General features: G+C 67.1%; 46 protein-coding genes (1 of these 46 only partly in view). 14 read left to right on the forward strand and 32 right to left on the reverse strand.

The window, feature by feature from the left end:
• The 15 genes from ACHQ4I_RS30060 to ACHQ4I_RS30130 form a co-directional block, all read right to left on the reverse strand.
• Positions 1-611, reverse strand: the 5' portion of a protein-coding gene (locus ACHQ4I_RS30060) for a C40 family peptidase (protein WP_420775251.1). 526 nt of this gene lie to the left of the window's left edge; the window shows 611 of its 1,137 coding nt (coding positions 1-611); the start codon lies at positions 609-611; its stop codon lies off the left edge, out of view.
• Positions 611-2,320, reverse strand: a complete 1,710-nt coding sequence (locus tag ACHQ4I_RS30065; protein WP_420775252.1) for a hypothetical protein — start codon at positions 2,318-2,320, stop codon at positions 611-613. Before ACHQ4I_RS30065 ends, ACHQ4I_RS30060 begins: the two co-directional genes overlap by 1 nt.
• Positions 2,317-3,789 (reverse strand): SCO6880 family protein, encoded by a 1,473-nt coding sequence (locus tag ACHQ4I_RS30070; RefSeq protein WP_420775253.1) that lies wholly within the window; start codon positions 3,787-3,789, stop codon positions 2,317-2,319. Before ACHQ4I_RS30070 ends, ACHQ4I_RS30065 begins: the two co-directional genes overlap by 4 nt.
• Positions 3,786-5,228 (reverse strand): TrbL/VirB6 family protein, encoded by a 1,443-nt coding sequence (locus ACHQ4I_RS30075; RefSeq protein WP_420775254.1) that lies wholly within the window; start codon positions 5,226-5,228, stop codon positions 3,786-3,788. The genes ACHQ4I_RS30070 and ACHQ4I_RS30075 overlap by 4 nt, the downstream gene beginning before the upstream one ends.
• Entirely contained in the window at positions 5,225-6,028 is an 804-nt protein-coding gene (locus ACHQ4I_RS30080; RefSeq protein WP_420775255.1) for a DUF8175 domain-containg protein, read from the reverse strand. Before ACHQ4I_RS30080 ends, ACHQ4I_RS30075 begins: the two co-directional genes overlap by 4 nt.
• A gap of 12 nt (positions 6,029-6,040) precedes the next feature.
• On the reverse strand, positions 6,041-6,679 hold the full coding sequence (locus ACHQ4I_RS30085) for a DUF8175 domain-containg protein (protein WP_420775256.1): 639 nt from the start codon (positions 6,677-6,679) through the stop codon (positions 6,041-6,043).
• A 20-nt stretch (positions 6,680-6,699) separates the two neighbouring features.
• Positions 6,700-6,930: a hypothetical protein gene (locus ACHQ4I_RS30090; RefSeq protein ID WP_420775257.1), complete on the reverse strand. Its 231-nt coding sequence runs from the start codon at positions 6,928-6,930 to the stop codon at positions 6,700-6,702.
• Positions 6,927-7,901 (reverse strand): alpha/beta fold hydrolase, encoded by a 975-nt coding sequence (locus tag ACHQ4I_RS30095; RefSeq protein WP_420775258.1) that lies wholly within the window; start codon positions 7,899-7,901, stop codon positions 6,927-6,929. Before ACHQ4I_RS30095 ends, ACHQ4I_RS30090 begins: the two co-directional genes overlap by 4 nt.
• 3 nt (positions 7,902-7,904) lie before the next feature.
• Positions 7,905-8,201, reverse strand: coding sequence for a hypothetical protein (locus ACHQ4I_RS30100; RefSeq protein ID WP_420775259.1), 297 nt, complete (start codon positions 8,199-8,201; stop codon positions 7,905-7,907).
• The gene (locus ACHQ4I_RS30105; RefSeq protein ID WP_420775260.1) at positions 8,198-8,755 is read right to left on the reverse strand and encodes a hypothetical protein; all 558 of its coding nucleotides are present in this window, start codon (positions 8,753-8,755) and stop codon (positions 8,198-8,200) included. The genes ACHQ4I_RS30100 and ACHQ4I_RS30105 overlap by 4 nt, the downstream gene beginning before the upstream one ends.
• 111 nt (positions 8,756-8,866) lie before the next feature.
• Positions 8,867-9,565, reverse strand: coding sequence for a DUF8176 domain-containing protein (locus ACHQ4I_RS30110; RefSeq protein ID WP_420775261.1), 699 nt, complete (start codon positions 9,563-9,565; stop codon positions 8,867-8,869).
• A gap of 123 nt (positions 9,566-9,688) precedes the next feature.
• The gene (locus tag ACHQ4I_RS30115; RefSeq protein WP_420775262.1) at positions 9,689-11,188 is read right to left on the reverse strand and encodes a cutinase family protein; all 1,500 of its coding nucleotides are present in this window, start codon (positions 11,186-11,188) and stop codon (positions 9,689-9,691) included.
• 78 nt (positions 11,189-11,266) lie between these two features.
• Positions 11,267-12,430: a lipase family protein gene (locus tag ACHQ4I_RS30120; RefSeq protein ID WP_420775263.1), complete on the reverse strand. Its 1,164-nt coding sequence runs from the start codon at positions 12,428-12,430 to the stop codon at positions 11,267-11,269.
• Positions 12,430-13,680 carry a cutinase family protein gene (locus ACHQ4I_RS30125; RefSeq protein WP_420775264.1) on the reverse strand — a complete coding sequence of 417 codons (1,251 nt, stop codon included), beginning with the start codon at positions 13,678-13,680 and terminating at the stop codon, positions 12,430-12,432. The genes ACHQ4I_RS30120 and ACHQ4I_RS30125 overlap by 1 nt, the downstream gene beginning before the upstream one ends.
• On the reverse strand, positions 13,677-14,468 hold the full coding sequence (locus tag ACHQ4I_RS30130; RefSeq protein ID WP_420775265.1) for a hypothetical protein: 792 nt from the start codon (positions 14,466-14,468) through the stop codon (positions 13,677-13,679). Before ACHQ4I_RS30130 ends, ACHQ4I_RS30125 begins: the two co-directional genes overlap by 4 nt.
• A gap of 758 nt (positions 14,469-15,226) precedes the next feature.
• Between ACHQ4I_RS30130 and ACHQ4I_RS30135 the strand changes: the two genes are divergently transcribed.
• Positions 15,227-16,027, forward strand: a complete 801-nt coding sequence (locus tag ACHQ4I_RS30135) for a helix-turn-helix domain-containing protein (RefSeq protein ID WP_420775266.1) — start codon at positions 15,227-15,229, stop codon at positions 16,025-16,027.
• A gap of 710 nt (positions 16,028-16,737) precedes the next feature.
• Here ACHQ4I_RS30135 and ACHQ4I_RS30140 read toward each other — a convergent pair.
• Entirely contained in the window at positions 16,738-20,973 is a 4,236-nt protein-coding gene (locus ACHQ4I_RS30140; RefSeq protein WP_420775267.1) for an NACHT domain-containing protein, read from the reverse strand.
• A 39-nt stretch (positions 20,974-21,012) separates the two neighbouring features.
• Here ACHQ4I_RS30140 and ACHQ4I_RS30145 point away from each other — a divergent pair, with 39 nt between their 5' ends.
• The gene (locus ACHQ4I_RS30145) at positions 21,013-21,501 is read left to right on the forward strand and encodes a DUF4236 domain-containing protein (protein WP_420775268.1); all 489 of its coding nucleotides are present in this window, start codon (positions 21,013-21,015) and stop codon (positions 21,499-21,501) included.
• A gap of 277 nt (positions 21,502-21,778) precedes the next feature.
• Positions 21,779-22,975 carry an IS110 family RNA-guided transposase gene (locus tag ACHQ4I_RS30150; RefSeq protein ID WP_420775269.1) on the forward strand — a complete coding sequence of 399 codons (1,197 nt, stop codon included), beginning with the start codon at positions 21,779-21,781 and terminating at the stop codon, positions 22,973-22,975.
• A gap of 38 nt (positions 22,976-23,013) precedes the next feature.
• On the opposite strand, the gene ACHQ4I_RS30155 is transcribed toward ACHQ4I_RS30150, so the two are convergent.
• Positions 23,014-23,178: a transposase family protein gene (locus tag ACHQ4I_RS30155; protein WP_420775538.1), complete on the reverse strand. Its 165-nt coding sequence runs from the start codon at positions 23,176-23,178 to the stop codon at positions 23,014-23,016.
• Between the two features lie 1,272 nt (positions 23,179-24,450).
• Between ACHQ4I_RS30155 and ACHQ4I_RS30160 the strand changes: the two genes are divergently transcribed.
• Positions 24,451-25,521, forward strand: coding sequence for a tyrosine-type recombinase/integrase (locus ACHQ4I_RS30160; RefSeq protein ID WP_420775270.1), 1,071 nt, complete (start codon positions 24,451-24,453; stop codon positions 25,519-25,521).
• Here the strand turns inward: ACHQ4I_RS30160 and ACHQ4I_RS30165 are convergent.
• Positions 25,427-27,223, reverse strand: coding sequence for a recombinase family protein (locus ACHQ4I_RS30165; RefSeq protein ID WP_420775271.1), 1,797 nt, complete (start codon positions 27,221-27,223; stop codon positions 25,427-25,429). The genes ACHQ4I_RS30160 and ACHQ4I_RS30165 overlap by 95 nt on opposite strands.
• A gap of 1,069 nt (positions 27,224-28,292) precedes the next feature.
• On the opposite strand from ACHQ4I_RS30165, the gene ACHQ4I_RS30170 reads away from it, so the two are divergent.
• The 3 genes from ACHQ4I_RS30170 (at position 28,293) to ACHQ4I_RS30180 (ending at position 29,593) form a co-directional block, all read left to right on the forward strand.
• Complete coding sequence (locus ACHQ4I_RS30170; RefSeq protein ID WP_420775272.1) at positions 28,293-28,415, forward strand: hypothetical protein; 123 nt, start codon at positions 28,293-28,295, stop codon at positions 28,413-28,415.
• Positions 28,416-28,493: 78 nt separating this feature from the next.
• Positions 28,494-28,781, forward strand: a complete 288-nt coding sequence (locus ACHQ4I_RS30175) for a hypothetical protein (protein WP_420775273.1) — start codon at positions 28,494-28,496, stop codon at positions 28,779-28,781.
• A 5-nt stretch (positions 28,782-28,786) separates the two neighbouring features.
• On the forward strand, positions 28,787-29,593 hold the full coding sequence (locus ACHQ4I_RS30180; protein ID WP_420775274.1) for a hypothetical protein: 807 nt from the start codon (positions 28,787-28,789) through the stop codon (positions 29,591-29,593).
• A 53-nt stretch (positions 29,594-29,646) separates the two neighbouring features.
• Here the strand turns inward: ACHQ4I_RS30180 and ACHQ4I_RS30185 are convergent, their stop codons facing one another.
• The 4 genes from ACHQ4I_RS30185 to ACHQ4I_RS30200 are packed head-to-tail and all read right to left on the reverse strand — an operon-like array spanning position 29,647 to position 35,709.
• Positions 29,647-32,499 carry a TraG/VirB4 family ATPase gene (locus ACHQ4I_RS30185; RefSeq protein WP_420775275.1) on the reverse strand — a complete coding sequence of 951 codons (2,853 nt, stop codon included), beginning with the start codon at positions 32,497-32,499 and terminating at the stop codon, positions 29,647-29,649.
• Positions 32,496-34,385, reverse strand: a complete 1,890-nt coding sequence (locus ACHQ4I_RS30190; protein ID WP_420775276.1) for a TrbL/VirB6 family protein — start codon at positions 34,383-34,385, stop codon at positions 32,496-32,498. Before ACHQ4I_RS30190 ends, ACHQ4I_RS30185 begins: the two co-directional genes overlap by 4 nt.
• Before the next feature lie 2 nt (positions 34,386-34,387).
• Positions 34,388-34,792, reverse strand: coding sequence for a pilin (locus ACHQ4I_RS30195; protein ID WP_420775277.1), 405 nt, complete (start codon positions 34,790-34,792; stop codon positions 34,388-34,390).
• Positions 34,783-35,709 carry a hypothetical protein gene (locus ACHQ4I_RS30200; RefSeq protein ID WP_420775278.1) on the reverse strand — a complete coding sequence of 309 codons (927 nt, stop codon included), beginning with the start codon at positions 35,707-35,709 and terminating at the stop codon, positions 34,783-34,785. The genes ACHQ4I_RS30195 and ACHQ4I_RS30200 overlap by 10 nt, the downstream gene beginning before the upstream one ends.
• A 463-nt stretch (positions 35,710-36,172) precedes the next feature.
• On the opposite strand from ACHQ4I_RS30200, the gene ACHQ4I_RS30205 reads away from it, so the two are divergent.
• The 7 genes from ACHQ4I_RS30205 to ACHQ4I_RS30235 all read left to right on the forward strand — a co-directional run bounded on the left by ACHQ4I_RS30205 (position 36,173) and on the right by ACHQ4I_RS30235 (position 44,560).
• A complete protein-coding gene (locus tag ACHQ4I_RS30205; RefSeq protein ID WP_420775279.1) occupies positions 36,173-36,847 on the forward strand; it encodes a hypothetical protein in 675 nt (224 codons plus the stop codon).
• Between the two features lie 95 nt (positions 36,848-36,942).
• On the forward strand, positions 36,943-37,953 hold the full coding sequence (locus tag ACHQ4I_RS30210) for a TRM11 family SAM-dependent methyltransferase (RefSeq protein ID WP_420775280.1): 1,011 nt from the start codon (positions 36,943-36,945) through the stop codon (positions 37,951-37,953).
• Positions 37,950-40,472, forward strand: coding sequence for a type IV secretory system conjugative DNA transfer family protein (locus tag ACHQ4I_RS30215; RefSeq protein WP_420775281.1), 2,523 nt, complete (start codon positions 37,950-37,952; stop codon positions 40,470-40,472). Before ACHQ4I_RS30210 ends, ACHQ4I_RS30215 begins: the two co-directional genes overlap by 4 nt.
• A 43-nt stretch (positions 40,473-40,515) precedes the next feature.
• Positions 40,516-41,538, forward strand: coding sequence for a replication-relaxation family protein (locus ACHQ4I_RS30220; protein WP_420775282.1), 1,023 nt, complete (start codon positions 40,516-40,518; stop codon positions 41,536-41,538).
• Between the two features lie 7 nt (positions 41,539-41,545).
• A complete protein-coding gene (locus ACHQ4I_RS30225; protein WP_420775283.1) occupies positions 41,546-42,559 on the forward strand; it encodes a C40 family peptidase in 1,014 nt (337 codons plus the stop codon).
• Between the two features lie 120 nt (positions 42,560-42,679).
• Complete coding sequence (locus ACHQ4I_RS30230) at positions 42,680-44,119, forward strand: cutinase family protein (RefSeq protein WP_420775284.1); 1,440 nt, start codon at positions 42,680-42,682, stop codon at positions 44,117-44,119.
• Between the two features lie 105 nt (positions 44,120-44,224).
• Positions 44,225-44,560 (forward strand): hypothetical protein, encoded by a 336-nt coding sequence (locus tag ACHQ4I_RS30235; RefSeq protein ID WP_420775285.1) that lies wholly within the window; start codon positions 44,225-44,227, stop codon positions 44,558-44,560.
• 548 nt (positions 44,561-45,108) lie between these two features.
• Here the strand turns inward: ACHQ4I_RS30235 and ACHQ4I_RS30240 are convergent.
• The 10 genes from ACHQ4I_RS30240 to ACHQ4I_RS30285 all read right to left on the reverse strand — a co-directional run bounded on the left by ACHQ4I_RS30240 (position 45,109) and on the right by ACHQ4I_RS30285 (position 57,199).
• Positions 45,109-45,564: a hypothetical protein gene (locus ACHQ4I_RS30240; RefSeq protein WP_420775286.1), complete on the reverse strand. Its 456-nt coding sequence runs from the start codon at positions 45,562-45,564 to the stop codon at positions 45,109-45,111.
• Positions 45,565-45,674: 110 nt separating this feature from the next.
• Positions 45,675-46,478: a hypothetical protein gene (locus ACHQ4I_RS30245; protein WP_420775287.1), complete on the reverse strand. Its 804-nt coding sequence runs from the start codon at positions 46,476-46,478 to the stop codon at positions 45,675-45,677.
• A 332-nt stretch (positions 46,479-46,810) separates the two neighbouring features.
• A complete protein-coding gene (locus tag ACHQ4I_RS30250) occupies positions 46,811-47,314 on the reverse strand; it encodes a hypothetical protein (RefSeq protein WP_420775288.1) in 504 nt (167 codons plus the stop codon).
• 135 nt (positions 47,315-47,449) lie between these two features.
• Positions 47,450-49,150: a VWA domain-containing protein gene (locus ACHQ4I_RS30255; RefSeq protein ID WP_420775289.1), complete on the reverse strand. Its 1,701-nt coding sequence runs from the start codon at positions 49,148-49,150 to the stop codon at positions 47,450-47,452.
• 62 nt (positions 49,151-49,212) lie between these two features.
• Complete coding sequence (locus ACHQ4I_RS30260; RefSeq protein WP_420775290.1) at positions 49,213-50,394, reverse strand: AAA family ATPase; 1,182 nt, start codon at positions 50,392-50,394, stop codon at positions 49,213-49,215.
• Positions 50,395-51,189: 795 nt separating this feature from the next.
• Positions 51,190-53,040 (reverse strand): BTAD domain-containing putative transcriptional regulator, encoded by a 1,851-nt coding sequence (locus ACHQ4I_RS30265; protein ID WP_420775291.1) that lies wholly within the window; start codon positions 53,038-53,040, stop codon positions 51,190-51,192.
• 103 nt (positions 53,041-53,143) lie between these two features.
• On the reverse strand, positions 53,144-53,899 hold the full coding sequence (locus tag ACHQ4I_RS30270; RefSeq protein ID WP_420775292.1) for a DUF8176 domain-containing protein: 756 nt from the start codon (positions 53,897-53,899) through the stop codon (positions 53,144-53,146).
• 107 nt (positions 53,900-54,006) lie between these two features.
• Positions 54,007-55,131 (reverse strand): lipase family protein, encoded by a 1,125-nt coding sequence (locus ACHQ4I_RS30275; protein WP_420775293.1) that lies wholly within the window; start codon positions 55,129-55,131, stop codon positions 54,007-54,009.
• Entirely contained in the window at positions 55,128-56,366 is a 1,239-nt protein-coding gene (locus tag ACHQ4I_RS30280; protein WP_420775294.1) for a cutinase family protein, read from the reverse strand. Before ACHQ4I_RS30280 ends, ACHQ4I_RS30275 begins: the two co-directional genes overlap by 4 nt.
• The gene (locus tag ACHQ4I_RS30285; protein WP_420775295.1) at positions 56,363-57,199 is read right to left on the reverse strand and encodes a hypothetical protein; all 837 of its coding nucleotides are present in this window, start codon (positions 57,197-57,199) and stop codon (positions 56,363-56,365) included. The genes ACHQ4I_RS30280 and ACHQ4I_RS30285 overlap by 4 nt, the downstream gene beginning before the upstream one ends.
• Between the last annotated feature and the right edge of the window lie 472 nt (positions 57,200-57,671).

Consider the following 57,671-nt stretch of genomic DNA (forward strand, 5'->3'; position numbering starts at 1 on the left):
GGGGCGGGCATCGAGGCGGTGTCGATGTCGGCGAACATCGCATAGAGCCGTCGCGCCAAATCCAGTTGCGCCCCATAGGCATTCGGCGCGGATTGTTCTATCGCTTGCGCCAGGTCAGCCGGTGACATGTGTGCGGCGGCGGGCCCGAGTTGGGTGGCGTGGTCGTAGAACCAGTTGATCTGGTAGATCGGGCTCATCAAGGTGGCGATACCGACTGATCCCCAGACGCTGGCCCGCATCTGGTGCGGGCCGACCGAGTCGTGGTCGTAGCCCAGGCCATCGTTGCTGTAGTTCAGCGATTCCGGCACCGCGGGGTTGGCCAGGTTGCGGAAGGTGGATTCGGTGGCGGCGGCGGCCAACTCGGCGATGATCGTGTTCTGTGACATGCCGCGTTGTTTGCCGATCGCGACACCGTTGCGGGCCAGTTGTAGCTGCTGCTCCGACAGCCCCGCCACCGATTGGCCGGTGGCACCGCTGACCCCGGCGGCACTGTTGGCCAGTGGGGCCGCACACGAACGGGCCGAGTCGACGCCGACAACCATCAGCAGTAGCAAGATCAGCGCGATCGGTAGCGAGATCGCTATCGCGATTACGGTTTTCGAGGTATCCATCACCTGCTCGCTTCCCCTGCTGCGGGCAGGTTGTCGAAGCGCCGGTTGGTGTTGTGGATGTCGGCGGCGCGCTCGGTGGGGGTGAACACCAGCCGGAACGGGATGCCGGGTTCGTTGGCTTCGCCGGTTTTGAGCAGGAAACAGCCTGTGCCGGGCGGGGTTTCGCGGCGTGAGGGGTCCAGGTCGTCATCGGAGGGTGGGCGCGGAGCCGCCCACGAGGTGATCAAACGCTTCTCGGTGTCGGTGATGCCGACCGCGTTGCGGATGCGGTTGATCTCCTCCGGCCCCACCGGACCGATGAGTTTCGCGCGGGCGCGTTCGAAGAACCCAAGGGCTTTGGCTTGTGCGGCAGCGGAGTCGAAACTTGCGAGGTCTTTGATCGTGTGCGAACACATGATCAGCCCGGTGCCGAACTTGCGGTTGAGGCGGGTGAGGGCGTCGACGCGGTCGACCATGAACTCCCCCACGCCGAGCACACGCCACATCTCGTCCATGACGACTTCGAACGTGCGCGGCGGCGCGAGCCCGGCATCAGCGAGTGCGTGCGCGGCGGCGACCGCGCCGAAACCCTCGCTCCAGCAGACCATCAGCACCGCCGCCAAGAGCTTGTTATCGCCTTCAGGAATGCGAGACACATCCACACACACTGCGGGGCTTGCCAGGTCCAGGCTGGTGGTGGTCGGTCCGTTGAAGATCGCGCCGAAAGGTCCTTCGACCAGCGCGCGCAGGGACCGGCGCAGGGTTTTGGTGCTGGCACGGTAGGCGGGTTCGTCGTCTTCCTCGGCGAACTGGCGCAGTTGATCGCCACCGCCGGAGATGACCTCGAGCAGGTTCGACAGCAGCGGCGGATTCTCGTAGCTGAAACCACCTGTCGGGCTGTAGAGTTCGCGCAGCCCGGCCGCGAGGAGCACTTCTTCGTAGTCGGCGACGCGGGATCCGCGTACGAGCTCGATGAGGCCGGCGACGATGTTGACCTGCCCGGCTTCGACCCGCGCGGTGACCTGGCGCCGCTGGTCGGGGTCGGTGAGTCTCTGCACGACGGCACCGAGCGCGCCGACATCGAGCGGGTTGATGGTGCCGTGCCCATAGCCGACGTCGACCACCTGCCCGCCGAGTTCCACCACGAGGTCGCGGTAGTCGGGTTTGGTGTCGCCCATGCACAGCACGGTTTCCCCGGCCGCGACCGCGCCGGTCACCATGCGCCGGATCAGGCTGGATTTGCCGAAACCATTGAGCGCCAGAACGAACGCGATCGGGGCGGTGATGAAGCCCCGCAGGAACCAGCTCATCGGGTCGAAATGCACGGGCGCGCCGGTGATGTAGTGCGCACCGACCGGCGTGCCGACTGTGGGGGCGCTGGCACCGACGGTGAACGGCCACAGCCCGCCCACTTGCACGGTCGTCGCACGCCACTCCGGCATGCCGGGCACCACCGCGGCGCGGCCACCGCCGAGCCCGAGATAGCCGCGATCGGTCAGCGGCAGCAGCGATCGGTCGAAGCCCTCGCGGCCAGTTTTCCCCGCGCGGCGAGCCACGGTGGCCCGGCGATGATCATCGCTGGATATCGCCAGCCGTGCCCGCCAACCCCGCAACCCAGACTTGGCAGCGGCCGTCTCGATCGCGGCGCGCGCCCGCGGTGTGAGAACCCGGACACCGGCGATCGTTTCGGTGCGGGCGGGGCGAGATTCCTTGGGGCGGCGGGTGTTCACATGGACACCCGCTTGGAGATGGAGGTGTGCTCGGGCAGGATCAACCCGATCCCGAGGCTGGCGGCGAACGCGGCGGCTTGGCTGCCGTAGCAGCGGCGCACCCCTAACCGGGAGGCAGCGGCCATCGCTTTCACCGATGCCTCGATCCCGGGCAGGTCCCCTTCGAGGTGATCGGTGACCGTCACCAGCGCCCCGAACCGGGTCAAGCCCGCCCCGCGCGCCTGCTCCTCCCGGGCAGCTTGGGTATTACCGACCCGGATCCGCGCCGACGCCGAGGCGATTCCGCGTTCGGTCTGCTCGGCCGCGACCGCGTCACGAAAGTCGGAGTCCACCAACGTGGTCGCTTCAGCGGCCGAATGCAACCGGTAGACGATCGCCACCCGCTTGCGCGGCACGTCCGCGCGCGGGCGCAGCAACTCCTCGAGCACCGTCTCCATCACCGCGCCACGTGGGGCGGTGTCCATCTCCCAGGTGATCGAGCGGGCGCCGTCGTGCAGGTAGTGATCCCAGCGGTCCCTGTGCGCCAGTGGGCCGACCGAATCCCATGACTGTGTGCGGATGATCTCGGCGCCGGCGGATTCGATATCGCGTTGGGAAGCGAGGTCGTAGCGGGTGCGCACCAACCCGAGGACCTCCCACGCCTGCAGCGGTGTCGCTGGGAGCCCCGCACGGGCCAGCTGGGACAGAACTCCTTGCAGGCGTTGCCCGATCTCGCGGGCCTGCTCGGCCTCATCACGGCGGATACGGCCCTTTCCGATCGCGCGGTAGGTGATCGCGATACGCGCCTCGATCCGCACCCCGACCCCGCCGATATCGGAGGCGGCTTCCCGCATCACCGCCTTCGCATACGCGGGGGCATCAGGGCGAACCAGGCGCGCGACCTCCCGGGCTTGCTTGAGGCGGGTCTCGACCACGTTGTCCAGCACCGCGGTCACCGCGACGACTTCACCGCCGCGACTCTGCGTAGCCAGGAACTGGCCGTAACCCTCGACCCAGGCATCGATCTGGGCTTGGTCGACGAGTTCTTTCCCGCGCGGGATCACCCGCAGCACCACCGTGTAGTGGTCACTGCGGCGGATGTGGATCATGGCGAAGCGTTTCCCGCCCGCCGTCTCGTACTCCGAAAGCCGCGAATCCGCCAGCAACCCAGGCAGTTTCGCGATACCAGGGATCCTGGAGAACCGGCCAGCCTGGTAGACGTGCTCACCACGGGCCGCGGCAGCAGCGAACTGGACACGCAGCAAGGCGATCTCCCAGCCAGTGCGGCCGTTACGGGTGATCGCCAGTGGCGTGAATACCAGTGCCGAGGCCGCGACCAAGGCGGCGGCCACCGACAGGGACCGGGTGATCATGAACCCGACCATCACCGTGATGATCAAGCCCAGCCCGAGCATGGACACACCCCAGGTCAAGCCGAAGAACCCAGCCGAGCGAGGGCGTTCCCAGCGGCCGTACATCCGTGTCGTCATCGCTGAACCTCCCCCGGCCCCAACACATCCGGATCCAAACCACCCTCCGCGGCGTCTCGTGTCCGAGTCTCGATGGCCGAAACCCCCTGCTCCCCTAGTTGCACACCGGCCATGACCGCCGCGGCGACCCCGGCACCGGCTCCAGCACCACCGGCGGCTTCCCCGCCGCTGCCTGCACCGGACCCGTTCGATGGCTTCGCCGCCGCGTCTGCGGGAGGCGGTGCACCACCACCGTTCGAACCTCCACCTGAACCGCTGTAGCTGACACCTGAGCTGCCCGCCCCAGAGTGGGCGGCACCGTTGCCACCACTGCCATCCGGCATCGGGCGGCCTCCTCCACCACCGCCTGGTCCAGGCGGTTCCCTGGGTGGTGGTGATGCGCCGCCTGGATCGTTCTCGCCTTCGCTGACCTTGCGTCCTCGCGAGCGATCGCCCAGCGAAGCCATCGCTATACCTGCGGCACCGCCCGCCAACACGGCCGCCGCGCCGCCACCGCCGCCGAGAGTCGCCACCGCGGGTGCGACCAGCCGGATCAGCGCAGGCAAAACGATCACCGTCATGACCAGCAAGATCAGACCTAGGAGCACCAGCTGTGGATCCTTCTGATCGCGCCCAGCCACGGTGAACGCCATCGCATAGATCAAGGCCCCGACCGGTTTCCATAACACGAACGCCAGCGACCAACTCAGCAGACGCTTGTATGCCTGGGAACCTGGCCCCGTCCCCGAAGCAGCCGCCGCGATCGGGATCACGGCGACGACCAGGATCAGCAAGGCTTGCCGCAGTACCAGCATCACGAGCTGTATGAGCATGCTGATGATCCCGAGGAGGAACAGCACGAACAAAACACCAGTTCCCAATCCGGAGTTGTTCGTCTTGAGATCGAACTGGGTCAGCTCAGCGACGATGTTGTGGGCGTCGCCTCGGGATGAGTCGAAGATCACCCACTCGGCAAAGGCGTCACCGGCACGGGTTCCGGCGGCGATGACCGCGGCGAAGGCCATGGAGGCGAACACCGCCCGGCTCAACATCAGCAGGCTTTCCTGTGCCTCACCAGCGACCCCACCGCGCTTGGCCAATGCGAGCCGTGCCGCCGCGAACATGATTCCGCAGGTGAGCAGCAGCACCTGCAGGCCGCTGGTGTATTCCCGGATGCCCGACAGCGTCGGTCCGAGTCCTCCTTGGTTATCGGTCAGTTGCGGTGAGGGCAGCGCTGTCCACCAGGTCATGACGAACCGCAGGATGCTGCTGAAGCTCTCCGCGAATTGCGCGACTATGTCGTCGAGGGCCGAGCCCGCCGCGTCGGAGGCGGCCTGTCCGAGTTGTTCGCATGCCTGTTGAGGCCCCAGCGGCATGTCGCAGACATCGGGGATGGGCAGCCGGGTTCGCCATGTCGTGATCGCGGTGACCGGAGTACCGGCGAGGGCAATATCGGTCACGACACGGCCTTCCATACTCCGAAACCGGCCAGAGAGAATGCGGAAGTGCCTGGGCCCCAGAGTGTTTCGATGTTCTCTGGTACTCGCACGTGCCAGTCGCCGTCGATCCATGCCATCGGCCAAGTCGAGATCGTGTAGCCGATGTCGTTGTGCGTGGCGAACTGCACCAAGGCGAGGTCGTCGCGGTAGCCGGGCTGGATCCGGACGCCGTCTGGGACCACGACGTAACGCGCGGCGTCGCGGGTGCGTTCGCGGGAGCGGGCGAACCGGTCGAGTAGCGCGTGGCCTCCGCCGTAGTAGCGTTCGCGCACGATTTGCTGCCAGACTCGGTCGGGTGCGGCTAGGGCGCGGGCGAGCGCGTCGGCGGCGGCCAGGGCCGCGCCTTGCGGGGTGTGGGCGAATCCTGTTGCGATGCCGTCGGATATGCGGGCCGGTCCGTCGCTGCCCGATGCCGGTAGTGCCGCACCGCCCCAGCCGCGCTGCCACTGCATCCGGGCCGGTGGGGTGGTCAGGTAGTCCGGGCTGGCGGGGTCGGTGCGGGTGCTCGGATCTTGCGCGAGTGCGACACCGGATTCGTCGTTGGGCACTTCGAGGCGGTTGCCGAACAGGTCTGTGGTCGGCGGCAGTGGAATTGTGGTTGGTGGCAGGTCTGGGAACGTTCGCTCTGTCGGTGCGGGGGTGGTGCCGGGGTCGGCGGGGATGTCGCGCGGGCTGGTGTTGGTGATGGTCAGTACGAACACCGCGATCACCACGGCGGTGATACTGGCGAGCAGGATGATCAGCAGGCGAGGGGATCTCATGAGTTGGGCTCCTCAGCGCGGGGTGAACGAGACGAGATCGGCGGGGAGCACCGCAGCGGTGGTGACCGGGGGTGAAGTCGCGTCCTCGGGTAGGTGCAGCCGCCAGTCCCCGCCTTGCCACAGGACGTGGGCGTTGTTGCGGGTGATGGAGTTGTCGGGGTGGATGGTGTAGATGTCGACGTCGGTGGCGTCGAGGGTGTAGTAGGTGATCACGTAGCCCGCGACTTTCGGTGCGCCGTTGGTGATCGGTGCAGTGATCGAAATCTGGGCGCGGGCGGTGGCCCAGCTGTCGCGGCCCGGTCCCTCGGCGAGCATGCGCTGGCCGACCGTGGGCCATTGACTGTCGGTGGCGATCGACATCCGAACCGTCGAGTGGATCGCGGCTAGCGCGGCACCTGCGGGTGAGCGGTCGAATCCGCTGGCTACCGGTACTTCGGTGCGGTTCGGGCCTTGGTCGGCGACGGGCAGGTCCACGCCTTGAAAGCTCTGCCAGCGCAATCCGGTTGGCACGGTGACGGTTACGGTGTCGCGCTGCGATGTGGATTCGCTGGCGTCGTGGCCGCTGCAAGCGAGCAGGCCCGCCCCGGCGAGCGGGCCGGTGAACACGAGCAGTGCCACGACGCTGATGCGCTGTGCGGGAGGGCGATTCACGGGCGGGTCTCCTTCGGGGACTAGGTGGGCAGGACGGCGATGGCGATCGAACTGGCAGACCCGAGCAGGGCCGCGCCCAGCAGGGCGCCGAGGAGACCTTCGACGGCCTCTTCGCGGTACATGCGGATCGCGAGTAGCCCGCCGACCCACACCGCGCGGGCGATGCACAGCAGCAGCACGAACCACATCAGGTAGCCCAGCAATTGAGTCAGCGGCGAAAGCACGTGCGCGGGAAGTGATTTGGCGATCACAACGAGTCACCGTCCTGTTGGTGGGTGCGGTAGCCGACCTCGAGTGCGGCCAGGATCGGCTCGCAGGCTCTGCCGGGCTCGGCGTAGGGCAGGGAATGTCCGGCGTCGGGGACGCTGTCGTAGTCGCCCCAGATTCGTTCGGCCAGGTGCTGGGATCTGGCCGGTGCGACGACGGGGTCGAGTTGCCCGGTCAGTACCCAGGATGGGACGGCCCGTAAGACGCTGGCTGCCTCCGCGGTCAGGGTGGCGCCGCTGTAGACGGCGAGGTCGGCGAGCATCGCGTCGGGGTTCTCGCGGCGCGTCGCGCCGCCGATGGCGTCGAACAGGCTGCGGCGCGGCGCCCGGTAGCGAAGCGGCGGCTCGAACAGATAGGTGGTCAGTTCCTCGAGCAGCTGACATGCTGCGCGTCGGGAGCGTCCTCCCTCGGCGTGGACGTCACGGGTTGGGTGCCAGGGGAATTCGGGGCAGCCGTTGAACAGCACGATCCCTGCCAAGGCGCGGGCACGGCGTGGGTACTGCTCGGCCCATGCCTGCACCAGCAGTGATGCCATCGAGTGCGCGACCAGCACGACCGCCCCGTGAGCGTGGGCGAGGACCGTGTCGAGGTCATCGACCAGCGTCGGCAATATGGTTCCGGCCCCGGGGGCTGGATGCTCGGATGTGCTGTATGCGCGCTGGTCGTAGACGATCTGGGCGATGGCGCCGTCGAGTCGTTGGTGCAGGCACTCGGTCAGCGGCGTCCAGTAGGTGGAGTCGGTGAGCATGGCGTGGACGTAGACCACGCTCGCCGGAGGATGCGCCGGGCCGAGGCGTGCGGCCGAGAGCCGCAGCCCGTCGGGGGCCGCGATGGTGAACGGGTTCGCGTCGCGATGATGGACCGTGTTGTGCGCCGCGGGCGGGAACCGGGTGTCGGCTCTCCAGCTGCCGGGCAGGGTTGCCGACGGTTGGGGATGAATCGGGAAGTGGCGCATGGGTTATGCGCCTCCGGTGACGACGGCGTTCATGATGGTTCCGGCGCTGGTGGCGATGATGCCGCCGACGAGGGCGCCGAGGATGATCTTGGGTGATTCGACCGCGCCGCCGTGGAATCGCTCCCATCCGAATTTTCCGCCGGCGTAGATCAGCGACGCGATCCCGGCGAGCATGACGATCCAGGACAGGTAGTTGACGAGGTTGATCAGCTTGTCCGCGCCCGGAGGTGGCTTCGGGGTGGGTTTGATTTCTTGGGCGAGCATGGTGATCGCCTCGCCGACCGCGTAGGCGGTGGTCATGGCGGTGTCTCCGAATCGGGTTGTGCAGCAGTCGAACGGGTGGCTGCGAGGTGGGTGATGATCTGGGTTCCGGCGTGGTGCACGTCGGCGGGGACCGCATCGCGCAGCCCTGATCGGCGCGGTGGCGGTGGGTCGAATGGCACATACTGGGCGAGTTCGGTCAGTTCACAGACGACGAGTTCGTCGTGCCAGCCGATCTCGTAGATGTGTGCGACCAGCTCGGCGACCACAGCGCGATACCGGCGCACCACAGCGGGTACCTTTCCTGGGCGAGCCGCGGTGAGTACCAGCCCGATCACATCGACGCCGTCGGGTGTCAGTGCGGCGTGCCATTCGCGGAGACGTTCGGCGGCTGCGGTGAGTCCGGGCATGCACAGCCGGGCGGCGATGATGACGTGCTGGGTGGTGCGCTGTGACGCGGGCCAGGCCAGACCGGTATCGGCCGCCGGTGCCCACCACCGCGCCAGCGTCGAGGTTGCGGCACCGCCGTGCGCGCCGAGCACAGCGAACAACGGTGGATGCGCGCCGGTGGTCGGCAGCGGTGTCTCCCGCACCGGCGCCAATTGTTCTGGCGCGGTGATGGTGCCCGGGTCAAGCCGGTGCCCTCGGTCGCGGTGCCCTCGGTCGCGGTGGTCTCGGTGTAGGTGCAGCGGTGCGGCCATCGTTCAGCCCCGCTTCTGAATGTTGGTGATGACCACGCCGTCCGGAGCAGAGCCGACGTTGATCAACTGCAGGTAGTCGATGCGCTGCCCATCGGGATGCTGTGCGACCAGATGTACTTCGGCGGTGCCTTCGGCGATCGGGGTGATCGCGACACAGTGGGTGGTGCCGGTCGGGGTCGAGGCGATGCCGGCTGCCAGCCCCTCGAGGGTGAGACCAGCCTCGGGGGCGACCAGCCCCAAGGCGGCTTCGGCGCTGCGCTGTCGGTAGTAGGCATGCTCGAAAGCCACGATCACCCCTGCCAAGCTGTGGGTGTCCCCAGCGGTGTCGGTGACGGTCTGCCCCGACAGTCCGGTGCATGCGCCACCGGTTGGCGGGGTCGTTCTCGGGGGGCTCGCGGTCGCCGCGGGGATCACCGCTGTCGTGTCCGGATGGTCAGCGATCGAGCTGATTCCCACAGCGATCAGCGCGGCGGCCACACCGAGTGCGCCGGTAAGCCCGATCCATACCCGCCGCGGTATGCCCGCGTGAGTTCTGCCGCTGGCGGGTTGCGGGGGTGGCTGGCTGATCCACTGCCATTCGGTGCCGCGCTCAGGGTTTGCGTCACCGGTGGTGGGCGAGATGGTTTGCAGGGCAACAGGTTCGCCGTGATGCAGCCATCCCTCACCATGATCGGTGTCGATATCGGTTCCGGTGTTGGGCATCTCGGTTCTCACCTCCTTCGTGTGGTTGGCGGGCAGGGCGGGCCCTTCGGGCGGGCGGCCAGGGGAGAATCAGCCGACAAGGTGTGGGTACGTCGGGCGGATTCGGGCTCCGCCCGAAGGGGTCTAGGGGCCGGTGCTCGACGTCGGGGCCGCTGGTGTCACGGCAGTGGTGCTGCTGGGGGTGGGTGGTGTGGTCGTCGAGCGGGTGGTGGATTGTGGTGGGGCTGAGGTGCTTTCGGTGGCGGAGAGGTCGCGGGCAAGGGCGGTGAACCAGTCGGCAGTGGCGCGCAGCGCTGAGTGCCCGGTTTGTGTGGCGGGCACGGTTTGGTAGGAGGCGTGGCGGCCGGTGGTGTCGCTGTATTGGGCGGAGCTGGCCAGGGTGTAGAGCTCGCTGTGGTCGGTGATGGTGCTGGTGATCGCGTCGAAGGCTTGATTGATCCAGCGACTGGCGGTCTGCGGCGGTATCAATTCCACAACCGCTGCGGCGAGCTTGGTGCCCAACGCGGCGATCGCCGCCCACGGATTGGACATGCCGACAGTCGCCAGCTCGGCGACCGTCGCTGGTGTGAACACCTTCTGCGCCACCGACACGACAGCCCCGAGCCCGATCGTGCCGAGTTTCATCAATGCCGAGAGGGCGTCGGCAGGTGCTGGTGGTGTGGCGGTCGGACTGGACGCTTCGGCCAAGCGTTGGCCAAGAGATTTGCTGGGGTCGTAGGACAGCTGATCGAGGCTCGTGCCGCTGAGGTCCTCGTTGACCACATTCACCGCTGTCGTGTAGACCGTCGCCGACAATGCTTGTGCGACAGTGGAAATCGCGGCGATCGGGTCTCGCAGATCCGACCGTGCGGCGATGTTGGCCACCGTGGTGACCAGCGGGCTTCCAGCCGGTGCGTCGCAGGTAGCGTCACCGGCTACACACAGATCCGCGACTCGCCCGACTAATGCTCCATACCCGCTGGACCCCGCCGACGGGCCGATCCCGATACCGGTCAACGCTGGATTGCTCAGTGTGATCGCGGCGACCTTCTCCCCCGTCGTACCTGGCGCCGCCGTGGGTGTGCTCGCCTGGGGCAGACCGGGTAATACAGGCGTATTGGCGACGCGAGTCGGGTTGGCCAGCAACGCGATTCCAGCGACTCGGTCCGCAGCGACCTGAGCGTTGCCGGTTCCGACTCGTTGGGCGAAGGTGGAGACCGCGGCTGCGCCCTGGGCGTAGCCGGCTGCGGCGATCTTGGTGTTGGGACACCGTGTGACGACCTCGGCGGCCATGTGTTCCAGGCGCTCCGCGGCGGCGGTGACCGCGGCGTCATACGGCAGGGCCTTCCCGTCGGCTGCTTGGCCGTAGGGGACGTAGGTGCGCTGCACGAGATCCCCTGCGGCAGCGGCTAGCGGACCGAAGACCTGGCCCAACGCCCCGGAGTCGCTGACGATCCCGGCGTCTGGGGATGCTTCCTCATTGCCCTGCACCCCCAGCGCATACAGGCTGGGGCACTTCGTGCCGAGCGGGACACTGTCATCGGCGTGCACCGTTCTGAGACCGGCCACCGACACGACGACCGACATCAGTGCCGTCGCGGCGGCGCACCGCAACGTCCGAGTCCTGATGGTGCGGGGATGCATGGGATTTCACCTCGATCTGTGCTCGTTGTGGGGCCTGCCCGCACCCTGGCGAGGGGTTCGTGGGTGCGGGCAGGCGATTCAGGTGGTCTGCGGGCGTAGTGGTGCCGGGTTCCTGCTGTGGTCGGGTGGGCGGGCGAGGTAGTTGGCCAGCTGCGCGATGGCTTCTGGGGCGCCGTCGGTGGCGGTGCCGCTGTGGCTGTTCGGGTATTCGCGCCAGTTCAAATCGACTCCGAGAGAGCGGTATTCGGCGAACAGGTGCCGTCCCATCGCTACCGGCACGAGGGCGTCTTCGGTGCCGTGGTAGAGGTGCACGGGTACCGCTGGGGTCGCGTAGCCGTTGGCCTCATTGGCCAGCACGTACTGCCAGATGGGGTCGTTCCAGGGGTCGTCGCGTTCGCACCAGTGCCCCAGCGGCTGGTTGCGATAGGTGATCAGTAGAGTCGCCGCGTCGAGTTCTTGTGCCTGCTCGACGGTGAGGTGTCCTTCGTCGGTGAGCAGGTGTCCCACCGGCAGATGGGAATACGCTCGCGTAAGGCCGATCAGTCCGGCCAACGCCAGCCCTGACCACGGCCCGCCGTCGATCTCTGCGATCAGCGCCCCGGGATCGGCCACGACTGCCCCGGCAGCGACTCCACGCAGATCCAGGTCCGGCGCGTACCGGGGATGCTGTTCGGCTGCCCATATCGCGGCGCGTCCACCGTCGGCGTATCCCCACACCGCGCACGGCGCGTTCGCGGAGTCCAGTTCCGGCACGGCGCGGACAGCGCGGGCGAGGTCGAGCACCGTGTGCGCGGCGGCGCGACCGGCCAGGAACATGTGCGGTCCCAACCCGGTGATGCCCAAGCACTGACCGTCGGGCACCGCCACCGTCCAGCCGCGCTCGAGCGCGGTGGCGATGAACGAGGCTGCGGGTTCGGTCCCCTCCCCCGCGAGCAACTGCGAAGGAGCACACCGGCCGCCGAGGCCGTGGAATTCCGTGCAGTACACCAGGATTGGGCTCGGTCCGACGGTGTCTGGCCGGTCCGGTGTGATCACGATCCCCGACGCCGGGATGGGGGCGTTGGACGCGGTGCGGGTGGCGTAGACGAGCTGCCACGCACGCTTCGCGCCGGGTAGCCCCGGGGTGTTTACGCTGCGGCGGCGCTGGATCTCCCCTGGTTGGGGGGTGAAGTCGATTTCGGGGATGCTGTAGAAGTCATCGGGGATGCTGTAGAAGTCATCGGTGCTGGTGGGATCGGTCATTATCGGCTCCCGGCGATATCGTGGGCGAGGGCGACCATCCAGGCAATGCCCGAATTGAGTTGGCCGTTGATGGCGTAGTTGTTGTGACGGGCAACGGTGTCGGCGTAGCGCACCCAGATCGCGGGATTGAGCAGATCAGCGTTATCGGCGACCAGCTGTCCCCATGCCGCGGCGAGTTGGCCGGCGAGCTTGGGCAGTAGGCCGATCGGGTTCGCCGCGACGGTGGCGGTGATCTCGTTCCACCGCGCGCCCGCCGCACCGATCTCCTCGGAGCTCGGTGCGGGAGTGCGAGGGTCGGCGGCGTCGATCAACCTGGCTGCCAAACCCAACTGCGGGGCGTAGTCCACGTTGCCCGCGCCGACCTGAAAGTCGTTGAGCACCACCCTCGTCCACGCATCGCCCAAAGCGGCAGTGAGCAAGGTATTCAGTGATCCGATGGCCGCAACGGGGTTGCGCAGGTCGGCTTGGGCGGCGATCTCGGCACCGACACGCAGCAGCGCTGCCCGGTCCGGTGCAGAGCAAGCCAGGTCGCCGTCAGTGCAGATATCGGCAACGCGGCCGGTCAGTGCGCCGTAGCTGGTCGCGCCGTCGGCGATGCCGCCACCACCGGCAGGCGGGTTGGAAATCTGCACCGTCGACACCGCGGCGCCGCTGGTGCCGGGTGCGGGATCCGGCACGGTCTGTCCAGGGCGGCCGGGGAAGATCGGCGCGTCCGGCGCGCGGTCGGGATGGGCATACAGTGCGATGCCGGCGATACGATCGGGCGCGACCGGTCCAGCGCCCGCACCGATATCGCGGGCGAAAGACGACATCGCCTGCGCGCCTTGGGAATAACCGATCCCGGCGATCATCGTGCCAGGGCACGTTTCGGTGATCTGCGCAGCAGCGGCATCGAGCTGGTTTCGGGCATCGGTCACCGACACCACATACGGGTCGGACCCGCCGCCGGGGACCGCGCCACCGAACCCAGCGCCATATGGAATGTAGCTGCGCTGCACCAGACCGGGAGCCGCAGACAGGACCGGTGCGATAAGCGCGCCAACGACTCCTGTGTCTGCGACCGGGTCCGCGGTTGGCGAGGATTGACCAGTGCCCTGGACACCGAGCACATACAGCGCGGGGCACCCAGGACCGATCGGCACTGCCTCAGCCGGTCCGGCGACAGTGGTGGCCCCGGCCAGGCTCAGCGCGGTAGCGGTGGCTACCGCCGCAGCGACGACACGTGCGCGGTTGTTCGCCTCTGTGCTCATGGCTGCCCGACTCCGACTCCAGCGCCGAAACCCGCACCAACCGTGCCCGCAGCGACGGCACCGACGACGGCGGCGGGGACACCGAGGACGGCGCCCCCCACGGCGGCACCGACTACGGCACCGAGCGCTGTTCCGGCAACGCCGGAGGTCACCGTGCCGATGATCGGCACCGGCACAACCGTGCCGAGCGCAGCTCCGGCGATGCCGCCGATAGTGCCGCCGATCAGACCACCGACGACCGCCCCGGCGGCAGCTACCGGCACCCCGGCAACCACAGCGCCTGCGGCGCCACCGATTCCGGCACCGCCCAGGGTGGCGCCGGAGACCCGGTCCGAGCGTCCGGCGGGGATACCGACCGAGTCCAGCGCGGTCGCGACCTGAGCCTCAGCACCAGCGGCAGCGTCGTTGATGGCGTCCGCCCATTCAGTAGGCAGCCAGTCCGGGCGCGGGGTCTGCCACTGCCCGACACGAATCGTGTTCTCCGGCGCCTCGATCGGAGCGACCGGGGCTACGGGCTCAGGCAGATGTAGGTCCTCGATCCTGATCGGTTCCACCGGCTCTTCCGGCGGCGGAGCCGGACGCGAGGTCGCGTCATTGCGGATCTCCGGCGGCTGCGAGTAGTACACCAACGGCGCTGGCGTCGGTGCTGGTTGCGGCTCGGGCGAGGGCGGTGGCGGGGTGGTGGCGCCGGGCTGGTCGGGGCTGGTGACACCGGGTTGGTCGGCGATGGCGGCGGGTCTGTCGACCGCGGTGGCTGTTCCTGCGGAGGCGGCCAACACCAATGCCACGGGTATCGCACCCGCGAGGATGGCACGGCTGCCTCGGGTGATACTGCTGGACAGACGATTTCGCCCTTGCGCGGCACCTGTTTCAATTCGCTGATCAGGTATGCGGCGGCAAGCAATTCTGTTGGATTCGGGCATGCCAAATAACCCTTCATCGTGAAGGCGGGAAATAGTGTTTTATGGCCTGGATGCGCGGGGGCGGGCGCTTTTCGAGGTGCCTCCCAGCAGCGAATACGCTTCTGGGAGGCCGCTTCTCAGGTCTTACCAGTCAGATGAAGGGGGCGATGAGTGCCAGTGCCTGTCCTGCTATGTACAAGCCATTCGACAGCAGTGACAGAGCGGCGTTCGCCCATCCCAGGATAGTAAGTGGGTCCAATGTGGTTTCCTTTCAATCAGTTTGGACTTGCACTTCACATCCAAACCGCGAAACCACCCGAAAAGCTAGGCTTTACGTTCACCTATTTTTAGGTGAGGAATGGATCGTCAAGTTGCTAAAGTGCGATCATGCAGGGTGTTTGCTACCCACTTCATGATCTGATTGGCAAAAAAGATTTTTTCGGGGATTCCCTCTGCGGCAGCATCATTCGATGGGCGCGCGACCCCAACGGTCCCGCGATCCAGTACGATCGTCGGTTTCTCTGAGATGGAAGATGTTGCCGGGGCCTACCTGTTCTGGTAGACAAAGAGCTGGTGCTTGGGGGCAACCGATCATCGTATCGCCGCACATCTGACAGCGGAAGACACCAGAAGGGGGGGACTCCGTGAGTCCCACACACCGTTCGAACAACAGCAGGCTCAAGCCGCAACCGTCCATCCCGACGCTGGGGACCACGTTGCGACTGATCAGAGAGGACCTGGGGCTGGCACGCTCCACAGCTCGCGACCGCCACGGCATCAGCGACTCATACCTGTTCGAGATCGAAACCGACAGGTATGTACCGAAACTCGAGACGCTCGAGGCGATCATCGCTGGCTACAAGGTCGACTCACTGCTAGCACGTCACCTGCACGAACTACGTGCTCCGGCTGAGGATCTGGCACCGGTGGACAAGCTTCGCGGGTCCGTGGCCGCCAACCTCGATTGGATAAGTCACCTCGATGACCTCGAACGACGGGGCATGTTCGCAGCATACGTGGATCCGATATGGAACGTCCTGGCCTGCAACGACTTGTTTCACTCAGCACTACCCGGCATCGAGAAGACCGACTCGATCCCAACCTGGATTTTCAGCCCCATCGCCCAACAGGTCTTTGTCGACTGGAACCGCGAGGCCGCTCACTCGGTCGCCTACAACAAGGCCATCCTCGGCATCTACCGCGACTCCCAACAAGCCCGCGACCTCATCCGCCAGCTCGGGCCCAACAAGCAATGCCGCCGCCTGTGGGCAGCGAGCCTGTCGGTGACCTACGGCCGCGACACCGACCACCTCCTGCATCACCGCGATATCACGACCGGCGAGCTCCGCTCCTACCGGATCAGCATCGCTCCGCATACCGAGGCACTGGATGTCTACCTCGTCACCGCAATCGGCAAACCGTACTCCGGACCCCCACGTCCCTAGTCGCCATGCTGCAGTCAGACACGCTAGAGCGACACGCCGTATCCGAGTATCCAACCTCGCGAATCCATCTGCTGCCGATGATCTTTCCACTGCGCTCACTGCTAGCTCTCAATGCCATGGAACCACCGGTCCAGCAACGCTGCAGTGTCGATGAGGGGCATGTCACACCGAGGCCACAACTACAAAGAAGCATCGGCTTCGGAATCGTCGCCCAAGGAATTTGCTGATGAGAGGATCATGGATTGGGCTTTCCAATGGAACGCGCGACGCCCTTGTAATGGTAAAGAAGGTACTACCAATGCCCCCTGACGCACACAGGTTCCTGTCTGCGCAGGGGCGTTCTACCCTCACCGGCCAGGCAATCGGGAGCATCGTCAAACAACTCCGCCCACTCCGCAGCGCCACCATCACCCATCAACGGCACCACCCCCCCAAACCTTCCCACCCGAAATCCCCCCAAGCCCAGACAGAAATCCTCACCCGCCTCCGAACCGGAACGACACACTAAGCCAAATGTCCTAACTCAGGCCAGGCATCCCAGTCGCGAAGCCGGCACCCGAGGCAAAATCCTCATACAGCAACAGTATTCCCGGCCAGTGACATCCCGCGCGGCTGGCGCGCATCTGGTGATCCTGCCCGCTGCCCATCCGCTCCGCTTTCGCGGTCCCCGTCCTCCTGTATGACACTCCCCTTCGATATCGATGCCGTTTTTACTCGTCAGGGTTGAGGTGGCATCGGCGTTTGCTATCCGCGTCGGGCGCGTCGTGGTGGTCAATCACGGTCAGCTCCCACACGAGACGGTAGCCCAGCGCACCGGCCCGTTGTCGGAGTCCGTCGCTGGCAACGATGTATGGCAACTGGTATGAGCCGGGCGTGGCCACACCTTTCAGGACGTTGCCGTGCTTGTCGACGCACGTGACATCTCGACCTGTCCATTCGAGGTCCAGCGCCGCCCGGAATTGCGCGGTGGGCACCAGGCAGATGAAGTGATCTTTCTGCGGTGGTGGGTTCTGGTAGACGTACGAGGTGGGCACCACGGCGGGGTCGTTGCCGGGGGCTGCGCAAGTCAATACCTCTGCGAGGCTACCCCACTCAGCAGCAGCGAAGTCGTCGCTGCTGAGTGGAAAGACATCGGGAATATCGGCATCGGTGTGGACGAGCCACGTACGGATGCGGATCAAAAATCTGTGCCGTGCACCCCGGCCGAGTAAAAGGTCCGGCCCCATCTGCGGCGACTCGCCAAGTAGTCGACCAAGACTCAGAGGCAGGTCGCGGCGATGTTCGATCTCGAAGTCACCGGCCAGAACCCACCACTGGGTGCCGTCCGACTCCGCGAAACAAAAGTTGGTGCTCTCGATACAAGGGATGCCCAGGTCGCTGTCGTAACCTTTCAGCACCTTGAGTTCGACAGGAATAGAGGCCGCGTCAGTCCGATCAATTGGCTCAACGCACAACGGAGCATCGAGGCTCACGGTGGTGTCGCAGAGTTCATCGAGGCTATCGCTGGGCAGGATCCATCGGCCGGAGCCCGATGCATGCGGAACGTAACCACCTCGCTCCCCATAAAATTCGTCAGCATACGGGTTGGTCAACGCCAGCTCGGCCAGCCAGATCTGCTTGGCCTGGTCCAAGATCTTGCTCTGCAACAATTTCGATCGCTGTCGTATGAGCTGGCGGCCGAAACCACAAACGCCATAGCGGGCGGCAACCTCACCCATCACTTGGACCGCCCTGCGCAAACTCACATCGAGCCCGGATCCCTGCAATGCGTTGAAACACATGTATGCGTGTGCGAGGTCTCCCTGGTACGTGCGAAACATCCCTTCACCGGCGGCGGTGGGGATCGCGCGTACGCGGAGTCGGGCACGATGAATCCACCGCACCTTGAACGGCGCGGCATGCTGAAAGAGGAACTCATGCAGCGCGGGTCGCGGCGAGTGCTGGCCGTGGGCCTTGTCAGCGACTTTAAGTGCGCGATACACCGCCGTGTGGAGTCGCAGGTGTGTAGGCAGGCCCTGCGTGCTGCCGTGGTGATTGTGAAAGTGCTCTCTCGCGGCGTTGGCCAACTCGATCGATGCTGATGTCGAACCAGCGCGAGCGATCGCCCCGTATAGGGCGTTCCAGACACCGCAGTAGATGTCGAGGTCGTGCTGGGCATACGCGAGGCTCAAGATGTCGACGGCTGCCTGGGGTCGTGCGAGCAGGACTGCGGTCAAGGTACGTGCGACCGAGGCAGACGCATTGCCCGGCGGCAAGGTCAGGCACCACATGAGCATTCGCGCAAGTTCGTCGAGATGGCCGGGACTCAGCGCCTTTCGGCGGGCCTGGCTATCGATCCAAAGCAGGAGCTCCGCCATTTCGCTGTCGTCTTCTTCAGCTCCCAGGGCCATAATGGCCTGCAGAGGCTGTGCCCAGTGTTGTGCACGATCTGCTCGGGTCATCGATGCCACTTCGCGATCGATGAATCCTGCACCGATCGGGTGGCCTGGGATGACAGAGTTCTGGAACGCGACAACCCAGATCGCAATAGTCCAGACACGCCGCTGGAGTAGCCTGCGGGTCGTCTTGATCGTCGATTCCCCGACTGTGCTTGGTGATCGGTTCTGCAACGATAGGATGAACGCTTCCGGCATCCCTGCTCGCCAGGTGCGGGTATTGACGGAGAGGGCGTCGTGTCCGAGGTGAGTCGGGGCGATCTCTGCTATCGCGATGGTGATCTCGTCCGGGTTGATCCACTTCTTTTGTCGATAGCGGGTGCGGGCTGTCGTCGGTGTCCATCGGTGCCCGGCGTCGAGGAGTCGCTGTGCTTGACGGAACTCCTCGATCCGCTGCAACCCGTACCGCAATCGGCCCTGGGATTCAGTGAGGACGCCTTCGTAGCACAGGAAATCGATGGCCCTGTTGATCTCAGGGCTCGAAAGGCTGGCTGCGTCTCGACGAATCGCTTCACGAGTTACGCCATGTCCGAGGTTGTCATCGAGATGGGCGAGCACTGCGCGCAGTTCACCATGGTCGTAGGGTTGCGGCGCTGAACGATCTCGTTGGTGGGCGAAGTCGGTCGACAGGACCCTGATCCATGCATCAAACAGCTCACCGACCGCCATCGGAGTCGCGCTCTGGTCGGATTCGTTCAAGCAGACTCGCGCGAACATCCTCAGCACGAGCGGTTTTCGATAGTCCGGGAGTGTCCAGGGCGCAATCACAGGAGGTAGCGCAAAATAGCGCCGCAAGACCTCCCAAGCGTGCGCAGGATCGACTCCGTTGTGGTGATAGAAGCCCCACTGGTGGGGTTGGGCAGCGACAACGGGGCCGGATTCGTGATCGTTCCTTCGGGTAGCGATTAGTGTGATCTCTGGATATGGCGACACTCGGCCGGCGAGTTCGTTCAGCCTGAACTCCCAGTGCGCGCTTGAAGCTTCGTTCACCGCGTCGACGATGATGACTGCCTGTTGTCCGGTCACGTCGGCATGCAGTCGCCACGCATCGAGAAACTCCTCACCGCTGATTCCTGAGTCGATCGACTTCGCGAGTTCGGTCAACCATGGTCCATCGGATACAGGCCAGTTGCTGCCGTCGACGAACATCGTCGGGGCACCGCAATCAATACGCGCAACAGCGGCACGGGCGGCGTGGTAGCTCTTGCCCGTGCCCCATCCACCTTCGATCAGCAGTACCCCCGACGCCTCAACCTTAAGGCGGCGCTCCACGACGCGAGCTGCGTCCTCGACCGCATACAAGCGTCGACGGGCATGCGCCAAAGCTATTCGGCGGGAACTGAGACCACTCGTCTCGGCGGCACCGCGGAGTGCGCTCTCTGCGACGGCGCAAGCGCCGAGCAGACTCGCGATCACATTCGAACACTCTCGTGCCCAATCTGGCTGCCGCGCTGGCTTCCTGCCCGTGCTGACGAAAGTTGCGAGGTCGCCGAACTGATCGTCGAACGCGTGAGCAGCGTCGCTCCAGGCGCCTCGAATCGCTGAGTCCGTTTGTCGCTGGGCGGCGTAATGCTCCGGGTCGCGAATGTCTACCGGCAACAGCTTCGGCCAGCCATACCCAACATCCTCGACGAGCGCTCTCAGTTCATCGAACTGTTCGGCCAGACCCTCACGTGACAACGCTTGTCCCAGGACGGTATCAAGCTCAGACGTGAACTCCAGAAGGCTCAGGTCTGCCACATCGTTCCGAAACAAGCCTCCCATGGCAGTACACGCTCGAGAACGGACGACAGCGTGGATCTGGCTCAGATCTCGCTGCATTGGAAGCAACGCGCGCGGAAGCCGCAAGCAATCGACAGCTAATGCCGCGAAGACGGAGCGGCCGAGGTCATCGGCTAGCTTCATCCCGTCGATAATGACCAGTTCGACTGCACGGTTCGATGAACTCGGCTGCGGCTGACACATTGTGGTGGCGAAGCTTTCGGGCCTGCGGTAGTAGAGCTCGACACCAGGAATCTCGATTTTGTCGCAGGCCTTCTTCCACTGGCCCTCTGACAGCGACTCGGCCGAGTAGAACAGGATCCGGCCGCAGGGCAGATCACCCGCAATGATCTTGCCTACATCTGATCGCAACTTCCGCGACAGTTTTTCGGAAATCGTTGTCGTGCAAGCGACCACCGTTGTCATCCAGCCAGACGGAACGAACCAGAACGCCACTGAATTCGCCGCATCGTCTAGGGCTACCCAGCTACTGTAGCCATCCATTCCCACGTCTCCGCCAGCACTGACAGGTCCGCCTGACACGACCAGCGTCGGATCGAACCGCCGTCGTGCATGCTGAACGCACAGCCGCTCGAACTCATGGTGCCGGTTCGCCGGTCGCAGGCCCCTGATCGTCGACTCGAACAACGTCCTGAGCTCGTCCGGCGTTGCCCTCAACCGTGGAACATCCCCATCCATGCCGACCGTCATACCAGGGTCCGACGACAGCCAGGCCACTACCGCGCTCATCAAGGAGCTCCGGCACCGACAACAGCGAGTGGGCTGCCGATGGGGTTCTATGTACGGAAGTCGGTGAACGCTGGGCCGTTTCGGATCAACTTCTCGAAATCCGGCGTCGGCGGCAGCGTAGGAGTTCCCGGATTCCGGTTCGGAGCCAGGCCACGCGGCACCCATGTTCATGTCGGCGCGCACGGCGTCTATTACCGGCGCATACTCTCCCGGCCTGGTCGCGCCCACCCTGCCTCGAACAGGCCAGCAATGGCCATGCAGTTCGGCGACTTTCGGCCGCTCCGACCGTCGACCACCCTGACAGATGCCACGAAATCACCAGTGCCTGCACGCCGACGGCCGGCAACGGGCCTGTTGCCGGCAGTGGCAGGGCCCGGATCAGCCGCAACAGCGTCGAGCGTGACACATCGGCAGCGAGATGGCCGGTCATACGCTGCCCGGCCCGGCCGCCCAGCGCGAGTGTCACCTTGGTTAGCAGCTCGGTCAGCAGGCTGCTGCGACGCTGATACCGTCCGGCCAGGCCTGTGATCTGCTCGGCGAAAATCTTTGCGCGGACAATCCAGTGTCAGGCATCCCTACCTTCTTTCTTGGGTTGCTCGGGCCAGTCGTAGGGTCCTGGTGCCCAGGGGTGCCGGGTGTGGCTCTCAGGCATCTGCCGTTGTTGTGGCTCAATTTGATTGGCCGCCCGGCGCCCCCATGACGACTCGGCTGCTGATTGAGAATTGCGAACCAGTCGCTGTGTAGGGATAGGACAGCGAGGTCGTCTGTGGTGCAACATATTTGGTGACCGAGGGAGACGACGACGTTGGAACGTGCATGGGCCGGAGTGGACATCGGCAAGGAGCATCATCACGCGGTGGTGATCGACACCGACGGCAACCGGCTGCTGTCGCGGCGAGTGAAGAACGACGAGACCGACCTGCTCGAGCTGATCAGTGATGTCGCTGGTCTCGCCGAGCAACTGGAGTGGGCGGTGGACATCATCACCGGTGAATCGGCGCTGCTGCTGACGCTGCTCGCGGCCCACCAACAGCAGGTCTTCTACATCTCCGGCGCCCAGGTCAACCGAGCCGCCGACGGCTACCGTGGCGCAGGAAAGACCGACGCGAAAGACGCGGCGATCATCGCCGACCAGGTCCGCATCCGACGCGATCTGACCCCGATGCGCATCGACGACGAACTCATCGTGGAGCTGGGCATGCTCGTCGCGCGCCGCCGCGATCTCGCCGGTGACCGTGTCCGGCTGGTCAACCGGCTGCATCAGCAGCTGCTCGGTATCAGCCCCGCCCTCGAACGTGCTCTGGACCTGACCAACAAGGGGCCGCTGGTACTGCTCACCGGCTACCAGACTCCCGAGGCGCTGCGCCACGCCGGAATCGCCGCGATCGAGACCTGGCTGCGTTCGCAGAAGGTCAAAAGCGCTGCCGCACTGGCGATCAAGGCTGTCACCGCCGCCACCGCCCAGCACACCACCCTGCCCGGACAACGGTTGGCCGCCGAACTGGTTGCCGACATGGCGAAGGGGGTGATCACCCTCGACGAGCAGCTCAAACACATCGACAGGCTCATCGAGGGCCGATTTCGCCGCCACCATAACGCCGAAGTCCTGCTGAGCATGCCCGGTATCGGGCCACTCATGGGCGCCACGTTCCTCGCCGCCACCGGCGGGGACATGACCGCGTTCGCCTCCGCCGACCACTTGGCCGGCTATGGCGGTGTCGCACCCGCACCCCGGGACTCCGGACGAATATCGGGCAACCTGCACCGGCCGCGGCGCTACCACCGAGGACTGCAACACATGCTCTACACCTCGGCGCTGATCAGCATCCGATACAACGAACAATCGCGAATCTTCTATGACCGCAAGAGATCCGAAGGAAAGCATCACAACCAGGCCGTCCTCGCCCTGGCCCGCCGAAGAGTCAACGTCTTGTGGGCACTGCTGCGCGACAACCGCTGCTACACACCGGCACCACCACAACCGGCCGCTACCGCTGCCTGACACCGGACACCCACAACGACGCTGAAGACTTGACATCATCATTGAGAATCGAAACCTTCTGGCCTGCAAACGGATACACACTCCCCGCCACCAATGCTCAGGTCAGTCAGCCGCCGCATATAACGGCTGTGCACTCGATCTGACACCTTGCCGCAGTCGGGACAGGCAGCCGATTCGGCCTCGCCGTGTACCTCCAGCCGGATCGTCCGGCCGCTCGATCAACTCCGTCGACGCGGACACCCGACAGATGCGGCAACAGCGACTCCAGCACCCCACGCACGACCACGAAGAGGGTCTATGGCGGAACCCGCTGTGTCCCAACGGGATCGACACGCCCAACATCATCGAAAGTGCGCCAGAGCCAGTATTCACGTTCTGTCGACAACACCCACTCAAAGTTGCCAAAAGTAGCTGGTAGTAGGAGGTTCTTGGCGTGTCACGCTAAGACACGCCGGAAGGTAGCGGCCGATGCGTCCTCCGAACGACCGGTAGGAACACTTCCGCAGCGACGGTTTCGTCGCAGTACTCGTGGCTGGATCACCATTTCCCGATCGTCGGTGGCAGTGTCGCACAACCGACGCTGGCAGGGACCGCGCACACCCGCAGTTGTGGCGCAAACGGCCAGGATCGGCTTTTATGGATGTTGGGAGAATCAGTGGACAGGGTGCGAAAGAAGTGCCCCATGTCTTCGATGTTGGACTTCTGGCTTTTCGCCGCCGTCCTCCCAGAGATTCAACCCAGGTGCGGATTGCGGGTAAGTCCTCTGCTCCGTTACAGCCAAACCCCGCCGATTACGGGACGACGTGCTGCGGATTCAGCGAGAAACGGCAGACCGCGAGTACCGAGTCCTCACAGCTTCCCGCAGGTGGGTTCGCAGCCTGGGCAAAGGTTGAAACTCTCCATCTTCAGCGGTGTGATCACCGCGGTCATGGCTGGAGCCGATCAGTGACTGAGCGGCCGTGTGCGAGTGACGATGGCCCGCAAGACATGCCGGGTCCAAGCCGGTCCCCAAGCGATCTGCAACGCGAGCCGATCACCGGGTTGTTCGAAGGGTTGTACCAAACCGTCGCTGCCCGTCCAGCACCGTCGAAAGCACTGGCGGACTTCGCGTTCCCGGCGGCCCTGGACGAGGCACCGATCCCAACCCTCTACTGTTCGGTCACGACCATCAACAACCGAGGCCGACTCGCTGCCAGATCTGCAGTAAGAGTGCTGGGTTGGGCTCCAGGGCAACCGCTTTCGATGGACGTAGAGCGCGGCGTGGTAAAGGTTCGGCGGTCGCGCGGTGGCAAGCCGCTTCAACAACGGGCGTTTCTGATACTTCCATCCGATATCCGCAACCAATGTCGGCTGTATGCGGGTGATCGGGTGTTGATAGCGGTGTCCCTCGCCGATGAGGTACTCGTGGTATATCCGCCCCGGATGTTGACGGCGGCGCTATGGGCATACTTCCCGGACCCGTGGCAGCAAGGGCGATGAAAGACGCCGAGGTGGCCGAACTGCTGCAGGTGATCTCGCGGCTGGGCTTGACGGTCGTGGGAAAGAATCTCACAGCGGCGGGTGTCGAGGTGCCGACAATCGGTGAGTTCGTTCCTCGAGTGTCGTGCGCTGCGTCAGTGTTGCAGCGGGAGAGCTACACAACTTACTGGCGAATTCTCGTGGTCGAGTGGGGGCACCGGCGTTTGAGCGAGCCGACGCCCACCGAAATCCTTCATCTGATGAATCAGCACAAGGCCAACGCCGTGGTCAGGTCGAATTGGCGTGGAGGTACAGGCGCGGCCAGGAACTTCCTGCACGCGGTGCGGTGTTTGTACCGCTTCGCCGAGATGGATAGCTTGATCGCTCCGGCGGACAACCCCGCGGCCAAGGTCCCGATGCCACCGAAGCTGGAAAGCAGCCGTCACGCTTTGACTCCAGAGCAGGTTTCCGATCTGGGGCGCGTTGCCTCTGAAACGGGCAACGACGTCGAGTTGGACGCTCTGATCGTGCGCCTGCACATCGAGACGGCATGCCGCCGTGAAGCCGCGCTCAAACTGCGTCTGGACGAGTTGAGCGCAGGCGATTGCACCGTCCTGCTGCATCACAAAGGCGGCGTGGACGCGTGGCATCCTGTGACTCCCCTGCTCATGCGCAGACTCGTCGAACATGTCGAGAACCGGGGCGGAACTTCCGCGAAAGCCAAGCACCGAGTGCTGCGAACCCGCAGTGGGAACCCGATCACCGGTCGACGCTACGACAACCTCCACGGCCGGTTCCGCCGGTATCTGCCCTGGGCTGACGCGAAAGGTGTGACCGTGCACTGGCTCCGGCATACCACCTTGACTTTCGTCGAGCGAGAGTTCGGGGAAGCGGTTGCACGCCGGTACGCGGCCCACCGAGACCCGGGCACGACTGCGACACCGATCTACACGAAGGCATCCCTGGTCGAATGCGCGCAGGCGTTGGTCGCAGTCACCGGGCAACCGCATCCACTTGCCCGTAGCGAACGCACTTCGACAGCGCTGCAGGCCCACCAAGAGAAGGGACACGAAAAAGGGGTATGGTAATGCCATGTACACGAAAAGTGTGCATAAATACCACATTTCGAGTGTCCTGGTCCCCCTCCGGACACGTACCATAACCCCAACCGTGCGGGTCGAGAGATGTCTCGACCCGCACGAGTCGTTTTGCGGGATGGTAGGTCATCTGCAGGTTGAGGTGCCGGTAGACCTCGGCTTTGTCCACTGGATCCGCCCCGGACAGCGCGTGGCGGATATCTCCTAGTTCCTTGATGAGACCGCGGATCTCCTCGCTGGTCATTCGCCGTCGCCTTGTGATCGGCCGTGAACGGGCCAGGGCTTCGGCACGGCGGGCTTGGACCTCGGCCATCCATTGCGCCACCAGATGCGGGTCTGCACCGGCCTCCAGGGCTGCCCGGTGTCGTGCCAGTATCCGGTCACAGTCTTCGATCGCCTGTGCGACGGCCGCCGCCGACGGGTCGAGGTCATGGTCGGGTTGGGACCGGTAGAGAGTATCGATGGTCTCGGCGACTCGGTCTGGGGCGAAGCATGTGCCCAGCCAATCATCGAGCGGGCCGAGTAGATCCCGTTCGGCCAGATACACGTTGCGGGGATGGACGACTTTGTTTGCCAGGGCGTACTCGTTGGGGTACCGGCATCGATAGAGCAGCATTTCCCGGCTTCGTTGGCCTTGCATCCGCCGCTGGCACAGGCCACACCGCAGCCGACCGCGAAACATATAGGTGTGATGGGTGCGGTGCCGTTCCCGCATCCCGCGGCCTGCTCCCTTCGCGGCCAAGACCTGCTGGGTGCGTTCGAATGTGTCGGTGTCGATGATCGGCTCGTGCACCAGGTGATCGGAGAAGACCCACTGGTCACGGTCGTTCCATCGCATCCGGGTCTCATGTCCCAAAGCGATGTCCTCGACATCGATGAGGATTTCGTCTTTGCGTTGTTTGTTCCACACCTGCCGCCCGGTGTAGCGAGGGTTGGACAGGATCACCCGAATCGCGCCCTTGGACCAGGCCACCCCGGGGCGGTGTCGGTTTCGTCCGGGGTCGTAGGCCGACGGCGAGGGGACATCGTCGCGGGTCAGCGCCTCCGCGATCGCGAAGATCCCTCGGCCACCGAGATATTCGGCAAAGATCCGTTGCACGACAGGTGCGGTCACCGGATCGGTTTCCAACCGATGCAACCGCTTCCCGTCGGCGGCCTTGGCCGGATTCGGATGCGGTCCCGCGTCGGCCAACCGGTACCCGAACGGAGGCCGCCCGCCCAGGAAGCGGCCCTCGACACTGGTTTGGGCGGCCATCGCCGCACGAACCCGTATCTTGATCCGGTTTCGTTCGCCCTTGCTCATACCCCCGAACACCGACATCACCAAGTCGTGCGCCTCGGAGTCCGGATCGATGGCACCGCCGACCTCGGGTACCCATAACTGCAGTCCATAGTGGGTGAGGACCGGGAAAGTCAGGCCGTACTGGTTGCCGTAGAACGCTCGCTGCGGCTCGCCGATCACCACCGCGTCGAAACCACGATCCGGGTCACGCATCGCCTCCAGCAGCCGCGTCGCTTGCGGTCGACGTTTCCATGGAATCGACCGGGACTGACCGACATCGAAGAACTCGGCCACAATCTCGCCATGCCGATCGGTCAACGCCCGCGCCCGCGCCCGCTGCCAATTCCGGGACGCCTCCGGATCCTGCTGATCCTCGGTCGACACTCGCCCGTAGAACGCGAACCTCACCACTACGCCGCCCTCGGTTCACCGCGGAACTCGCCCTGTCGCTGAGCTGGTTCCTGAGACTTGTCCCGCGCCTGCCGCTGCGCGGCGTTGTACAGCAGACGCAGCACCGCATCAGCCGCTGCCGGTCCCAACATCGGCGGATCCAATGGAGTTTGCACAACCAGCCCCTCGACACAATCCGAGTCATCGCCACGTCGTCGTCCGCTCATGACGTAATCCCCCTACTGATCACCAACGCGGCCGCCGATACCCACCGCCCAGCAGCTCGGCAGGTATCGCCGTCCTGCAACGCATCACTCATCGGCTACTCCTTCGAAGTCGATGAGGGGCGGGGACCATCGACACATTCACCGAACACACGGTCCATCCACGCTCGGTACACACGGAGTCGTCAACCCCCCATCGGAAACGGTGGGCCGATTTCCACGGCAAACGGTCCGACAAGCGGACCCGGCGGCTCAGATTCGCGCACCTCCGAAGGCTGACGATCGACATAAGCCATACAGGGCTCCTGACCTTGAGCAGATTTGCATCGCTGGTGTCCGCTCGATGGGATGCGAGTGTCAGGCTGCGTTCTGCTGCCCATTCTCTGAATTGTTCTGGCCCAATTGCCATTTGGTGACCTCAAGCGATATCGGGGCTTACTGATCGGTGAGCCTCTCACCGTCCGCGCCCTCGGCGATCCGAATCTCGATGTCCGCCTCCGGAATTCCTGCAGCCCATGCCCCGGCGCGGTCGCATTCCGACGCGACGACGGCGACTTCGTGAACGCTTCGAGAAGTCGAGTTCTTCTGGTGTGTGGGTCATTTCATCTCCTTTCACCTGTGTCAATTTCGTGTCGGCGGTGCCCAAATGCGGGTCCATGAACGCTCCCTACACCGGCCGTCGTCAAGGCGAACCCCGGATTGCGCGCGCCACCGTGCGGGGTTCCTGCGGGATGTTCGGCGCGACTCGTGTCGGGCCGTGGTGCCGCTGATTCCGCGGGCACTGTGGGATCCGGCCGCGCGTCGCGAAATGGCGGCAAACGCGCTTTCCGGGCGGCGCGACACCTGTTCCGGTCCCGGCGTCGGGTGTGCGTGTAGCCCACCACCGGGGTGCGTGGAATCCGGTCCCCGTGATCGGCGACGGCGCCTACCGCTACACCAAGGCGGTCGATCACCCGGCCATCGCGGACTATCAATCGACACCGAAATGATCTCGGCTTGAAACGTCCATCTCCCTCAACCCGACTCGCTTTACGAAAGACGCAGTACGCGGGAGAAGAGGGGCGACAATGCTCAAGCAGGAAAGTCGAGTGTTGAAGGGGAAAGCAATTGCTTCGCTGACCTGTGCGGCCGAAGCATTCAACTCGCCACACAATGTCGGCCGGGCGACTCGTGTACTGCTGCACCTGCAACATGGCTTCGAGATGCTGCTCAAGGCGGCACTCGTCCAGACCCGCGAGAAGAACGTCTTCGACCGAGAAACCGGCCGCTCGATCGGGTTCGAGAAGTGCGTCCGATTGGCCCAGACAGCACCATCAAACTGGAGGAGACCGACGCAGGCACACTCCGGGCGATAGATGCAATGCGCGACGACGAACAGCACTGGTTCAACATCGTTGCGGAACAGATCCTCTACCTGCATGCGCGCGCGGGAGTGACGCTGTTCGACGACATCCTCTATCGAGTGTTTTCCGAGCGGCTGGCTACCTATCTGCCCACCCGGGTGCTGCCGGTGTCGGTCGCCCCTCCTCGTGACCTGGCCGTCGTGCTCGACGAGGAGTACAGCCAGATCAAAGCCCTTCTGCAGCCACGGCGCCGGGCAGGCCACGAAGCGAGAGCCCGCATCAGGACATTGCTGGCGATGGAAGCCCACGTCGAACCCGACACAGCCGTGTCCAGTAAGGACGTCGACCGGGTCGAGGCCGGCGTCCGCGGCGGCGATTCCCGCGAACACGTGTTTCCGCGGCTTACCGATATCTCGACGACCATCGACGGTGAAGGTCTGATGCTCACCGTGCACTTCACCAAGAAGCAGGGTGCCCCAGTTCGATACGTCGCTGACGACTCGGTGCCCGCCGCAGCTATTCGCGAAGTGGACCTTCTGAAGAAGTACCATCGCGCCCCGGCCGAGCTCGCGGCGGCGGTCGGACTCAGCCTGCCGCTCAGCACGGCCCTGCGCCGACACCTCGGGCTCGACGAGGACGGGCCCTACAGCCACCCCTTCGAACTGGGGTCGATGAAGCAACGGCGGTACTCCGACAACGCCTTCAACACGATGCGGGAGGCGATCGCGACCCTCGACATGGATGCCGTCTGGCAGGGACACAAACCGGCAGGATGCTCCAAAAGTCCAGTACCGTGCTCGGTTCAAGGCTGCTGTGCCAGCTGAACGGCGCTGTGCTGCACCAGTCGGAGTTCGCGAACTCCAGGATTCAGTAACCATCACTGCACCTCGACCACGTCGAAGTTCTCGTCGGGATTCTCGACAGAAGCGAGTAACTCCGGAGAAGTGGTGATCAGAGCGTTTTCGGTGGGTGAGGCCAGCGATCCGAAGACGGCGCGGTCGGTGCCCCCGACGGCGAGCAGACCGCTGCCACGCGCCGCGGAGAGCAGGAACTGTTGTTCGCCGTCGGAGAGGTGGAAGGCGGCGGCGACCTCGTCGATGGCCTGGGGTGCCTGACGCAGCAGGATCTGTGTCGCGGCGTTGGAAACGATCGCGCGCCCCAGCTCCGTGGAGAGCACATCGGTGCAGTCCTGGGTGGCGACGGTGAGACCGGCCCAGTGTTTGCGGAAACTCTTCGCGGCCAGGAATAAGAACTGCGCTCCGGCGGGTTGGCGCATGATCAGCCACGCCTCATCCACCGTGACCATCCGGGGCCGCCGGTTCGCCGGACTCGACACCCGCCGCCATGTCGCATCCAACACCAGCAGGGTGCCGATCGTCTTGAGCTCCTCGGGCAGTTCCCGTAGCGAGAACACCACCAGCCCGCCATCGGGGTCGGTGGTGGTCGGCCCGTCCAACAACCCGGCGTAGGCTCCGCCGTCGACGAAGGGATGCAGTCCGGCGGCCAGTTCCCCGGCTGCGGGTGTGGCGAGGCGGGTGAGTTGTTCGCGTAATCCGCTCAGTGTCGGTGCTGGCCGGGTCCAGGTGGCGGAGTCGTCGGTGATACCGGCGGCAGCGTAGGTGCCTGCCAGGGCGGTGTCGAGTGCGGCTCGCTGTGCGGGTGTCTGCTCACCGAGCAGGACCTGGATGAGGGTGTGCAGGAACAGTTTCCGTCGTGTCAGGGCATCGGCGGGAGCGCTGCGGCGGCCATCGCGGCGGGTGTGGATTTCCAGATCGAACGGGTTGAGTCGCTCGCCCGGGGCGCCGAGGCGGATGTGGGTGCCGCCGACCGCTTCGGCCAGGCGCCGGTATTCGTCCTCGGGGTCGATGACGACCTGCTCGATACCGCGATAGAGCGAGCGCAGGATCTCAGTCTTGACCAGATACGACTTCCCGGCACCGCTGCGGCCGAGAACGACCATGTTGTGGTTGTGTGCTTCGGGGGCGAACCGGTCCACGAACAGCAGCCCGGAGGCGGCGTCGCGGCCGTAGAGCACCCCCTCGGGGCGTGCGGCTTGGACCGGGTCGGCGGCGGGGGGCAGTTGTGGGGAGTCGAACGGGAACGCGGCGGCGAGGGCGGCGGTGTCGAAGGTGCGCCGCACCCGGATCAGGTCCAGTCCGAGGGGCAGGGTGGTGGCCCAGGCTTGGGCGGCGCGGTAGGCGAGGGTGCAGGTGTCGATGAGCAGGCTCGCCGCCAACGCCCGCACAGCGGCGACCTCGTCGGCCAGCTCAGCTTCGGTGTCGGCGTGCACGGTGAGATACACCCCGGCACGGAACAGCCGTGCCTCGGCCCGCGCGACGCGCGCCGACAACTCGGCGGCGTCTTCGACCGCGACGTCGATCTGCGGGTCGGAGAGTCGGCCTCGGCTCGCGTCGTGCATCCGGGAGGATTCCAGTCGCGCGAGTTGGTGGCGTAGCCGGGTGGCGGCGGTGACCGGGTCGACGGGATCGATATGCACGGCGACCTCGACCCGTCCAGGATGGGTCAACAGCGGCGCGAGCCATCCGGCGGTGACTTCTCGCGGATATCCGGTGACCGCGACAGTCGCCGCCCAATCGGACCCGATCTCGAGGTGGCGGGTGCCGATCGTCAGCGACTCCGGCGCGAACCCGGTGTCGAGCGCAAACGGGTCGGCGCGGCCAGAGTCGGTGTCGGTGGATCCGGCGGCGGTGATGATGGCCTCACGGGATGCGGCATCGGCGGCGGCTGACACCAGTCCCTCGGGATTGCAGCAGGCGCTCAGGACGGCGGTGGCTTGCATGTCATCGAGGGCGGTGATCGTAATCCCCAGCGGGGCGAGGGTGTCGGCGGCCTCGCTCATGCGGCGCAGGAGCCGCGACTCGGCGCCACGGCACGCGGCGGCCGACAAGCCGCGGCGAGCCCGGCCCCGCCCCAGCAGCCGCCGTCCGGGTGAGGTCGCGGCGGCGGGATTGTCGAGGGATTCTCTCCAGATCAACAGGACCTGGCGACCGGTCAGGTGCTCCCCGGCCGCCAACTCGCTCAGATGCGCGGCGTGGTCGTGGGCGGCGGCAGCCAGGTCCGGAGACGTGTCGAATGCGGCGGTGTGCAGGCCCGCGAGGTGTGCGGACAGGTCAAGGCGTGCCGAGCGGATGAGGATCTGCACGGGTTGGCGCAGGGTGTGCAGCCAGCCCGCGAGTTGCCCGACGAGGCTGTCCTGCTCGGCCGGGGTGCGTAACGCGAGGTTCAGGGTGCCCGCGACCGCGACTACGGCCAGCCCATCGGCCCCGAGGTCGATGACCCCGACACCACCGCCGCCCGGTGTGACCGACGCCGGTAACCGCAACTCCTCGGGTGACAACGCCGCCGCAACCGGCGGGCGAGGCCGGACTGGCATAGCGCGGTCAGTGATCCACGTCGGCGCCGCGAGCACAGCCCCCTCGGGTGAGGTCACGAGGTGCCGCGAACGAAACCGGTGCCGGATCGCGGCTAACAGCAGCAGGTCGGCCGGGAGCCCGTCGCGTCGGGTGAGGATCGCGACGGTGACCACGGCGGCGATCGGTGCGGCGGCGGCGAGGAACACCAGCGGCGCGATCACCGCCCGGGTCGCGATCCACACCGAGTACAGCCCGAGTGCGGTGGTGGCGAGGATGGCGAGTTGTCGGGCGATGAACGGTCCGATCAACCTGTCGCTGCGTTCGACATCGGCGGGGATGCGCACGATTGTCGTCATAGAAGTTTGCCTCCTCGGGGAGCGCGGGACCTGCGGCGGCGGACGGGGAGATCTGGGAGCGGCAGATGCAGCTGCCGTCCCGGCGACGGCGTCGGCGCGGGTGGGGGTGGTTGGGGTGGTGTGGGCGGTGGTGGCGCGGGCCGGATGCGGGTCACCGGGATCGGCAGCGGGTACTGGCCGCCGCGCAACGGCCGGATCCGGTCGTAGGGATCCGCCCGTGCGGGCGTCTCGAAATCGAACGCGAGCTGTTGGGGTCGGCGGCCTCGCGGTGCCGTGGCGTGCGCTGGTGGTCGTGGAGGTTCGGCCGCTGCGGTGGGCCGGACCCTGGTCACCGGGATCGGCAGCGGGTACTGGCCGCCGCGTCCGGGACGGATCCCCCGGTAGGGGTCCGGCGGATCGAAGTCGAACGCGAGTTGCCGACCACGCGAGGAGCGCCTCGGCGCGGGGTTGGGTGTCGCGGTAGTGGGTTGTCCGGCTGCTGGGGAAGGGTGCCGCCGGACTCGGTGCACGCCCTCCAGTGGCAGCATCAGCTGCCCGTCGCGGGTGGCGCGCACCCGCGCGTACGGGTCGGGCGGCCCGGTCGCGGCGGTGCGCGGCCCGCGCTGCCGTAGTTGGGCGGGTGTGGCCGAACCGGCGCGCCCGGTGTTGGCGCCTTTGAGTAGGCCGAAGGTTTTGTAGACGACGTAGCTGCGCACCATCGAGCCGACGAGGGTGCGGCCCTGGCCGATCCGCATCACCGACAGCAGCCAGAACGGCGTCTTGATCAACACACCCATCAACGCGAGCGCCACGATCAGATCCACGATCCCGTTCGCGTTAGGGCCGAAGAAGTTCCACCCGCCCGGGGTGAGAAACACCCGCAGCACCGTCACCAGTACCAGTGACTGCACCACCTGAATCGCCAGGCACGCGGCGAACGATCGCCACCACCAGCGCGCCACCGCCTCAAGGCCGGGCAGGGCGTGACACATCAACGCCAGCGGCGCGCAGACCATCAGGATGACGGTGACCGCGACGCGCACCACGTAGGAGATCAGCAGCACGACCAGCATCACCACCAGCGCGACCAGCAGCAGGATCGTGAAGGTCCCGGGAGCGGTGCCGCCGGTCGGCGCCAGCTGGGTCAACGCGGCGGCGGCGGAGTCGGAGTCGACACCATCACCGGCGAGGGATTGGGCGAGGGCGTTGGCGAACCCGATCGCCAAGGTGGCGATCACCATGCTCATCGCCCCGGCGATGAACCCGACCACCAGCCGTGCCGTCAGCTCCCGCCACGACCACCGTGTCTGCAGGGTTTCGCGCACCATCAGCAGCACCCCGGCCGCGGTCACCACCAGCCCGTACATTGCGAGGACCAGCTGCCACGACTGAGTCCACAACGCGCCGACCTGGGGTAGGTCGCCCGGTTCGGGCGTGGTGAGCAGGGTGTACGACACCAATTTGAGCAGCGGGTTGAGCGCGGAGTCGACAAGCCGCTGGAAGAACCCGTCGATCGCTTTCGCCACACACCCGGAGATGTTGCTCACCCCGCACTCGGTGGCCCCCGGCCCCGACCCCGGCGAGCCCGGGGCGGGGACCGTCGAATCGGGAACACCCGGGGTGGGCGAGGCCGGGCTGGTGGTGGGTGGCGGCGTGATCCAGCGCGACGGCGGCATCGCCGAGGTCGGAGCCGGTGTCGTGGTGGTGGGTGCGGGTGTCGCCGGAGCCGACGGCACCGGCACGGGCGGCATCGATGGTGGTGGTTGCGCGGCGGCACTCATCACACCGGTGAGGGTGATCAGTACCGCGGCGAGCACCACCGCCACCGTGGCCGCGGCGGCCTGCAGGGTGCGTTGTGCCCGCCGCAGCGAAGCGAGGGTGGGCCGGGCGGGACTCGGGGCGCTCACTGTCAGGCCCCCACGATCGATTGGAGGACCGCGACGATCAGCGGTGCCAGCATCGCCAGCGCGTACCCCAGGCACGCCGCACGGAAGGCGCTTTTGGCCTTCTCCATCTCGGCCGGATCACCCGCCCCGATCACATAGCGTGCGCCCGCGACGGTCAGGCAGACCGTCGCCAGGGCGGCGAGGATGCCGATCAGCCAGTTGCGCAGGTTGGTGAGCACCTGATCCAGCGAGGACGCGATCGCCAGCACTTGCTCTGGTGGCGTGGCCGCCGCCGAACCGGCCGCCAGCACCAGGATGACCGCTACCGCGCAGGCCGCCACGGGGATCGTCCACCATCGCCGGACACTGCCGCGCCGCACCCGGCCCGCGAGTGTTGCAACCGTGTCGGAAAGTCGGGTCACGCGCATGCGCGCACCTCCCTGTGCCCGGTGGTCGAGTGTGCCGGTGCAGGCGAGTGCTGTCGTGGCTGGCGAACTCGGGTTTGCGACGGCCCGCTGCCCTCGGCGAGTGAGAGCGCGTTCATGGCGTGGGCTTCGACGATGCTGGTGCCACCGGCGTAGAGGGCGCGTTCGGTCAGCCAGGTCTCGAGTCGGGCTTCGGCGCGTCGGCGTTGTTTGCGTAGCTTCCACAGTGACTGCCCGCGTTGGGCGGCCAGCGAGGTCAGCGTGCGATATTCCCATCGTGTGACCGCGATCAACTCCGCCGCCTCGGTGGTGATCACTGCGGCGGCTACGGCTTCGGCGAGTACGGTCTCGGGATGGCCGGGCTGGGTGACCATCAGCAGCCTCTTGTGGTCCATCGGGCCTAGATCGCGGTCGAGGTCGGCGATCGACGCCACGACCGACCACTGCCGCCGGACCGCTGTGATCGCGGAGCGGTAAGCCGCCCACCGCAGCCGATGCCACACGCCCGGCCGATCCAGCTCGACGCATCCGAGATGGGTGAGGAACCCGGTCAGTACCTCGGACTCGAAGTCGTCGCGATGATGGCTGCCGGGCGCGGCGAACAAACCGGCCACCCCCGCCAGCATCGGCACCGCCAGACTCGCGCACACCAGCGTCGCATCGTGGCCGTGTGCGCGGGATCGCTCGATCAGCCACACCCAGATCGCGTCGACCACAGCGATCGGCAAGCCGGGATCCCACAGCCGCTCGCGTAACCCGTCCCACGACTCGACCTCGCCATCGGAGAGCCCCGGTGCCGGTCGCGGGTCGACGGGCACCGGCTGCCCGGCGATCGGGGCGAACGTCGAGAACACCACCCCCAGCGGCGAGCGCGCCTTACCGCGCGGTCCCGAGGAATTCACGAACCCTGAATTCGTCACCATCAACTCCCTGCTCGGTGGAAACAACAAAGATTCCGACCTCACAAGGACACCGCAGACCCATATCCAAAACACACCCGAACAACACCCGAACCGCATCCGAAACATATCCGAGCCATATCCAAGAGGACACAGCAATCATCAGGCATCCACGGCTCCGCGCCGGTCAGACGCCGGGCGATAGCGCAAACCATCTGGGCGGATATACACACGGATATGGTTCGGGTGCGCTTCGGATATCACCCCCACCGCCATCGGCAAACCCTCCAGAAAAATCTAAAAAATTCTTCGTTCCGACCCGGTTCGATATCGGCACTCCTGTGTCAGAAAGGCGGTCCTCGGACTACCGATTCCATCCGCAAAAAATTATCAAATAAATTTTGGTGGGCGATGTCCCGAAAAAGCGTTTTCGGCGGAAGTAGACGAGTACACATCGTTCTCTCACCGTCAGGAGCGTCCTCGTATGACCGCGAAAACTCCGCAGCGTCCATCCCGGTCCGCCACCGGCCCCACCTCGCCCGCGACGGGCATGGTGGCGGTTCCCTCGACTCTGTGGGCCGCCGGGAGCAAGCCCTTCGACCCCGACGACCGCTGGCCCGAACCGATCCTGTCTCGCGCGGTGCGCGAGTTCTGCGTACCGGGCGGGCGGGCGCTGTTGATCGGCTGGCCTACCCCCACCACCCGGGGTGGTCTACATGTGGCCGAGCCCGACACGGCGGCGGCGCTGGTGACGGTGGCGGCCCTGGGCCGCCACGGCGTTAGCGAACCCGATCCCGGCGCCGGTGAGCCGGTGGATCTGGTCGTGGTGAGTCTGTTGGCCGATCACTTCGATCCGGTGGGCGCCGCCGACCGGGTCGCCGGGCTCGGGGTGGAGCGGTTGGCGATGGGCGGACTGTTGGTGGTGCTCGGTCGCTGCCGCCACAGCGGCGAGGGGGTGTTGGTCGATCCGGCCGGTGCGGTGGTGGCCGCCGCCCAGGCCGCCGATCTGCTGTACCTCCAGCACATCATCGCTGTCCCCGTCACCGGCCACACCATCACAGCCACCGCAGCGGCCGACGCGCTGGCACCCAGCGCTGGACGGCACGTGGTCGCGCACGCCGACGTGTTCGTGTTCCTCCAGCCCTCCGCCCAGGACTGACTCCTCCCACCCCGGCCCGCACCCCGCCGTCGCCGCCAGGGAAGGCCGGGCCGCCCCGCCGCCGACCGACCGCTCGCTCTTGTGAAGGAATCTCGATGACTCTCGACTCCACCACCGCCACCACCGACTCCAGCACTGGCACAGGGACCGGCCCCGCCGCTGTGCCGGTGTCGGTGTGGGCGACCGCCCAGACCGCGCCCGCGATGCAGCGGCGGGGCCGGTATCACCCCGACAGCGTCAAGCACCCGGCGAAGATGTTCCCGGCGATCGTGCAACACGCCGTCGCGACCTACACCCGTCCCGGTGACCTCGTGCTGGATCCGATGTGCGGGATCGGCACCACCCTCGTCGAAGCCCTCCACACCGGCCGCCGCGCGGTCGGTGTCGAATACGAGGCGCAGTGGGCGGAGTTGGCGCGCGCCAATATCGAGCTCGCTCGTGAGGCGGGTGTCGATCTCGACGCCGCCGTCTACACCGGTGACGCCCGCAAACTCCCCATCCTGTTGCCGGAGGAGTTGCGGGGGCGGGTGGATCTGGTGATCACCTCCCCGCCCTACGGCGACTCCGTCCACGGCCATGTCCGGGTGCGCGCCGGGCAGGGCGTGCGCAAGTCCAACCACCGGTACGGCGCGGTCCTGGATCGCGGCAACCTCGCCAACGTCGGGCTCGGCCGCCTGCTGTCGGGGTTCACCCGCATCCTGACCGGTGCCGCCGAGTTCGTTGCACCGGGTGGGCATGTGGTGATCACCGCGCGGCCGTGGCGGCAGCACGCGGAGTTGGTGAATTTGCCCGCGCATCTGATCACCTGCGGCACCCTGGCCGGACTCGTTCCGGTCGAGCGCTGCGTCGCGCTACTGGGGCGACTCACCGACGGGGACCTCGTCGCGCGCAGCAGCTTCTTCCAGCGTGACTTCATCGTCAAACAGCGCGCCGCCGGGCTACCCATGCACCTGATCGCGCATGAGGACGTCGTCGTCCTGCGCAAGCCTGAAAATTGCTCGGCGACAAGGGAATCCCGGAGTTCTCGTGCGGAACTCCAGTATGGCTCAGCCCCGTTCTGGGGCACGAGTGCGACCGCTGGCGCGTCCGGGGCGGTGGCCGCGTGAGCGCCCCCGCAGGTCCTGAGCACGGGTGGCTGGGCCGGTTCATTCTCACACCTGGCGCGGTACTGCGTGATCTCGCCGACACCATCGGGCACACCATGTTCTCGCCTGCCGCAATCGTGGTTGCGCTCCTGGTGGCCGGGGTGCTCGCCGCGGCGAGGGCGGTGGCGAGGCTGCGGCGCCGCCGGCTAAGTGCCCGTGCTCGCCAGATCACTGTGCTCACTCCGCCCGAGGTCGACGCGAAAGGCGCGCTCGCGTTCTGGTCGCACCTGATCGGGCAACTACGCCCGGCCTGGGCGCGGCTGCTGTTGGGGCAGCCGCACCTCGGGTTCGAGTACACCGTGACCCCAGAGGACGGGGCCGCGATCCGGCTCTGGGTCCCCGGTGCCATCCCACCGGGATTGATCGAACGCGCGGTCGCCTCGGCGTGGCCCGGCGCGCACACCGACACCAGCAAGACCACCCGACCCCCGCTGCCCGACCACAGCGACGGCACCCGGCGGATCCTGACGGGAGGTGAGTTGCGGCTGGGCCGCCGCGAGGGGCTGCCGTTGCGCACCGACTACAGCGGTGATCTGGTGCGGGATCTGATCACCGCCGCCGACGACCTCGCCCCCGGCCAGGCCGCGTGCGTGCAGATCCTGGCCCGTCCGGTCACCGGCCGCCGCGTCGCCCATGCCACTCGCACCGCCGGGGCCGCTGGGGCAAGCACTGGGTTCGTGAGAGCGCTACTGCGCGACGTGTTGAACCTGATCACGCCAGGACCCCTCACCCGATCCACACGCCCCAGTGGCGCGACGGGCGCGGCGGCGGGCGACCGTCAAACCACGATGGAATACACCGCCGCCGCACGAGCGGCAGCGGTGAAAGCGCGCGGCCCGCACTGGGAGACCGTCGTGCGCTACGCGGTCTCGATCCCGGTCCCCGACGATCCCGACCGGGCTGCGGTCTCCCAAGCGCGGTCGGTGGCACGCGGTCGCGCGGATGCTTTGGCGACGGTGTTCGGGGCCTGCACCGACCACAACTACTACCGGCGACGCCGCAGCATCCGACTCGCCCGGCTGATGGGCGAGCGGCGGCTCGGGCGCGGGGACGTGCTGTCGGTGCCGGAGTTGGCCTCGATCGCGCACCTGCCCACCGACGACGGGCTACCCGGGCTGCAACGCGCCGGAGCCCGCGCCCTGTCCCCGGCACCGCAGATCCCCACCAGTGGTCCCCACACCAAACCCCTCGGTGTCGCCGACACCGGCGCTCGCCGCCCGGTCGCGGTCAAGGTCTCCGACGCCCGCCATCACCTGCACATCCTCGGCCCCACAGGCGTCGGGAAATCGACGCTGCTGGCGCGGTTGATCCTCGAGGACGCCGACGCCGGGCGCGGGACGATCGTCATCGATCCGAAAGGCGACCTCGTCACCGACGTCCTGTCCCGGCTGCCGCGCCGCCTCGGTGACCGGGTGGTGTTGTTCGACGCCGACTCCCCGGCCCCGCCACCGTGTGTGAACCCTCTCGATATCGGCCGGATTGGGCGCGCGAGGCTGGATTTGGCGGTGGACAACCTCGTCACCGTGTTCCACCGGATCTTCTCCCAGTGGTGGGGGCCGCGCACCGACGACATCATGCGCGCGAGCCTGCTCACCCTGTGCGCCCAACCGGGCACCGCCACTCTCGCCGATCTGCCTCGCCTGCTCACCGAACCCGCCTTCCGCCACCGCGTCACCCGCACCACCGCCGACCCGCTGCTGCGCGGATTCTGGGACAGCTACGAACAACTCACCGACACCGGCCGTGCCCAGTTGATCGGCCCACTGTTGAACAAACTGCGTGCGTTCCTGCTGCGGCCGTTCGTGCGCGCGGCGATCGCGGGCGGACCCTCCACGGTCGAGTTCGCCGACATCCTCGACCACGGCGGGATCTGCCTGGCGCGGTTGCCGAAAGGATCCCTCGGGGAGGAGACCAGCCGCCTGGTCGGCTCGCTGCTGGTCGCGCGGACCTGGCAAGCCGTGACCGCTCGTGCCCGCATCCCCGCCTCCGACCGCCCCGACGCAAGTTTGGTGCTGGACGAGGCACAGAACTTCCTGAACCTGTCCACCCCGGTCGAGGACATGCTCGCCGAAGCCCGCGGACTGCGCCTGTCGCTGTCCCTGGCCCACCAGAACCTCGGCCAGCTCTCCCGCGAACTGCGCGACGGCATCTCCGCCAACGCCCGCAACAAGATCATCTTCGCCGTCTCTCCCGACGACGCCCGTGACCTGGCCCGCCACACCAACCCCTGGCTCTCCGAGCACGACCTAACCCACCTCGACGCCTTCCACGCCGCCGCCCGCCTACTGGTCAACGGACAGAACGCCCGCCCGTTCACCCTCACCACGCGACCGCTCCCTGCGCCGACTCAGGGTCGCGCCCGCGAGATCGCCGCTGCCGCCCGCGCCCGACTCACCACACCCGCCAACCCCGCGCCCGGCGGCAAACCCGCCGTCGCCAGCGGCGCGGCATCCACCCGGCGCGACCCCCGCCACCCCTAAGCCGCTACCGGCTCGAGGCCGTCGAGAAAGGCTCCCCGTACTGATGATCGCCCACCCCGATCGGCAAGCCGATCTCCGCGCACCACGCCCCGACCGGCCCCGCTCGGGCGACACCGTCGAACTCGTGGCGCGGCTGACCGAGCGTGACCGCTGGATCCTGCGGATGCTGCACGAGCACCGCGTCCTGACGACCAACCACCTCGCGGAACTGGCCTTCCCCACCCCCAAGATCGCCCTGCGCCGTCTGTCGTGCCTGCACACCTACGGTGTCCTGGATCGGTTCCGGCCGTTACGCACCCGAGGCAGCGCCCCCTTCCACTGGGTCCTGGCCCCCGCCGGAGCCGCGGTGCTCGCCGCCGAAGCCGGGACCAGCGTGCGCGACCTCGGCTACAACCACCAACGCACCCTCGCCGTCGCCCACAGCCTGCACCTGACCCACACCCTCGGCGTCAACGACTGGTTCACCACCCTCACCAGCCACTACCGCCACCACTACCAGGAAGACGGCGACGGGCGAGTCACAGCATGGTGGTCCCAGACCCGCTGTCAGCGGCTGTGGGGCGACCTCGCCCGCCCCGACGCCTTCGGCCGCTACACCCACACCAAGGTGGTGTTGGACTTCTTCCTCGAATACGACCTCGCCAGCACCGCCCTGCCCCGAGTCGCCGCCAAACTCAACGGCTACAGCGAACTGGCACGCACCACCAGCCTCATCACCCCCGTCCTGTTCTGGGTACCGACCGCCCTGCGCGAGACCAACACCCGCCACGCCGTCCGCCAGACCTGGGAGCGGCTGCCCGACCCCGAGACGGTGCCGGTCGCCACCGCCGCCGCCGAACTCCTGGCCCCCTTCGACCACCCGAGCCCCGCCGACCGAGTGTGGCTACCCCTCGACACCACCAGCACAAGCCGTCTGCGCCTGCACGAACTGGCCGACGTGTGGCCACGCCGCACCCCACCCGACCCAGAATTCGACACCGAGCAGAGCGCGGCCACCCTCGGCGGACAGATCATGCTCGCCGCACCACCACCACCACTACGCCCGCCCACACTCGAGTACTGGTGAGCAGCCGATGCTGGCCAAGGCACTCGCCGCGGGCAGTGCGGCCCTCGTGTTCTGCATCGTCGTCATCGCCGCCGTAGTCACCACCGTCATCGTCTACGACCAGCCACTGCCCGCCCACGGCTCGTCGGCGGGGGCAGCCAGTGCACCGAGTCCGCAAGCGCGAGAAGACATCCCGCCGCAGCTGCTGGTTCTCTACCAGAACGCGGCGAGTGATTGTCCCGGTCTGGACTGGTCGGTGCTCGCCGCGATCGGCAAGATCGAGACCGACCACGGCCGCTCACCTCTGCCGGGCGTGCGCAACGGGGAGAACTCGGCCGGAGCCGGGGGCCTCATGCAGTTCTTGGCACCGACCTTCGATGCTGTGGTGGCCCGACACCGGCTGCCTGCGGGCGGGGCGAGCCCACCCTCGCGCTACAACCCCAGCGACGCCATCCACGCCGCAGCCCACTACCTGTGCGACTCCGGCGCACAGACTGATCTGCGCGCGGCGATCTTCGCCTACAACCACGCCGACTGGTATGTGGACCAAATCCTGGCCCAAGCCAGCCGTTACCGGCTCGACCCACCACCGGGCAGCGGCGACTGCCGAACTATCCAAGCCGCCAGCCCCGCTGTCGCACAAGCGATCTCCTTCGCGTGCGGCCAGCTCGGCCAGCCCTACGTGTGGGGCGGCAACGGCCCCGAGGTCAACGGCGGCTGGGACTGTTCCGGACTCACCCAAGCCGCCTACCGGACCTCCGGAATCACCCTGCCCCGCACCACCTACGACCAAATCCACACCGGCCCCCGCATCCCCGAAAACCAGCTCGCCCCAGGTGATCTCGTGTTCTACGGGACTGCCGACAACAACGTCCACCACGTCGGCCTGTTCCTGGGAGCCGGGCGGATGGTCCACGCACCGGATGTGGGAGCACCCGTCCAAGTCAGTGACTACCGCTATCCCGGCGACGACTACTACGCCGCTACCCGCCCCGCAGCCATTCCCCCTGCGGCACAGAGCGATTTCCGCGCCTCACCGTAGCCCGACCCCGAGGGCTCGCTGTTCCACGACTACCGAACCCTACGCCTGCTTCTGCGAAAACGTCTCGGCGACCGCGAATCCCGGGCACCGAGGCACGAACCTGACAGGAGACCCACCACCATGCACACCCACCACCGGCTCGACCACGCCCGCCGCTCCGTTCGTGCGCTGCTGTGTGCCACCGTCACCGCCGCGACCGTCGTCGGGGCCGGTGTCGCCGCCGCAGACCCAACACCAGCCCCCGCCGCAGCGCCCTGCCCACGCTGGACCGCGCTGCTGGTACCGGGCACATCCGAGACCACCCCGACCGCCGACCCGGCGCGGCCGGTGGGGATGCTGGCCCCCATCGCCGAAGGACTCACCGCCCGCTACGGCAGCGACATCGATGTGCGCACTCTCGCCTACACCGCCGATGCCGCCCCCTACGCGACCTCGCAAACCCAAGGCGCACAAGCACTCACCGCCACCCTCGCCCGATTGTGCTCGGGCACGCGAGTGGTGCTCGCCGGCTACTCCCAAGGCGCCGACATCGTCGGTGACCTCGCCACCGCGATCGGGAACAACCACGGCCCGATACCCGCCTCCCGAGTAGTCGCGGTCGGACTCGTCTCCGACCCGCGCCGCGACCCCACCACCGCCCAGCTCGGGGATCCCGTGTCCGGCCAGGGCATCGCCGGTCCCCGCTCCCAGGACTTCGGTGATCTCACCGACCGTGTCCGCAGCTTGTGTGCCGAGGGTGACCTCTACTGCTCGACTTCACCCCAGACATCACCGGCCCTCGCCGCGGTAGGCCGCGCCGTGACCTCCACCCCGGTCCCGGACTCGACGTCGGCAACGGTGCCCAGCACGGGCACGGGCACGACGGCACCGGCCACGAGCCCGGACTCGACCGGAGGACTGGACCCCTCCCAGGTGCTCGCGCAGGTGGTCACCGTGCTGGGTGGGCTTTCCGGGTTCGCCGCGAACGTGCCCGCCATCATCAATGACCTCGCCCAGCTACCCGCGCTCATCGCCACCGGCGACATCCCCGGCCTGCACCGGGTCGCCGGGGACCTGAACAACCAGTTCAACCCCCTCGTTCGCATGGCCGCCGGAATCGACCTGCACCTGGTGGCCCGCGCGCTGACACTGGCCGCGCCGCTGGACACCTCCGGCTGGGTCGCGGTGGCCGCTCAAATCGTCGGCATCCTGGCGAACCTCGACATCGTGCGGATCGCCACCGATATCGGCCAAGCACAGGAAATCGCCTGGACCGCCCTACAGAAACTCGCCGCCGGTGACCCCCTCGCCGCCCTGCTCACGCTGTCAGGAGTCGTCCCCATCGCCACCGACCTCCTCGCGACCACCGCCTCCGCGTTCACCGGAACCCGGTTCGGCTCGCTCGCCCAGACCTACACCGCCACCACCAGTCCCGCTACCAGCACCGCGCTGGGCGATCTGGCCCGCCAGGACAGCGACGCGGCCCGCTTCGCCGCCACCGGGGTCCACGCCAATGGCTACACCACCGCCACCACCGCGCTGCTCGACTGGCTCGAACACACCATCGACCACACGAAGTAGATGGTGTGGTCGGACGGCTCGGGTCTGACGCGAAAACCTGTCGCCCACTGCTGGAATGATCCAGCGATATGGATACCGCTATCACGATGGGTGAGCTGCTTTTCGATGCAGACGTATCGCCGATACCGCTCCACGATCCCGCTCGGCTGGAGCTTCGTAACGTGCACGTCGCCGCTGTTTCCAGGACTGTTGCCGCAGGCGACGATCGACGAGATACGAGCGGAAATGCGAGCTCTCGGTCCGGTGATTCCTGTTCCCTATCATCCACTTTCGGATCGCCTGCGTGTGGCAACCCGAGTAATTCGCTATGGGCTCGAGCGTTATGTCAAGACCGGTGCGGTGCGCGCTGGCAGGCTGTATGTCTTGGATTTCCAGGGGCCCGGCGAGTGGCAGTACATCAATGTTCGGACACACCACCCGCGGGATGGAGCGGATTACTGAACATATTCGGGCTGCGGAGCCACACGGCTGGGTTCTGCTCGATGGCTGGATCTCCCCGGGAACGGAGAGAGCGCAGGATTTGGAGCAGGTCGCTCTGACGGCCGCAGAGGGCTTCCATGGCTGCATGCACGGTCGGTCAGAGCGGTTCTATGGCATGGACTTTCAGCTGGGCCTCAAGATCGCACGGACCGTCTTCGAGTTGAACTCGAACTTGCCTCCGTGCGCGCACTAAGTGGTTCGTAATCGCCTGTCCTGCATAGCCTGCCGAACCAACGACGGCCCCCGTCTGGCCGACTTGCCCACACCTTCGCGACTCGAAAGCATCCGCCTCCGGCCGACGGCCTCACTGGACACCTCTCCCTGCGGGCCGACGACACCTGTGTCCGAGTCGAGGCTGCGGCGCGCGATTCGGGGGACAAGCGCACGAACGGAATGCCGCCTCCCACCGGTCACATAGACCGACACCAGCCATTCCACAAACAAAGCTGCCGGTGGGGCCGAGCAGATCTTCTGCTCGGCCCCACCGGCCGTTTCAGCGTGCGGGCAGGCTAGCCGTTCATCGGGGTCGCGGCCGGGGGCACAGCGGGCTGTGCGTGCGGGGCAGGGGCGTGGTCGACATCCAGCCGCCACGTCGGTACCAGAGTCATCAGCTCGACCGTGTCGTCACCGTCATCCTCGACGTCGGGGGCAGGGGTGGAATAGGCCGTAACGATCGCGCGGGCGGCGCTGTCGGGGTCGATGTAGGTGACGCCGGTCAGCGGTCCCGTGGTGACCCGCACAGCGGCGGTGACGGGGTGGTATTCGGCCCCGATGCGCTCTCGGCGGTAGTAGGCGAACACCGCAAGCCACTGCGACGCGACGGGTTCGCCGGGAGTCGTGAGTTGGTGGGTGGCCTCGGCGGTGACCGCCAGCCACATCTCGAGGCTGTCGGGAGCGTGCGGGGAGGAGGCGAACACACGATGCAGAGCCGCCGCGACGACGGCGGGGAAGGAGATGTCGTTCATGACCGGTAGGGCCTTTCGGGAAATTTGCGAACGAGTCGGACGAGAAACCGGGTGCGGTGCCCAGGTCCCCAGGGCTGCCCGTGGGGACCCGGGCCCGCACAGGCGGCGGGTCAGCCCTCGGCGAGGGCGAACGTCTTGGGACCCTCGCCGGTCTGGCTGGCCGTGCCGAGGGTGGTGAGCTTGACCAGGGCGTTGTGCACCGCCCCGCTGGACCGGTCGAGGGCTTTACCGATCTGGTGCGGGGTGTATTCCTCGCCCGGGTGATCGCGCAGGAAGTCCTCGACCTGTCCCCGCAACGCCCCCGGAGCCAACCGCTCCGCCGACTCGGGCTGCGCCGCTACCGCATCCGGGACCGGGGCCGGGGAATCGGGGGCCGGGGCGGCGGCTACGGCCGTTTCCGGCTGCCCCGTGTCCCGCTCGGGGTCGGCGGGCACGCTCTCCGGCTGCGCGATCGCGTCGGATTGCGAAGACACGGAGTCGGTCTCGGGTTCGGTCGGCTCAACGGTGACCGGTTCCGCCGCGTCAGCGGTGGCGGGTTCGGTCGGCTCGGCAACCGGTTCGGTCGTGGTGGGTCCGGCGGAGGGGGCGGCCGTGGCGTGTTCGGCGGTGGTCCAGGTTTTCGCCGCGCGGGGGGATTCGGGGTCGCGGTGGGAGCGGGCGGTCCCGGTGGTTTCCCAGCCCGACAGGATGCGTCGCGTGGTGGAACCGGCGATCCCGGCCGCGCCCGCCAGTTCGTCGGCGGTGAATCCGGGATTGTTGCCCAACGCCGCCCACAGCGCTTTGTCGGTGTCGGTGCGCAGTGCGGGCACGCCCGTGACCGGTTCGTCGCCCGAGGCGGTGGTGGTGGTGGTCGGGTCGGTGCTGTCCGATGCTGGGCGGGTGGTGGTGTTTTTGTTTTTCTTTCGTGCGGACATGACAGGTCCCTCCATGAATTACGGGGTTTCGGTGGATGTTTCGGTCATGTCCCGGCCGGGACGGAAACCACGCCGTATCGGGGAAAGTCCCCGGGGGGTTCGGCGTCGTTCCCATCACTATGGACGCTCGATACCCGTGCCGATGTCAAGCGGATCGTGAAAAGAATGATTTGCGCCCGAATTCTTCTCTTCTGTCGCCGGAATTCGAATACTGCGAGAGGAATTCGACTCTTCCGCATTTCCTAGCGAGGCGATGGCGATCGAGGGCTCGTCGAGATGAGGCCGCCACTGCGCGGGGCGCAGTGGCGGTGGTGGAGGTGAAGCGGTTGTGGTCAGTCGTCGTCTGTTATCAGGTCGGCGGTGGTGAGGTCGGTGTGCAGGTCGGCCAGTTCGTCGAGGTCGGCGTCGAGTTCGCGGGCGGCGAATTCGGCCGGGTCGTCGCCGGGGTCGGGCAGGTGCCCGTGGCGCAGGGTGGTGGCGAGGGCCGCGAGCCGGTGGGCGAGTGCCTCGGCCTGGTCGGCCAGTTGGTTATGCCGCCGCTCGAGGAGGTCGGCCGCGTGGGCGCGCTGGGCCGCGAGTAGCTCGCGCATCTGCTGGTGCCATTGCTCGCTGCCGCCGTCGGCGGCCAGCAGATGCCACGGACGAGCCACACCACGCGTGCCTTCCGGTGTTCGCAGTGAGCACTCGAGGGTGCCGTCGTAGAGGTACACACCGGTGACCGTGGCCCGTAGGTCGGGCCGATCGGCGAGTGTGACCTCGTCACTCACCTGGATCGGGCAGTCGGCACCGGGCAGGGTGACGGTTACGGGGGCGGTTGTCGTGTCGTCGTTGGTCATCGTGGGTTTCCTTCCGGGATTGCGTGGGTTGTCGAAAATGATTGCGGGGGCCCGAGATTCAGCGGTACCTGAAACGGCCGGGTCGCTGCCGTGGCGCGGGGTTCGGTGTCCCGCGCCACGGTGGCGGGGTCGGGGTTATGCGGTGCGTACGGCTGCCACGGCGGCGCGGGCGATGGCGGCGGCGGTGTCGGCGGGGTTGGTGAGTTCGTGCACGGTCGCGCCGATCATCGGTTTGGACCATGTCACCTCCGGTGTCAGCCACAGCACCGCGCAGCCGCTGGCGCGCAACCGATCCAGTCGTTTCTGCGCGGCGGCGCGGGGCTCGTCACGGAAGCAGCCGTCGGAGATTATGACCAGTAGGCGGATGTTCTGCGGCCGGGACAGTCCGAGCGCACCGTCGAGGGCATCGATGGCGGTATCGATGGCCTCGTACAGGGCGGTGGCGGCGAAGTCGGTCACCTTCGCCGGGGCGGTGCCCGGGTAGGTGACCGGCAGTACCTCCCTGCCGAAGGTCAGCGTGGCCGTTTCGGCTGGCATCACAGCGAGTTTCGCGGCGGTGGCAATGATCCAGGCGGCCGAGGCCACGTCGGCGGTGTAGTCCTCCATCGACCCTGACACGTCGCAGGCGATCCCGATCCGCAGTGGTGGCACGGGCACGGGTTTGGCGGTGGTGCGGGTGAACGGTTGCGCGGTCGGGACCGCCCCGGCGGCGCGCTGGGCTTCCCGGGCCAGCACGCCACGCATACGCAACCGGCCCGGCGGCAGCGCGGAGGTGGTCTTGGTGACCGCGCGCTCGCGCTGGCTGGCGGTATTCAGTGCGCGGGCCAGCACCCGCGCGGCGGCGCGTTCGGTGTCGCGAGGCACACGGGTGCTGCGCCCGGTACTCCGGCCGGTGCGCGGACGTTTGCCGAACACGTGCGCCGCTGTCGAGTCGGCGCGGTCGGTGTGGCGGGCCTCCTCCCGCGCGGCTTGGTCGGCGAGGTCGGCGGGATCGGGTGGGAGTGGGTGTGCGGCAACGTTTTTCGCGATGTTCCCGAGTGTGCCGGTGACAGCTTCGCCCAGCGGGGAGCCTGGTTGCGGGGTGGTGTGGGGTTCGGGGCCGACGATCTCGGCCCAGCGCCGCCCGAGTTCGAGCATGCCGGTGGTGTTGGTGTCCGAGAGCCGGTGCGCGATGCGCCACAGGGTCCGCAATTGCCGCAGGGTGTCGCGGCCGAGCACGGTCTCGATGGCGGTAGTGGCGGGTGCGCATTCGTCGGTGTCGAGTACGCCTGCGTCGATGCGGGCCAGCATGAGCGCGGCGGCGTGGGCGGCCGCGTAGCGGGTGGGCGCGAGCCGGGCGGTGGCCAGCTCGCCGCCGGTATCGGCGAAGACCAGCTCGCGGGTGCTCGCGCGCAACCAGTGCCGGTCGTTCGGGCGGCGGCGCAGTTGGGCGGCCTCGATGCGGGACTCCTCCAAAAGCATTGCCGCCCCAGCGATCTGCGGGTGCGCGGTCGGCGGTGGACTCCAGCGGGTGTGGGTGGCGTGGGCGCATTCGTGGGTGAGCGCGCCCCAGGTGGGTGCGTAGCGGTTGCGGTCGGCGGTCCGCCACGGGCGGGCGGTGGCAGGGTCGATGCCCAGGTTCGCGCCCTCGATGGCGATGAGGGTCGCCTCCGGAACGAACATCGCGAGATTCCCATCGGCCGCGCCGGGGGCGATGACCACGGTGAGGTCGTCGCGGTCGGCGATTGCCGGAGTTTCGGCGGTCATCGCATCGGACAGGGTTTCCCACCCGGTACGGGCGGGCGGCGCGGCAGTCGGGGCGGTGGGAGCGGTGATCACGTGCGAAGCGGCGGTCATGGTGGGCGATACCTTTCGGTGGTTGGTGTGTCCCCGGGCGGGCACCCGGGCAGCGGGGCGGGTCAGGACTTGATGCGGGCACCCAGCGCGAGGGGCTTGTAGGCGGTGCCGAATTCGGTCTTGACGACCTCGGCGACGATCGCGCGGTCTTCTTCCGGCGCGGTGCCGACCAGGTTGGCGGCGGCGGTGGCGGTGTCCACAGCGGCAGCGATCTTGGCGAACGCCAACAACTCTCGCAGTTGCGGAGCCCACCCGATCTCACCCCGAGCGACCCGCCCAGCCAGCGCCTGAGCCACGCGCACCGCACGCGGGTTCACCCCCAACCCGGCAGCCAGCTCGTAGTCCGAGCACACCTCCACCTGAAACGCGAACCGGGAAGCCAGCGCGTCGGACAGGATCGCGCCGTGCACACCGGGGTTGTGCCCAGCGACCACGAAGAACCCGGGCTCTGCGGTCACGATCTCGCCGCCGTGGGCCTTGATCACGATCTCTTTGCGGCCGTCCATCGCCGGGTACACGCACGAGAGCACCGTCGGCGGGATCAGGGTGGCATCATCGATGAACAGCACGCGCCCCTCCCGCATGGCCCGAACCAGCGGACCGTGCACGAACGCGAAGGTGCCGTCAGGGTTCTGGGTGTACTCCCCCACGAAATCGGCGACGGTGGTATCGGCATCCCCCTGCACGGTCAGCAAATCCCCGTAGGCGGCCTCGATCAGCGAGGTCTTCCCGGTGCCGGGCGGCCCGTACAACAGGACCGGGACCTCGGCCTCGCGCATCGTTTGCAACACATCCACATCCGCGCTGCCAGCCAGTTTGCGCGGGTGATACAGCTGCCCGTTCGGACGCGCCACCGGCCCGCCGGTCACCGCGACCGGCGCGCTGGCAGCGGGGGCGGGGGCGGGGGGTCGCTTAGCGGCGGGCCGCTTGCGGGGGGCGGTAGTCGGCCGAGGCGTCGGTGCGGGTGCGGCGGGGGCGGTAGTCGGGGCGGCGGCGGTCGGGGTGTGTGCGTTGGCGCGGTAGCGGCGCGGTGCGCTGGCGGTGCGGTCGGCGTGACCGGCGGCGGTCAGTGCCTCGAGCGCGTTGCCGACAGCACCGGAGGAACGCGACAGGGTTTTCGCGATCTCGCGGGGGGAATGCTCGCGCCCCGGATCGCCTGCCAGTACACCGGCGACCATGCGCCGCAATTCACCATTTCCCAGACGGGCACCGGAAGCGGGTACCGGGGCAGCGGGTGATGTCATTTCATCTCCTGAAAGTCGAACCCAATTCACGTACACCTGACGCGGATCGTGGCATACGTGTGGCGAGGCCACCAATGGGATTTCCGTGAATTCCCCGGCGAATTCCGGGGCACGTCACGACGCTAGCTCGGCTCACAGCGCGACCACAACCCGAAAACCCAATTATTTTCGAAATTATCCCGCGAGCCTCCCTATTCGACAACGCAAGAATGAAATGAAACGCGCACAGCCACACCTGGCCACGACGGCGACACCGCCGAAAACAATAAAGACCAAAGAGAAAGAATGACACAGAAGGACAGGAGGACAGGGAAACGGAGATACCTACAGGGATGAACACCCATCGGCCGGGCGACCAGGAGACCGCCGACGAGCGGCGACGGAGCATGTCTATATAGCTTTGTATATAGACAATCCTCGATGACGCCCGCCCGGATATGTACCGTCTCACCTGCGGTTTCACCGCGATGGGGTGGCGTGTTTTGACCACACCACCGAACACCACACGGAATACCACCATCGAACACCCCCCGCATCTACCTCTTCAAGATCACGAGAAATTCTGTACATAATCCGATATGGCTTCGAAGCCATTTGAAATAAGAAATAGGCAAATATTCCATGCCGTGAAACATATCGCTCGAGTATTTTCACGGGCCGCGATGTATCGCTATTTTCATCATATACACTATTTTCAGACCCCGTTCGGTTGATTAATTCATGCAATGCCGACCCGGGAGAGGCGATCGTGTTCTTCTCGCGCCTCGCATGGTCGATGCCGGGCCGACTCGACATCTATTTCGTGGTGCGGTTCAGGTGTTCGAGGAGTTGGCGTGTCCTGAGGCTCGGGGTCTGGTCGATTTCGGCGAGTTTGTGGGTGAGCAGTGAATAGGTGCGGGTGAGGGCGGCGTGTTCGCCGAGGCGGGCGTGCAGGCGCAGAATGTCTTGCCAGACGGTTTCGTTGTAGGGGTCGATCTCGATGATTGTCTCGAGCAGGCCCAGGGTGGCGCGGGGATCGTTTTCGGCGGTGCGGGCGGCCAGCCAGCCCAACGCGTTGAGGGCGTCGCGGCGCGCGGCTTCGCGCAGTGGTTCGACCCACGTGTCGGTGAGGTCGGTGGCCAGGACAGTGGTGGCCAGACCGGCGATCCGGTCGCACGCGGCGGCCTGGTCCTCCTCGCTACTGGCGCGGCGGCGTTGCGCCACGGCCGCGGTGAACTCCCAATAGTCGACGGTGATCGCCAGGGGTGAGAGCCGGTAGCGCATGTGGTCATCGGCCAGCGGCGCGGTGACCTGGCCGCCGGTCGCGGTGGTGATACCGGTGCGAACGCGGCTCAAGGTGTTGGCCAGCGCGGCGGTGAGCTTGGCCGGGGGGTGCTCGCCCCAGAGCACATCGATCAGCTCTGTCCTGCTCAGTCCCTCCGGATGCAGGGCGAGCACAGCCAGAACCTCCCGGCTGCGTGGCCGCAACTGGCCCGTGATCTCCACACTCTCACCGCCCTCAGGTGCGCGCCACAGGACCCGGGTCGGCCCGAACACCCTGATCGCCAACACGGGCTCGGCCTGCTTGCCAGACGGGCTCGACGGTGCCGAGTCGTGTTGGTGGGCAGGAGCATCGGTGGCTCGGTCGCCCTCGCGCGGGCGGATCTGCTCTTCGCCCCCGCCAGGTGCGGTGTCTCGGGGTGCCGGTACACGCGTGGGAGCGGTATGCGGTCGGGTGGGGGCAGCATCTGTATCCGGTTGCGAGCGCGCGGGTCTGGGCGCGGGTGTGGGCGCGGGTGTGGTGGTGGCTGGGTCGAGCCGGTACACCGTGGGCGGCGGGGCCGTGCGGCGGCGAGCGACGGCGGTGGTGTGGCGGGTCGGCGGGCGAGTGCGCCGTTGCTGGCCGGTCGTGGCCGGTCGTGTTGGACGGAGTTGCTCGTGCACGGCCGCGGCGATGGTGCGGGCGGGCGGGAGCAGACGTCGACCGCGACGGGGCTGCCGAGTCCCGTGTAGCAGCGCCTGGGCCGAGGCTCGCGCGTTGGGCAGGGCTCCCAATAGTGGCAGGGCGAGGGCGGCGGCGAACTCGCCGCGCGGGTTGTCCCCGATGAGCAGCACTCCACGGTGACGGCAACCCCGGGTGAGCGCCAGGATGCGGCGGGCGGCGCGTGCGGGGTCGATGTAGTCGGCGCGGACGACGACCAGGCAGGCGTCGGCGGCGGCCAAGACCGGGGCCAGCGCCGAATCCGGCTCGGGGGCACCGCAATCGGCGAACACACTCGCCCCGAGGGCTCGCCAGCTCGCGTGCGCACCGGCCAGCAGCGAGGCGGTCAACCCCGTGCGAGTCGCGTCTGGGCCTGGTGGTGCGGCCAGTACGGGCACGCCGTTGGGCAGGAACTGCACGTGCTCGAGCACCCGGTCGGCCTTGAGGGGTGCGTTCGGGTCGATGGTGCGAGCCAGGCTCGCCAACCCCAGATACGGGTCGGTCCCGACCAATTCGGCCAGCTGCCCGCCTGCGGGGTCGGCCTCCACCACCAGCGCAGCCTCGCGACCGGGCCAGGCTCGGGCCAGAGCCACCGCGGTGGTCGTGGTCCCGGCCCGCGGCCCCAGACCCGCGACCGCGATCAGCAGCGGCGCCTGCGAGCCCGAGGCCGCCGGTGTCGCCGTCACGAGGACATGCTCGTGACCGCCACGACAGACAGTGTCCGACGGCACTCAAACCTCCGACGTAGCGGGCGGATTCGGCGGGCGGGGGTCTGTGCTGGCGTCGTGGTCATCCCTGCCCCTGGACGTTGCTGATCAGCAGTCCACCGCCCTCGCCCGTGCGGGTGTTGATGACCTGGAGATAGTCCACCCGTTGCCGGTCCGGGTGCAGCTCGACCACGTGCACGTTCGCGGTCGTCTCCGAGATCGGGGTGATCGCCACGCAATGGGTGCTGCCTATCGGGATCGAGGCGATCCCAGCGGCGAGCCCCTCGGCGGTGATCCCGGACTCCGGTGCCAGCACCCGCATCGCGGCCTCGGCGCTGCGATCGATGTAGTAGGCCGCCTCGAACGCCGCGATCACTCCCGCAACAGTCGCGCTGGTGTCTGCGGGGCGGTCGGTGACCAGGGTGCCCGACAACCCGGTGCACGCCCCCTCCACCGCCGCTGTCGCGCTCGCCGGTACCGCCGTGGCATGCACCGGATCTGCAGGGCCACGAGAGTCGTTGCCCCACACGGCCACCACACCGATCACGACGGCCACAGTGGCCGCCAGCGCGGCCCACACGCGCCCCGGCACCCGATACCCGCCCCTGTTCCGCAGTGGCCGTGCTACCGCTGTGTCTGCCGTGTCAGGAGTCTGCGGCAACGCCACCAGCCAGCGGCCCTGTTGTGCTGATGGTTCCGGACTCGCCTCGACCCCGGTCTCGGACTCGAGATCGGGGTCGAGGTCGGACACGAGGTGCAGGGCCGGTGCCATTCGCGGCTGCTCGAGCCAGGCCCACGGGTCGGGCTCACTGGGCTTGGGCTTCTTGCCGAACATCATTCACCTCCCCTCATCGGGAGTAGTTCTCGCAAACGGTTGATTCGCCGGGCCTGCCCGCACCCCGTGGAGGGGGTTTTGGGGTGCGGGCAGGGTTCCCCGGAGGGGGTCTAGGAGCGGGCCGCGCGCTCGGAGTCCGGCGGCACGCGGCCGGTGTTCGGTGGCCGGCGAGTGATGTCCTCGCCCAGCCTGGCGAGGACATCGCTGGTGGCGGCGTCCGCGGTGTCGCGGTGGTCGGCGTCGTACTCGCGCCAGCTGACCTCGGTTCCGCGTTGTCGGTAGGCGATGAGTGTGCGGCGCCCGGCGTGCACCGGAACGATCGCGTCGGCACTGCCGTGATACAGGTGCAGCGGCATCACGGGTTTTGTGTGGGCGAGAGTTTCCAACGCCAGCACACGCCGCCACCAGGGATCGTTCCACGGGTCGGTGCGTCGGCACCAGTGCGCCAGCGGTTGCGGGAACCGTTGCAGCAGTTCGGTTCCGGTGAGGTGTTGCGCTTCGGCGACGGCCTGTACTCCGTCCTCGGTCAGGACGTGGCGCAGCGGGATGTGCTCGTAGGCTCGTGAGAGTCCGATCAGCCCGGCCAGCCCCACTGCCGCGCCCTCGCCCTGGCTGTACGCGGGGGCCAGCGCGGCGAGGTCGGAGGCGACGGCTCCGGCGGCGATCCCGCGCAGATCCAGCTCGGGCGCGTACCAGGGATGCAGTTCCCCAGCGGCGGCGACCGCTCGCCCGCCGTCGGCGTATCCCCAGGCCACGACCGGTGCGACCGGGACATCGAGATTCGCGCCTCGATAGACCGCACGCGCGAGGTCGAGCACGACCCGCCCACCGGCGCGCGCGGCGAGGAAGGTGTGCGGTTCAGCTGCGGTGACGCCGAGTCCTTCACCGTCGGGCACCGCCACCACCCACCCCCGCCCCAGTGCCGCCTCGATCCCGGCGGTGTCGGGTTCGGCGCCGATCGCCAGCAGCTGCGACGGCGCGCACGGCCCACCGAGTCCGCGAAACTCCGGGCAGTACACCAGGATCGCGGTGGCACCAGGTGCCGGGACCGCCTCGGGTATCAGCACGATCCCCGACGCGGGGATGAGTTCGGAGCGGGAGTTCGTGGAGATGTAGATGATCTGCCACGCTCCCGCCGCCCGGGTCAGTTGCGGCACGAACACCGGCCGTGTCCGCACCAGGTCCCCGGGGCCATGGTGGTCGAGGTTCGGCGCGTCGTAGAACTCGCTGTTCACGGATGCCTCCCGGCGAGGTCGTGGGCCAGCGCGGTCATCCACGCGACCCCGCTGGCGAGCTGCCCGGCAGCGGCGTAACCGGTGTGGCGACCATGCACGTCGGAATACTGAAGCCACACAGCCGGATTCATCAGATCGGCGTTGTCGGCGACCAACTGCCCCCACGCACCCGAGAGCTGCGCGGCCAGTTTCGGCAACTGCCCGACCGGGTCCCCTGCCACGACAGCGGTGATCTGCCCCCAACGGGCGGTCGCGGCGGCCGTATCTTCCGAGGTCGGAGGTGGGGTGCGGGGGTCAGCGGCAGAGGTGAGCCGCTCGGCGAGACTGGCCTCAGGCACATAGTCGACGACGCCGGAACCGAGGCGGAAGTCGCGGTTCACCACGGTGGTCCAGGCGTCACCGAGCACGCCCGACAACAGTGCCTGGATCGAGCCGAGCGCTGCTAGGGGATCACGCAGGTCGGCCTGGGCGGCGATCTCGGCGGCCATCCGCAACAGCACGGCGTGATCGGGTGCCGCGCAACTCAAGTCGCGCTCAAGGCAGATATCGGCCACCCGACCGGTCAACGCGCCGTAATCGAGTCCCTCGTCCGTGGCGATCCCGCTCCCGGACGCGGGCGCGGTGGTGATCGCCACCCCCGACACCGCCGCCCCCGCTGTGCCGGGGGCCGGGTCGGGGGTGAGTTGTCCAGGGCGGCCGGGGATCACAGGCGATCCCGGGGCGCGATCGGGATCGGAATAGAGCGCGATACCCGCGACCCGCTCGGCCGGGACCGGTCCCTCGCCCGCGCCGACAGCTCGCGCGAATTCCGATACCACCTGCGCGCCTTGGGAGTACCCGACCCCGGCCAGCGCGGTGTCCGGGCACGCGGCGGCGATCCGGTCGGCGGCGTCCTCGAGCGCGGCGAGGCCCTCGCGCACCGACTCCGTGTAGGGGTCGGGGCCGCCGCCGGTGCCCACCGCGCCCCCGAACCCGGCGGGATAGGCGATGTAGCTGCGCTGCACCAGATCCGGGACAGCAGCCACCACCGGGCCGAGCAGCGCTCCGAGCATGCCGGTATCAGCGGTCGCGGACGCGTCCGGGGAAGACTCGCCGGTGCCCTGCACCCCGAGCACCCACAACACAGGGCAACCCGACCCGGTCACCACCGGCTGCGCCGACCCCGACCCCGCCGCGCACAACACACCCGCCGACGCCGCCAGCACTGCCGCGGTGAGGATACGAATCCCGGTCACGGCTCGCCCACCCCCACACCAGCACCGAAACCCGCACCCACCGTGCCACCAGCGACCGCGCCGATCGCCGCTGCGGCACCGCCCAGCAGGGCCGCCCCGGCGGCAGCGCCCGCCGCCGCACCGACGGCGGTACCGGCCACACCGGAGGTGATCGTCCCGATCACCGGCACCTCCACCACCGTGCCCAGAGCGGCACCGGCGATTCCGCCGACAGTGCCGCCGACGAGACCACCGACAACTGCACCGAGGGCCGCGACCGGTGCTCCTGCAACAACCGCGCCACCCGCACCGCCCAACGCGGCACCACCCACGGTCGCACCGCTGACCCGATCGGAGCGTCCGGCGGGGATACCGACCGAATCCAGCGCGGTCGCGACCTGAGCCTCAGCGCCTGCCGCGGCAGAGTTGATGGCATCCGCCCACTCCGGGGGTAGCCAGTCCGGGCGCGGTGCTTCCCACTGCCCGACTCGAATCGCGTTCTCCGGCGGCTCGATCGGCGCTACCGGCGCCACCGGTTCGGGCAAATGCAGATCCTCGATCGCGATCGGCTCCACAGGTTGATCCACCAATGGCGCAGGGCGTGTCCCGGATCCATTGCGGATCTCAGGGGGCTGGGAGTAGTACACCGGCGGGGGCGGCACGGGTTCCGGCGGAGCTGGGGTGGAGGTTCCGGGCTGCGCGGGGCTGGTGACACCGGGCTGATCGGTGATCGCTGCGGGCGCATCGGTCGCGTTCGCGGTCGCCGCCGACAGCAGCATCACGATAGGCACCGCACCGGCGAGGACCGTCCGGCCGCCGCGAGACAGACTGGTGTGCACACGGTTTCGGCGCACATCGCCGATTACACGGCACTGGACCGGACGTGGACGGGGCGATTTCCGTGATTTGGACATGCCGAATAAACCCTTCATCGGTCAGGGCGATTAATGAGAAAGAATGGTGAATACGCGGGGGCGGGTGCGCGTCATCGGCGGCCCTCCCAGAAGCGAAAGGGCTTCTGGGAGGCCGCTTCTCAGGTGCTCACGTCACACGAACATGAAGATGATCGACAGCGCCTGCCACACCACGTTCAAGGCGTTGGATGCCACGATCAGGCCGTCGTTCAGGATCTGCAGGGGATCCACAATGGTTCCTTTCACTTGGTTGGATTTGCAGTTCCATTCAAACGTCGAAAAGTGCTGCTACACCAGTGCTTCGACGCACCTAAATTGCGTTAACGCCGCCGAAGGCAAACTGCTAAACCGTCAAAGTGCAGGAGATTTGCCACGCACTTCACGCAGTCAGCGTGAAGCAGCGAAACTTCGA

The sequence above is a fragment of the Nocardia nepalensis genome (genome assembly GCF_048910785.1).
In the GTDB taxonomy this organism is placed as follows: Bacteria; Actinomycetota; Actinomycetes; order Mycobacteriales; family Mycobacteriaceae; genus Nocardia; species Nocardia nepalensis.

Excerpts from the sequence above, each read along its gene's own strand:
- ACHQ4I_RS30070 (WP_420775253.1), bottom strand. The coding sequence starts at position 3,789 with ATGACGACACGGATGTACGGCCGCTGGGAACGCCCTCGCTCGGCTGGG.
- ACHQ4I_RS30080 (WP_420775255.1), bottom strand. The coding sequence starts at position 6,028 with ATGAGATCCCCTCGCCTGCTGATCATCCTGCTCGCCAGTATCACCGCC.
- ACHQ4I_RS30095 (WP_420775258.1), bottom strand. The coding sequence starts at position 7,901 with ATGCGCCACTTCCCGATTCATCCCCAACCGTCGGCAACCCTGCCCGGC.
- ACHQ4I_RS30100 (WP_420775259.1), bottom strand. The coding sequence starts at position 8,201 with ATGACCACCGCCTACGCGGTCGGCGAGGCGATCACCATGCTCGCCCAA.
- ACHQ4I_RS30110 (WP_420775261.1), bottom strand. The coding sequence starts at position 9,565 with ATGCCCAACACCGGAACCGATATCGACACCGATCATGGTGAGGGATGG.
- ACHQ4I_RS30115 (WP_420775262.1), bottom strand. The coding sequence starts at position 11,188 with ATGCATCCCCGCACCATCAGGACTCGGACGTTGCGGTGCGCCGCCGCG.
- ACHQ4I_RS30120 (WP_420775263.1), bottom strand. The coding sequence starts at position 12,430 with ATGACCGATCCCACCAGCACCGATGACTTCTACAGCATCCCCGATGAC.
- ACHQ4I_RS30125 (WP_420775264.1), bottom strand. The coding sequence starts at position 13,680 with ATGAGCACAGAGGCGAACAACCGCGCACGTGTCGTCGCTGCGGCGGTA.
- ACHQ4I_RS30140 (WP_420775267.1), bottom strand. The coding sequence starts at position 20,973 with ATGAGCGCGGTAGTGGCCTGGCTGTCGTCGGACCCTGGTATGACGGTC.
- ACHQ4I_RS30145 (WP_420775268.1), top strand. The coding sequence starts at position 21,013 with ATGGGGTTCTATGTACGGAAGTCGGTGAACGCTGGGCCGTTTCGGATC.
- ACHQ4I_RS30160 (WP_420775270.1), top strand. The coding sequence starts at position 24,451 with ATGAAAGACGCCGAGGTGGCCGAACTGCTGCAGGTGATCTCGCGGCTG.
- ACHQ4I_RS30175 (WP_420775273.1), top strand. The coding sequence starts at position 28,494 with ATGCTCAAGCAGGAAAGTCGAGTGTTGAAGGGGAAAGCAATTGCTTCG.
- ACHQ4I_RS30180 (WP_420775274.1), top strand. The coding sequence starts at position 28,787 with ATGCGCGACGACGAACAGCACTGGTTCAACATCGTTGCGGAACAGATC.
- ACHQ4I_RS30185 (WP_420775275.1), bottom strand. The coding sequence starts at position 32,499 with ATGACGACAATCGTGCGCATCCCCGCCGATGTCGAACGCAGCGACAGG.
- ACHQ4I_RS30195 (WP_420775277.1), bottom strand. The coding sequence starts at position 34,792 with ATGCGCGTGACCCGACTTTCCGACACGGTTGCAACACTCGCGGGCCGG.
- ACHQ4I_RS30205 (WP_420775279.1), top strand. The coding sequence starts at position 36,173 with ATGACCGCGAAAACTCCGCAGCGTCCATCCCGGTCCGCCACCGGCCCC.
- ACHQ4I_RS30210 (WP_420775280.1), top strand. The coding sequence starts at position 36,943 with ATGACTCTCGACTCCACCACCGCCACCACCGACTCCAGCACTGGCACA.
- ACHQ4I_RS30220 (WP_420775282.1), top strand. The coding sequence starts at position 40,516 with ATGATCGCCCACCCCGATCGGCAAGCCGATCTCCGCGCACCACGCCCC.
- ACHQ4I_RS30225 (WP_420775283.1), top strand. The coding sequence starts at position 41,546 with ATGCTGGCCAAGGCACTCGCCGCGGGCAGTGCGGCCCTCGTGTTCTGC.
- ACHQ4I_RS30230 (WP_420775284.1), top strand. The coding sequence starts at position 42,680 with ATGCACACCCACCACCGGCTCGACCACGCCCGCCGCTCCGTTCGTGCG.
- ACHQ4I_RS30235 (WP_420775285.1), top strand. The coding sequence starts at position 44,225 with ATGCAGACGTATCGCCGATACCGCTCCACGATCCCGCTCGGCTGGAGC.
- ACHQ4I_RS30240 (WP_420775286.1), bottom strand. The coding sequence starts at position 45,564 with ATGAACGACATCTCCTTCCCCGCCGTCGTCGCGGCGGCTCTGCATCGT.
- ACHQ4I_RS30245 (WP_420775287.1), bottom strand. The coding sequence starts at position 46,478 with ATGTCCGCACGAAAGAAAAACAAAAACACCACCACCCGCCCAGCATCG.
- ACHQ4I_RS30250 (WP_420775288.1), bottom strand. The coding sequence starts at position 47,314 with ATGACCAACGACGACACGACAACCGCCCCCGTAACCGTCACCCTGCCC.
- ACHQ4I_RS30255 (WP_420775289.1), bottom strand. The coding sequence starts at position 49,150 with ATGACCGCCGCTTCGCACGTGATCACCGCTCCCACCGCCCCGACTGCC.
- ACHQ4I_RS30260 (WP_420775290.1), bottom strand. The coding sequence starts at position 50,394 with ATGACATCACCCGCTGCCCCGGTACCCGCTTCCGGTGCCCGTCTGGGA.
- ACHQ4I_RS30270 (WP_420775292.1), bottom strand. The coding sequence starts at position 53,899 with ATGATGTTCGGCAAGAAGCCCAAGCCCAGTGAGCCCGACCCGTGGGCC.